The following is a 57,671-nucleotide window of genomic DNA, read 5'->3' as shown; positions in this document are numbered from 1 at the left end:
ATCCGGTCTAGCCGCCGCACTCACGACATGCCGAAACACAACATCCGTCACATCTTCCATAGGCGCCAATATAAAAAAGGGGCGTGGCAATTCACGCCAAAAATTATTTGTCATATCAAAAACCTCTCTAAAGCATGATAAATCAAATTATATCATAACCTCGGGAGGAGCATGCTTACTGGGTAAATTTTTAAAAAGAGGGGTGTCCCCTCTTACTATTTTCTCCGATAGACAATAACAACAAACATATAATGCCCCTAACCTCAATTCGGTGCTAATAAAACAAAGCTCATCATATTTTAAAAAAAGATCACTTCAACCAGGGGGCGGAATTGAGTTGAATAAAGTTAAAGTCAGTCTACGGCCTATTGTTAGTAGGATAAACTTGCCCACTATATTAAAAACAACTTTCCTTCCGGGTAATTCCATCGAAAGCCTAATGATCGCAACACAGGTCGGAGAGATCTTTTATATTAGAAACGGAGCGATAGGGACTTTTCTAGACATTCGCCAGCGAATCTTAAAACTGGGGGCTGCAAGCGGCGGATACGACGAACGAGGGCTGATAGGTCTGGCTTTCATCCCGAATTTTACTACAACGGATTGTTTTATCTCCATTACTCACTAGCTGGAACTCAGGGTCCAGTTGCTTTTTCCGAATCCTTTAAGCCTAACCCGTGTGATCCCCAAACTTTAAACCTAAAGTGGGTCGATAGAGACACAAAATATGATCATATCGATACCGTGGAAGAATGGATTCTACCATCGAATGGGCAGCCTCAAAGACGGCGTACATTACTCAACATAAGAAGGCCCTTTTTGAATCATAATGGGGTCAATAGCCTGAACTTTTCGCCTGAAACAGGGAAACTTGTATTGACGACCGGAGATGGCGGATCGGCTTATGACCCGTTTAATTTAAGCCAAGACATTATGGAGATCGCAGGTAAAATAATCGAAATTGATGTAAAAATGAATTCATTCATTGATAATCCGCCTGTAGTTACACGGTTTAATGAACTACCTGAATCTATTCAGAACATGCTTACGGTCATTGCCAAAGGGGTACGCAATATACCGGGTATCTCTTATCAGAGGCACCATCATCAATATATTAAATACACAGGGAATGTCGGACAAGATCTGGTAGAATCAATTTTTGCATTCGTTCATTATAAGCCAATACCGGTTACTCAGCTTGTTCAAGCATCTATTGTGGGGGCTGAGCCCAACCAAGAAGGTTTCATTAACTTTGGCTGGCGAGGGTGGGAAGGTACTTTACCTACCACTGTAGAAAGAGGCTGCCCTGCAAATCCAGATTCGAATGAGAAATATATTTCATATTTCACTGAAACCCTAGAAACGTCAATACTGCGTCTACCACCGTTAACGAGTTATTATCATGAGGACCCCCGTCCCAACAAGTTTGAAGGCAATGCACTCACAGGGGTTCAGGCCTATAATGGAAACGAAATCCCTGGTTTGTGGGGAAGCGTCGTGTTTACCGATCTTGCTCTAGCTCAATCAAAGCCTCCTGTTAGGGGAGTCCTAGCCTATACCAGGTTATCAGCCGATTGTAGACAAAGCGATTACAATGTAATAGAAACTGATTATAATTTTGGACCTAATGCTGCGTATTACGTTAGTCTTGGAGCAAATCAGAATCAAACCCGGCTGTATCTAGGGGTGTATGGCTCAATGAAAGTGGCTGAGCTTAACCAAGGCACTGTGTTTGAGATTGTTCGTTGATTAGGAAAAAGTCCGGCCATGTGAGGTTGGGCTTTAACTTACAAGTAGGTGTCAATAAGCTCGGCTAACAAAGTCACCCTCTCCACTTGTGAGGACTGCCGACTCTTGCACGATTTTCCAAAAATAAAAGCGTCCAACGGTCGGCACGACCTTACACATGTATTATCATCAAGCGAGCAGTTCCAGAATTGATTTTATCGGCGATCTATACGGACTCATCCTTGTAGGATAATGATACTAGGGAACCGAATATATCAGTTCATAAACTCTGCCGAAACCGTCTCGCATCCGTTGAATACTGCAAATTTTTGAAAACAATTGTCTAAGGCTATCCGCAATTGCTTTGTTGGCTTTACGCCGTTCTCATACCATATGTTTTTAACAACGAGCGTCCCGGTTTTTCGCTCCGCGATGACCTCAGCTCGTCCGATGAAGCTTTCTCCATATAATAAAGGAAGCACATAATAGCCGAATTTCCGCTTGAGTGCAGGCGTGTAAATCTCCCAGGTGTAATCAAATCCAAACAATTGATTGATCAGCTTTCTGTCCCACATCAAGTTATCTAGTGGGGCTATCAGCTCGCAGCGCGATTCCGGCTCCGGATTTTGCTGGACGACTTCAATAAGGGGCAAATCCTCCACGCGGCAGTACAGGATATCCTTCATTTGCTCCACGGCCACAGCAACAATGCGAGCCTCGTGCAGCAACTGGCGGAAGGCCTCGTTACGCTGCTCCGCCTTCAATCCCCATATGTTCAGCCAGGCATCAGATGCACGGTTCCACAGTAGTCCAACAGCACCAATCCGGCGCAATACCCGCCACTTATGATGCTCAAGATCGCTCTCCAGTGGATCGGGCGCATTTATCAAGTTTGGGTGTATGTACTTCTCAGCGATATCGTAATATTTACGCGTTCCTTTTTTGTGATGGATGATCAACTCGCCTGTCGAGTACATCTGCTCCAGCACCGACCGGGATACATTGTTCCCGCCGCTCCAGTGAATGGCAGATCTCCAAGCGAAATTCCCATCCAATTTAAGATCATCCGAACTAATCGCACCGTGATTTTGGATGTGGGTTCGTACTTGCTCTGTCAACGCCTCCATTTCAGGATAGCGCTTGGAATGCTGCCGGGCAGCTTGCCTGTATCGGTCAAAATAAGGCCAGTCCAGTGCAGGGATAATAGCCAGATTCTTGTCGGGATAATCGATCAGGAATCTATCTTTATACAACAACTCACCCAGCATGTTCTTAGTAAATCCTTTGATTCGCGACTGCAGCACCAGTTCGGCGCTCTTTCCGCACACATCTATGGGATCATATTGAATACAGCCGACCTGCCGTACAAAATCCAATATGCCCTGTTTTCCAATAAATTGATATTCGCCCAACAGCCCGTGCTTCAATAACAGAAACTGGCGTGCCTGGCGGTTCGTCAATTGGATCATATATGTATCGACTCCTTAACGAAACAAACGAGTTCCGCTTGCGCATGATGATGGATGGCGAGTTTGCTTATCTCCATAAAGCTACTATTGCTCCTCGCCATACTGGCGGTAGCCATTTGGGGGCTTTATTAGTTCTCCTCTTTACTAATGCCTAAAGCTGCTCTTTTTCAGTGATTTCAACCACACCTTCCCCCTATCCGTAGAACGCGCCAAAACAAACACATGTTCCCTTGTTATTTTACCATTATCTAGTGAGTAAACAAGAGTGAAAAATAATAGTTATCGTGGTTAGCTATTAATCAAAAACTAGTTGCCTTAAGCATTTAAAGCCTGTAGGGTCAATATTCTAAAAATCATTGAGAAACAATTTGAGGATAGAATTGATGTATCAAAAGCCAAAAAGTTTGTTTAACATGTAAATACTATCCTTTTGATAGGAAAAACTAAAACAAATAGCAATTTAAGGGGGTCATCATGAAGAAAAAATTAATGAAGAAATTAGGGGTACCTTGGTTATATCACAATAATGTTTTGCAAAATGCAATTCGTCTGAACCGCAAGAATAAGCGTAATAAGGACTGTTACATTTTTACGCTATGAGTTCATTCCAATAGGAGCAAAGGATTGTGAAACCTTATGCAAAGAATATTGGGATGATGAAATCCAAACAAGCGAGTATGCATATGCCACACATTGGTTAATAACCCTATGTTGTTATGACCACAATATCCCACGCATTCTAATCATTCCTGCTGATAGTGATGGTAATAGTCCAAGCATTTCCCCTGTTCAAATGACTATCCTTCTTTGAATTCTGTGCTACATGCTTTTAATCAATACGTGGTAGCCATGTGTAACGACGAATATTGGAAATGAACATAGAGTAAGCATGGAATTTATTAAAAGGAAAGCATAACTAGAAAAACCCCATCAGACGAAATAATTGAGATTATTAAAGGTGATTTGTTAAGTACATTGTTGAAGATTAACTTTCGTTGATTGAACTATCACTAAATATAAGTATAATATTGAAAAAGTTATACATAAAGTAAATCCCTCTGCATCATTCGTTTGCAAAGGGACTTTCCCACAGTTACTTTTCCGTATTTTTGTTCCCGCTCCAGACTAACAGCGAACAGCATTCCACATGTGTGCGATGAGTATTAGTGACAAATCGTGATGAGGCAGTAATCGCTCGCTTTTTCCACTAAAAAAGGGATACTGCCTTTACCTAATATCCATGATTTCCTTTAATTTCGAGATTATCATTTGTTTTCTCGACTCATAAAATTGCTCAAAGTTATCAAGTTCAAGTGAAACGTTAGGTATATAATTTAACGACTTATAATTTGGATTGGTTGTGACCTCTTTTTCCACCCAATCTTTAAACTGACTTTTGTTCTTTGTTTCATTTTCCAGCCCTTCTAGTAATTGCAAATTTGGAATAGTATCTTTCTTTTCTATCCATTTTCTCCAACTAGATTCAGGCTTCTTAAGCTGTTTAAGTTTTGTTTGAGTAAATGAACTTGCCGGATGTAAGTGATCTTGATGGAATTTAATTTGACCTAACTTTAAATGGGGATATAACAAAGAAAGTACCATAAATGTGTATGCACCTTTTTTGTAATCAAATAAATTCTCAATGTCATCTACTGTGAATTGCAAACTTTTCTCCCCAGGTAATTTCATTAGCCTTAATGCCGTGAGTGGGAAGTTTTCAGATTTTAATTTATATGTACCGCTGTCAATAACTCTCATTCCACTCCGAATTGCTTCAAGAACCTGATCTCCCTTACCTCCATAGATGAACTTAAGGAGACTAGTTATTAAATAATGTTTTATATTCTTTTTGTCTTCGTTTTCCAACTTTCCACCTTTAAAGATATAATATGAAATAGGAATAATAGCATTTTTGGATGTTAGGCTTTCTTGACTAAAACCAAACTCAACCAATAATTCTATCGTTCTTTTTATTGCATTTTTAATCCCTTCCCAATTATCCTTTACTTTTTGGACATTCTCACGTTTAAAATTCTTTACATTAAATAAGACTGGGGAATCCGTTAAAAATAGACAGGCTCTCATAATAAAGTCATTGTCGAAATCAAATTTATCGCCTTTATTATTTATTTGTTTGAGCAACTGCTCTATTTCCTCACGTGCTTGCTCCCAACTAGCAACAATTGTTGAAAATAAGAGGTCACTCTTTGATAGAACTGTACCTCCACTGTTAACCCTTGTAAATATGTCCAAGACATCGTCTAATTCCTGTGCTTTCACCTCGAAATAATTAATAACTTTATCTTGTGTAATTCTTTGCCATAACAAAGTTAAATTTTCAATTGCAATAGTACTGGATAAAAGATTATTTTTATTCGCAAACTTTATATAGCCATTCGCATCGTTCCAATTTAGAGATTCTTTCACTGCTAACCAGAAATGAGTTGAATCATTTAACTTAGATTCTGCTTCAGTTAAAAATTTAAACTCGTACGTGTTCGCATCCTCATCCCGCGGCTTATTTTTATAAAGCACATTTAAATATAGCTGCCTTTTAGGAAATGCATCATCATTGTCCCATCTAGCTTTAGGCTTTTTATATGCATAACTTCCTTGTAAAGCAAGGTAAAGTGAACTTAATCTTTGTTGGCCATCTAATACACCAATAATCCATTCCTTCATTTCAGGTTTCGGGGCCATGTCATTATGATACCTGTCGCGCTCGTGATAATCCTGAATAAACTTATAAAAGATATAGTCATTAGTCTTAGATTTTTCAACTTTCCAAAAAAGAAATGTGCCAATGGGATAGCCTAACATGATTGAATCAAATAACTTTTCAATCTGTTCATAAGTCCACACAAATTTCCTCTGAATAGCGGGTAAGTAGATTTCATTGTTACCTATTTGTCTTACTACTTCATTTATTGCTGTAGCTGTATAACTCATTTAATATTCTTCCCTTCCTAACATCTTTTTGCAAAAGAATTCTTAAAGCATTTATTCATACTTACTTCTTCCATCTTTCAGATATTTCATCGAAGTTGACATTTTGCCACACTTTTTTCCACTCTTGTAGGTAATCAATATCATTGGAAGATGGTTCAGGCTCACATCTATCCATAAGAACTAATGATGGCATAATAATTGCATCACCGATTATGATAGCTTCTCCTTCTCGTAGTGTAGGAAGTGCGTCCGTCAATGGCCCTAAATTGTCTGGTAATAATCGACGCACATAGTTTTGATCATCCGGGTTAGTTAGTCTCATTGATACAAAATTATTGCACTGCGAAAAAATTGATTCGGATATTTCAGAAGGTCTTTGACTAACTATCATTGCTGTTACCCCATATTTCCTACCTTCTTTGGCAATTCGTTCGATAGATAGTCTAGATGAATTAAACTTAGCTGCTTGATTTTTGGGGACATATTTATGTGCCTCTTCGTAAACAAGCAACAAAGGGGTGAGCGATTTATTCGATGACTTCATGTTCTTTTTATAATAATAACCGTATTCGAACATAAGTCTTGAAATTAACGAAACTGTTATACTTAATACTTCAAAAGGAACTCCACTTAAATCGATAATGGTAACATTCGCTTTTTCAGTTCCTTTATATGCCAAAATATGGGTTAGTGTATCTTCGAAAGTTACTTTATTTACTTTTCCACCAAGTAGGAAACCCAACCTCTTATCTGATAATTTACTTCTGAGCCTTGATATGAATTTCTCTAATGTCCCATCATTATAAGTTCCTTTATTTATTGACTGAGGTTTTATTTCCTCGAATTCGAATTCCTTTTCAAAATAAAAATCGAATTTTTCTTCGTCACTTACAAACTCTTTTGCATCATTTTTAATACAGATAGATTTTGGATTTTTCGCATTTCTTGTTTCTTTACTTAGATTGACAATACAATTTGCTACTTCTTCTATTGAAAATTGAACGGGAGTATCGAACATTACCTTGTCTGATCCAGATTTAATTTGTTTGTTTCTTGTAATGAGTCTTCTTAAAATTGAAGCTTGATTGTATGCTTGATTTTCTCCTGATTCCACCAGTAATTCCTCTAATTCTTCACCATTCATTAACCAATATGGTAAATTCAAATTGTCTACATCAATATAGTTAGCATTGGGAAAGGCCTGTTTATATTCTGAATGAATATCAAAAATGATAATATGAGAATTATTTAACCCATCGTATTTCCCTTCTTTTGCTACTGTCACTTCTTGAATTATTTTTGCCACAGTATGTGATTTTCCTGACCCTGTAGAACCGACAACCGCAATATGTTTGTTGAAAAACTTATCACCATTTATAGGGACTTTAATTGAGGTATCTTGAACTAAGGAAGAAAAACAAAATTTTCTTTTATCTTCAATAGCATGATAAATATTTTGAATTTCATCTTTCTTTGCTGGTTCAACACTGGTAGGAGGTATGGCAATATTATTACCGCCACGAATAAATTTTTTATCACTACCTAAAAAACCAATTGGTACAGCTTCAAGAATATATTGGCTTCTATTATCTTCAGTTTTTTCAATCGCAAAATTTTCTATGATACAAATTAATGCACAGTCCTCGCTATCGGACACTCTTAGATATGAACCTACGGAAAAACTATCTGCATTTTCTTTAAATGCTTCAATATCTGTTACTTGAATTTTTATTTTATTAGGTAACACACAAACTACTTTCGCAATTTCCTCTTTAGTTATTATAGATGACATGTAGTAATGCCCCCTTGGCTACAATATTTTCAATATTTGTTCTGTTTCCTTAATCTGAATATGTATTTTTTTATATTCAGTTTCGATCTCGTGTAAGGTACCTATGAAAAAATGATAATACTCCTTAAATCCGACAGTCATACAGACTTCTTCTATTTGCTTCTCATCAATTATTTTAACAACTACCTGATTTTCCTTTGTTGACTGCCTAACTAGATAATCTAATCTAAATTTATCTCCATTAAAGCAAGTCCCATCATTAAATGTAATTCCTAAATCTATTAAATCTTGTTTTATCCGATTGTATTGAACTGTGGATATCTTTCTTAAGCAAATATATGGGGCAGGGGATTTCTCAAATTTGAAGTATTTGGAGATGATCTTCCCTATTATTTGATAAATATCGACTATATTTATTTTCGAATCAATATCTATGATAAATAACCTTTCAACATTACGTAAATTTATAGTTTTAAGAGTGAAAAACTTTTTTTTAAGAAGAGACTCATACTTTACATTTTCGAGATATTTGGAATACGAAAGATAAAATATTGTTTTATCTGTCATGCTTATGTATTCATCTAAATCGGACTTTTTGAGATATCTTTGATTTCTTTGTTTTATGGCAAGTTGAAATAATCGTGTTCTAATAATTGAATGGTAGTATATAGCTGAGTTTTTATCTGGCAAAGTATAGTTATCTCTAATTAATTCAATCAAGGTTGAAAATTGTTCCTCGTAATCGTTTGAAAACTCCAAGATAAAATTCTCAATGAACTTCTCTTTAACTTTCAAAGGATAATCGCTTTTTTTAGCACCGAGTACTTGATCTAGCTCAACATTATTTAATGTCTTTTGACAAGCCTCCACATTTTTAAAATGGCAATATAAGATGAACTTCTTTGTTTGGTCTTTTGAAAATAAATCTATGAGTTGTAAAATAGGCTTTTTAATCTTACTGTTAAAGAACTCTTGTGTTTCTTTATGCTTTATTTGGATTACGTAGTCTTCAAAATCTATATCCTGTGTTTGTTCAAATTTTATTTCAGAATCAGGATTTTTTAGGATTTCTATTATCGTTTTGTCATATTGATATAGGAATCCCTTAACAGCATAATAGCCACCATCTTCTTGGATTAACTTTGTTGGTGAAGTCTGCATTTTTCTCGCCCCTGTATATGAACTATTAGCTTAACTATATCACGTAGCTGCACTCGATTGTATAAATTTGTAACAAAGGCGTTCTTTGTGTAAATTGATTAAGATAAAAGTGAACCTAGGTATGTATGAGCTGTACGCACAAAAAACTTTCATTAAATTTATTATTAGGGAAATTAGGGGAAAACTCCTTTTTAGAACTTAACAATGACTTACTCTGCACTGGGGTAGGTTCAATAAATCATATTAAAGCCCTGTAAGACATAATAATAGAGCCAACTAATCTAGATGACTCATCGAAACATTCCTTATAAAGCTCCTCAATGGCTCTGAGACTGCTTCTTTGTTGTTTCTTATTTCCTCCGATTTAGTTCATGGTAAAGTGACCCCTTGCTTCCGCCTGTCATTTCTACTATTTGTGTTACCGTAAATTTTCTGCTCTCGTGTAGCTTGATTGCTTTGTCTAACTTCTTCTTTTCAGTCATGGGACGAGCCCCTTGCGTTCACGCGCTATAGCTGCTTCAAGCCCCGCTATTCCTCACCAACAAAGCCACCGACTCCACATGCACCGTATGCGGATTGCGCAGCGGCTCCGATTGAGTCTGTTATAGTCGGCTGAAGCCTTGATTTTACTGGATTTTGATGTTCGTATTGTGTTCTATACGGGTCGTTTTGGGTGGTTGGGGATACAGTTTATCACCAATTTGTCCCCAACTTTCAACGATTTAACACCAATCAAGCAGCTATTATTTATGAATAGTTCATTGAGAGACCTCTTACAGACGTTCACTATCAATGCAAGGTTGCTATATCTCGACGCGCGCAACTAAGACAAGCCCGAAAAAGTTATCTCTTTCTAATTCAACCAAACTCAACCGTTGCATTCTATAAATCATATATTTTGATCTCGCTCTAACAATATCCTTTTAACCAAATGCGCCTCTTTGCCTTCTGGTAGTGGATAAAAGAATGACTGCATTTCTTGAGGTAAACTTTCTGCTGTATATCCCCTGGCTTTCCATATTACAAAGTCCTGAATATTAGACAGAAAATAAGAAAAAGCCAAACTATCGCACATATCATAAAGACTATAATGTGGGGAATCGATAGTTTGTGGGTTTTGACCTGTTTTCCATAATTTTAGAAAATAACGTTCTCCTAACGAAATATGATTTACGCAGGAAGAAAGTGCTGGAGGTATGATTTGATTCCAGTGATCCTTCCTTAAAAGTGACGCGAAATCGTATCTTTCCAAATGGCTTATGAACGTATTGACTCTATTCGCACTATTAAAAGAAAAAATCCCATTGAAAATTAACAAATCTGAACCACCTGAAATAATGGAACCATTTCTATTTGCTTTTTCAATTATTGAACATAACTCATTGGGCTCAATATTCGATTTTACTTCTACTATACCAATAACATTTTCTGGTGTTGCTACAACAAAATCGCCTTCCGAAAATAGAACAGGAAATGAATTATCATAAATAATAATATCGATTTGTGATGTAATTTCAGTTTTATTTCTCACAAATCCTGTACCAACAGAAAGATTCTTCGGTAACACCCGCTTAAGATAATTCATCAATATGATCTCTTTATAACGGCCTTCCTCACCCCAATGAACATCATCTATGAGGTATCTTACCCTTTTTTCATATGCCTTAAATTCCGCTGCAACTGATTTTTGGTAATCTAAATAATTAGGCAATTGAATCACCTCAACTTGTAGCAATTTGTAAATGGTAATCTAAATTCCTTAGTGTCTTTTGAAAGAAAATGTGTCCAGGGAGTCTATTTATGACGACCTTATTTTAGACCAGAAAAAATAATACTCTTAATCTTTGGATAGAACATATAACAAATGCTCCTGACGTTATGTAGTCACGGAGCATTATAACAATTATGTTAGCTTAAATAATCAAGTGCCTTCCTACTGAATCATCTAATTTTTTTTGTTTGAAGTAATTGAAATGAGTCCATCCCTTTATGACGCTAGAGATATTTAACCCGTTTATTGTTAGCACGTTGGATACATCAACAATGATGTCGGAAAAAGATGTGATGTTGCCAGCTAGTCCAAAATATTTTCTTTGAGTGGAGGAATTTTCAAAACTCGCTAAAGTTTTTATGAAGCTACGTTGTGAAGTTAATTGCTCTAAACCATTCATAAGACCATATACAATATGTTTCAAATCACCTTGCTTTATTAAACTTTTCCACTTTCCCAGCAGTATCTAATTTTCCAGCAATCCAAACTTCAACATTACGTTGGAATGTTATAGAACGTTGAAAGTCTGAATCAATTTTTATTGGTTTTCTAATCATGTTGGTCTACCCTTTCTTAAATTAAGCCTTAGTGAAATGGCTTCCCCGACAATTTCTGAACAACTTCACAAAACTTCTCCCACTCAGGCGGATAGGCATTGCTGCCATTTATGTGAATACTTTTTTCGGACAACTGAATCTCCAAACTCCACTGCGTTCCATCAAGAATATGAGGATCGATGTATTCTTTATCCCAACTCAAAATGCTACATTCCCTTAGCCCATTTCGAATCAGTGTTATTCCTTCAGCCTCCATATTCAAGATGATCGGAGGTTCAAAATACTCGCCTTCAGTGTTCCAAGAAATGTGTCCATTCACTAAGTCAGCTTCAAACTTGTAACTCGATCCAAAGTATCCGCCTATAGAAACTGATTCAATAGCTACAACTCCAATCCATTCAAAAAATCACGCAATGCAACAATCTCTTCCTTGGACAATGTGACACCTTTGTCCATCTTCTCAAGATCTTCTAACCAGTCACGAATATCATACTTAGCTTCTTTATCGTTCCAGCTTATACTTCTCAGTTCCTTTGTCCAACCCTTTGAAGATTCCGACAATCTGCCGTGTATTTGAGTTACTTATATTTGAATTCTGCCATTTCTCCACATTGTACTTTCTATTTTAGATTTATTAAATCTTTCCACCTACTCCCTTGAACTTGTCTACAAAGGCAGATATTTTCTGAAAAACGCTCTGTTTTTTTGTTAAATACTGAGGATTGAGAGGACTCATTTTAGGAAGAACCTCATTAAGCTCCGTTCCATTTTCACTGGCATATTCTCTTTTTAATGAAGTCAAAATGTATCTTTTTGCAGCATCTTCATTCAGATTTTCAGTACTAATCAATTCTTCTGCTTCACGCATTTGCTCAGTTTGAGCAAATGCGAAAAAGGCTTCAATAATACTTGCTTTATCTTGAATACTATCTAAATCAGCTTGGTTAATAAAATCAACTACCAAGCTTTCTTTTGCACGGTTTCCTACACTAGAACGAATTAATCGGCGAACCTCTTCAACCAAGAATGCTTTATCTTTAACCTTTTTGTTATGCTCAAAAATAAGTTCAAGAATGTAATCTAAGTTGATCTCTTGGGATTTTAGGAGATCTACCTCAAAGACAACATCATCCCAATCAATAGAGGAATTATCTTTTCCTTTTCCAGCTTTTTCACGACGAAGCCAATCACGAATATCATTATATGAAGAACGATAATCTTGAACAGCTCTTTCTTCTAATACTTGAATCTCTTGCATAACAGCTATATCTTCATCCGTTACATAGTGAGTAGACTTAAAATCTTCTAAAGCTTTAGGGTCAGTCATATCTATTGTTTGTAAAGCTTTTAAACCTGTAAATTCATCATAGTTCTGCAGGATATTCTCAACACGCAAATACTCACCAAAGAGCTTGGCAAACTCTTTTTTATCTTTTTCAGTAACAATATCATCAACATTAGGAAAACGCTCTTGTAGCTCTTTTACCACGTATATATACCCACGACGAGCCTCGCCTGTTGCTATATCAGTAAATCCTTCCATATACTCTTTAAAGCTTTTTTCGAGCACCACATTTCTAATGTACTTATTTTTATTTCCAAAACGAGTAATAGCGTCTATGGTTGCTTGTTCTAAATCTCTAAAAGTAACAATATTCCCAAAAGTTTTGGTGGAATCATAAATACGATTTGTTCTCGAATAAGCTTGCATTAAACCATGATACCTAAGATTTTTATCAACAAATAAAGTATTTAATGTAGGTGCATCAAAACCAGTTAAAAACATTCCAACAACAATTAACAAATCAATCTCTTTGTCTTTTACTCGTTTAGCAAGGTCACGATAATAATTTTGAAACTCTTTACTTTCTACGCCAAAGTTGGTTTTAAACAACGCATTGTAGTCTTTAATGGCTGAACTTAAAAACTCCTTTGCACTACTGTCCATTGCTAAAGGTTCAAAAGTTTCATCAATAATTTCACCTATCGCAGTTTGCTCTTCATTTGCAGCAAAGGAGAAGATTGTAGCAATCTTAAGGGGGTTATTGCTTCCTTGTTGTAATTTATTTAATGATTCATAGTAGAGTTTCGCTGCATCGACACTGCTCACAGCAAACATGGCATTAAATCCTTTTCCATTCGCATTTAGACGATGAGTTTTTACTCTGAAATTATTAAGAATATATTGAGAAATTTCTTTGATGCGTTCAGGATGCAGTAGTGCTTCTTTATTTTCTGCTGTCGATAGCTTTTTCTCGTCCTGTTCTTTTTCGATCGTTTTGAACTTGGGACGTACATCGTTATAATCTACTTTGAACTTTAAAACCTTTTCATCTCTAATGGCATCCGTAATGACATAAGAGTGTACCTCTCGACCAAAGACAGAAGCAGTCGTTTCAGAACCTAACGCATTCTCCGGGAAAATAGGTGTGCCTGTAAATCCAAATTGATAGAACTTCTTAAACTTTTTTTTGATTTTTTTTTGAGCTTCACCAAATTGCGAACGGTGAGCTTCATCAAAAATGAATACCACTTGCTTATTATATATAGGTAACTCTGTTTCGCTTTTCATTAGGTTATTAAGTTTTTGAATCGTCGTCACAATAATTTTATTATCATCTTTTTTGATGTTACGCTTTAATCCTGCGGTACTTTCAGAACCATTAACACTATCAGGAGAAAAACGCTGATACTCTTTCATCGTCTGAAAATCCAGGTCCTTCCGATCTACAACAAAAAAAACTTTATCAATAAAATCCAGTTCAGTAGCCAAGCGAGCTGCTTTAAAACTCGTAAGCGTTTTTCCCGAACCTGTTGTATGCCAAATATATCCACCGCTTCCAATGGTACTCCATTTTTTTGCTTGATATGCACTTTTAATTTTCCATAATATTCTTTCTACTGCAGCAATTTGATAAGGTCGCATAACCAGCAGGTTGTCGCTCACATCAAATACAGAATATTTCAGTAATACATTCAATAACGTATCTTTTTGAAAATATGTAGCTGTAAAATCTTTTAAATCTTTAATTAAAATATTATCCGCATTGGCCCAATTCATACTGAAGTCAAAACTATTCTTATCCCGTTTCGTCGTATTTGCAAAATAACGGCTATCTGTACCATTAGAGATTACAAAAATCTGTACATATTTAAACAGGGAGTTTTCTGAATTGAAACTCTCTTTACTATATCGATGAACCTGATTAAAGGCTTCCCGAATCGCAACCCCACGCTTTTTGAGCTCCACTTGTACTAAGGGTAAACCATTGACTAAGATGGTCACATCATATCGATTCACATGCGTTCCTTTTTGTTCAAATTGCGAGATGACCTGTACTTTATTGTGAGCCATATTGTACTTATCTACAAGGTAGATGTTCTGAATATGCCCATCATCAAAGACAAAGTCATATATATAATCGTCATGAATTTTACGGGTTTTATCAACGTGGTTGTCACTCGGTTTATCTAAATACTGTTCACAAAATCTAAGCCATTCGGCATCTGAAAATTGCGTTTTATTAAGGTCTTGGATCTGCACACGAATATTCGCAAGCATCTGTTCAGGAGAGGTCAAATCAGGCAGAAAATCATAGCCTTGGTTGACTAAATCTTGAATCAATTCTCGTTCTAAGTTGGCTTCCGTCTGATAGCTGGCCCCTTGTTCGGCTATCTTGCTGTATTTATCTAAAACGATGTAGTTGTTTGATTCTGCTATGGTTTTGTACTCGCTCATTCATTTCCCCCCTTAATAAACTTTTTAAACCTATATATTTCATTGATTTCATTCATAAGATGTCTTATAACATTCTTGTCATCGTTTGTGAGCTCAACAATTTCTTCACCTGAATGTTTTGAATGACTAGATAAGTTTAGAATCCTTTTTACATATGCATCCCGAGTTCCTTTAACAGGTAACAACAATTCTGCCCAATCAGAATACCCTAAAAAAGTGGCGGTTTTTTCTAAAATATTTCGAAAAAAGTTAAAATGATATTTATATACTTGATCAGTTTCAATAGCTTTTTCGATTTCATTTATTAGGAAAAGATGATAAGAAAATGGCGAATCCTTAAGCCGATCAATTAGTTCGTAAGTACCCTCTTCTTTCTTTTCTAGTCTATACCATTTAAAATGTCTATGACTGTTGTAACCTGTACTTCTATCAGAATTACTTAATTCATTGAACAACACGTTATAAAAAAGAGGATTATGCGTGGTAATAATGAACTTAAGGTCTGTTAATGCAGATAACTTTATTAATCCTGCTAGATTTACTGCTAATTCAATCAGGTGGTTATCGTCTAATGAAGTCACTGGATCATCTATAAATACATATTCCAGTTGATCAAATTGATTTGTTTCTCTATCAGTTGGTTCAGCTACATTTAATACTTCAATAACTTGTTCAATTAGAGAATAAAAAACAGACCATACAAAGTTACTCTCTTCTCCTTTAGAAATTTTAATGTTATTGGAACGTTTATCATGACCACGTTCATATGAAAAGGTGATTTCTGTAAAAGATCCTACAGTTACATCATTATCGTTTTTATCTTTAATCGAATATTCTTCGTTGAAATGCGGCGTCAATTTATCGTCAGTATAATGCTGAAAGATTGAAATAATATTCCTGTCCTGTCCCTGCTCTTCAAAAATCCATCTTGTAAAAGAATTAGGACGGATTAAAAGTTTTGGTTTAGCATCATTTTCTATGTCGTTATCCCAATAGAACAAATCTTCCGTAAATGCATTGTAATAAAGAAGTTTTTTAACGATTACTTCTGATTCCTCTAACTCCGTATCACCATCTACTTTCGGTACCAATAACGATTTGAATTCACGCGAAAGCCTAGTTTTACCAGTTCCATTAAAAGCATATATTAATTGAACTTTTTTATTATTATCTACTAACTGCTGGGCAATTACATTTAAACTCTTCCCCATACTATTATTCTACCTCACTTCTTGGAAATGAAAGCAGCATATCACGATAGTATTCGTATTGTTTCTGACGCAATTCTATTTCACGTGACAACCCTACCGTAATTGAGGATGTCAACGCGTTGAATTTGTCTAAAATAGATACTATACGCTCTTGTTCCGCAAGTGTAGGAAAAGGTAACTGCAAGCTATCGAAAGTTGAAAGATTAATATTTTCTTGTGCACTACCAGTGCTTTTTGATTGCAATTTCGCTTTATAAGAAGTCAAAAGATATTCAACATAGCTTGAAATTGTTTTATGGGGATCAGCAACAAAACCTATAACACTATCTGGAAAGCAAGAATCAAAATCAAGAATGGCAGTTTCAGCAATATTTGCAGCTATCGTTATACAAAGTGTCCCTTTGGGCCACAACTTACTTTGCTCCAGTCCAAACTTACTATAAGTTTGTCTGAACTCTCTAATGATATGTGAAGCGTTTCTAATATCACCTGTTTGAATGAACGGGATGGTTCCACCATATAACTTAGAGTCATTTCTTGGACGGTGTTTTGATTTTCCGCGTCCAAATTCAAGAGCAACTTCCCCTAACGTCTTCCACTCAACTTCACCCTCGTCTAAAGTCAACAACTTATCTCGATAGTATTCATATTGCTTTTTGCGAGATCTAAGCTCTACTGTAAGCTCTGCTATAAGCTCTGCTGTAAGCTCTGTGAAGGCATCCAAAACACGGACGATTTCTTCTTGTACTTTTAGAGGGGGGATGGGGACGGGGATTCTCTCCATTTGGTGACTCATAAGCTTTGGGTTACCCATTCCTTTATAAACATGTTTTTTTGCTTCTATAGAAAGCCAATGAAACAAGAATTTATAATTTAATTCTGAGCTGTTCCTCAATTTGATTAAGCCACTTACATTTGTTATTGAAAATTTACCTGTTCTATAAAATACTGTACCTGCATTTGCCCCATCGGTTGTCCAATTTACATATTCACCATCAAAATCATATGTATTGATACTTCCAATATTCCCATTATTTGCAGTTTGAGAACTAAAAACAGGGTAATTACCTATATTCTCTATAAGATACTGCTTTGACATTACTCGACCACGTTTTAAATCAGCTATATTACCCAATGCCTTCCATTCAACTTCAACCCCATCAAGTAATTTGTCCATATAATTCGGCTTAATCATGATTCAACCACCTCAATAATATCATCAATTTCAGCACGAAGTTGATCTATCTTTGCTACAGTCGTTTTTATCTCTGCATTCAGCTCATTTATATCAATGACTTCCCTTGTGTTTTTTGGTTCTACATAAGTGCTGACAGAAAGATTGTAATCCTTTTGAACGATTGCATCGTAATCAACGGATTTCGCAACATGATCAACCTCTTCTTTGCTATCAAAGATTTTCATTATTTGCTCAATATGTTCATCTGTAAGTATGTTATTATTGGTTGCTTTTTTATAGAAATCTACTCCACTTGCATCAATAAATTGAGTTTTAGTATCGGCTTTATGTTTAGAGAGGACCAAGATATTAACTGCAATTGAAGTCCCGTAAAAAAGGTTAGGTGCTAATGAAATAACCGTTTCAACAAAGTTATTATCAATAAGATATTTTCTAATTTTTTGCTCTGCACCTCCACGGTAAAAAATACCAGGGAAACAAACGATAGAAGCACGACCTTTACTTGAAAGATAATTAAGCGTATGAAGCACAAAGGCAAAATCAGCTTTAGATTTTGGGGCTAATACTCCTGCAGGAGCAAATCTTTCATCATTAATAAGTGTCGGGTCATCACTACCACTCCAATTTATGGAGTATGGCGGATTAGATACAATCGCATCAAAAGGCTTTTCATCACCAAATTGTGGGTTTAAAAGCGTATTTCCAAAAGCAATATTAAACTTATCGTAATTTATGTTGTGTAAAAACATATTCATACGAGCAAGGTTATAAGTTGTATGGTTGATCTCCTGTCCATAAAAACCATCTTCAATAATATGAGCATCAAACTGTTTTTTTGCTTGTAATAGCAATGAACCTGAACCAGCTGCCGGGTCATAAATCTTATTAATCGTTGTTAGCTTATGTATGGCTAATTGCGCAATAAGCTTAGACACAGACTGCGGTGTGAAGAATTCCCCTCCGGATTTACCTGCATTGGCAGCATAATTAGAGATCAAATACTCATAGGCATCACCAAAAAGGTCAATTTGACTATCTTCAAAACCTTTAAAATTAAGCCCTTCAACTCCTTTAATGACAGCAGCTAGACGACTGTTTTTATCCTTTACAGTATTTCCTAATCTATTGCTTGTCGTGTCAAAATCAGCAAATAATCCTTTAATGTCTAGTTCAGATGGATAACCATTTGCTGAATTTTCGATAGCAGAAAATATAGCAGCTAGATCAGTATTCAAACTTTCATTTGTGTTGGCGGTTTTCGCAATATTAGAAAACAGCTGACTCGGATATATGAAATAACCTTTTGTTTTAATGGCATCCTCTTTGATTTCTTTCGTAATAATATCATCAGGAAGGTCTGCATACTTGATACTTTCGTCTCCAGCTTCAATATAGTTAGAAAAGTTTTCGCTTATGAAACGATAAAAAAGCGTTCCTAAAACATATTGTTTAAAATCCCATCCATCTACTGAACCACGGACATCATTGGCTATCTTCCAGATTTGAGATTGTAATTCGGCACGTTGTGCTGCACTTGACATTTGTATACCTCCAATATTTCTTCTTATACATAGATATAGAAGCACTTCTAAATAGGTTTGATGTTTTCCTTCCACCTTTAGTTTCTTGCCATTATTGTTATCTCTTATAAAATTCCGTTTCGTAAACATCTTCCCGATATATCCTTACCACACACTCCACATGCACCGTATGCGGAAACATATCCACCGGCTGCACCTCCACCGTTCGGTACCCGCCGTCTTCCAGCACCCTCAAATCCCTTGCCAAGGTGGACGGATTACAGCTCACATACACCACCCGCTCCGGCTTCATCGCCAGGATTGTTTCCAGCAGCTGCGGATCGCAGCCTTTGCGCGGGGGATCGACCACGATTACATCCGCCTCAATCCCCTGCTCTTTCCAGCGAGGGATCACTACCTCAGATGCTCCCACCTCAAATTTTACATTGCGCATGCCGTTAAGTTCCGCATTGATGCGTGCATCCTCAATCGCTTCTTTCACGATCTCGACCCCGTACACCTGATCCGCATGCTGCGCGAGGAACAGCGAAATGGTCCCGATGCCGCAGTAGGCATCGATTACGGTCTCTTTGCCTGTGAGACCGGCATACTCCACGGTCTTTCCGTACAGCACCTCAGTCTGTACCGGGTTCACCTGGTAGAACGATCTAGCCGAGATAGCGAACTGCACATCTCCAATGTAATCGTAGATCACATCGCGTCCCCAGAGGGTACGGGTTTCGTCACCAAAAATAACGTTAGTCTGCTTCGTGTTCACATTCTGGCAGATGCTTGCGACATGTGGGATCTGCTCCCGAATACTGCCAATCCAAGCATCGGCGTGCGGAATGTCCCGCCCGTTGGTGACAAGAACAAGCATCATTTCGCCCGTACGGAATGCCTTCTTCACCACGACATGGCGGAGCAGGCCACGGCCTGTCTCTTCGTTATAAGCGCTTATCCCGAGGCTGCTGCCGATCTCTTTGACACGGTTCACTACATCATCGTTGTGCTCATGCTGGATTAGGCACGTCTCCATATCGACGATACGGTGGCTGCCCTTGGAGTAAAAGCCTCCCACTAGAGCACCATCCAACACGCCGACAGGCACTTGTGCCTTGTTGCGGTAACGCCATGGGTCGGTCATGCCTAGCGTAGGCAGAACGACAATTCCTTCATCGAGTTCACCAACACGATTACCTGCTGTGCTGCCAAGGGCTTCGTCCACCTGGGTTTCCCCAGCAGCAGAGCCTGCCCCGCTGCCACTCCCGCTCACCCGCAGCTTCCCGATCCGCTCCAGCGCATCGACCACATGCTGGCGCTTCCAGGCCAGCTGGCCTTCGTAGCTGAGGTGCTGCAGCTGGCAGCCGCCGCACTTTTCGTAGATCGCGCAAGGCGCGGCAACGCGGTCCGCGCTGGCCCGTACGACGTCAAGCAGCTTGGCATAGCCATACTGCTTCTTCGTCTTAAGCACCTTGACCCGCGATTTCTCGCCGGGTAGGGCTCCAGGGACGAACAAGGTGTAGCCTTCCGCACGACCTACGCCTTCACCGTCATGGTTCATCCCGATGATCTCGATGTCGAGCTCATCGTTCTTCGCTACCGGCAGGCCGGCAATGTCAGCCGATAACACTGCTGAGCCTCGTCCTTGCTCAGATCTGCCTCTCCCCCCGGCCGCACCTTCTCGCCTGCTTCTGCTTCCATTGTCAGATTTTCCGCCCCGCTGCTTGTTCATCCCGCTTGTTCACTTCTTTCTCATAGGTTGAAATCTATATCATCTATATCAGCCCGGTAAAACGAAAGAAAGAACAACCATCCCGCTGCCGCCAAGGCCAGCTAAGAGGCGTTCTCTTCTATCCCGGTCATTTCATTCATCTATCATGATTAACAATCAATTAGTCCTTAGATAAAGAAAGCTAATTTCCCTCATACTTTGTGAATCCTTTAAGTCCTTCACCTACCGCAGTGAGACACACCACGCCAATCAAGCAAAAATCCGCATATGCTGCGGCAGCATCTCGAACACGCCCGGCAGCTCTCCCCCGAGCTCGCCGTCCAGGTTCAGCTGCACCAGGCTGGCCGGTGAGGTCACTTCCATCCGGTTCGTCTTGAAATAGACGACGTGCGGATCATTGAAGTGCTCGCCGCGCAGCGCGAGCGTCAGCAGACGCAGGAACTCGCCAAGGTTGCACTTCTTGACGGCAATGACGTCGAACAAGCCGTCGTCAATCACCGCGCCCGGCGCGAGCTTCTCGAACCCGCCAACGGAGTTGCTGTTGGCGATCAGGAAGAGCATGAACTCGCCGTGCATTTGCGGCTGGCCCTCAGCCTTGATGACGAGCTCGGTCGGAGACAGGCTGGCCACCTTCTCGATGCCCTTCATGTAGTAGGCCAGCTGGCCGATGCGCGTCTTCAGACGGCTCGGCACTTCGTAAGTCAGCTCCGTCAGGGAGCCTCCGCCCGCAATGTTCACGAAGTGGCGGCCGTTCACCCGGCCGATATCGATGTATCTGGTCTTGTTCTCAATGACCAGGTCACAGTATTCCTCCCAGCGCTTGGAGATGCCCATCGCGCGGGCGAAGTCGTTGGTCGTCCCGAGCGGGAACACACCAAGCGGCGGCAGGTTCTCCCTGCCGGCCATGCCGTTCACGACCTCATTGAGGGTACCGTCTCCGCCGGCCGCGATAATGATGTCGTACCCGCGCTCCACGGCATCGCCAGCTTCGCGGGTTGCATCCCCTTCGCCTTCCGTGGCGAAGCAGGAGGTCTCAATTCCTGCGCGGTCCAGCCGGTGCAGCACATCAGGTAACAGGCGACGCATTTCCTCCCGTCCCGAGGACGGGTTATAGATCAGCCTTGCTTTCTTCATATATTGTAACGCCACCCGTTTATGATAATGTCAATGATTTCATTATAGTCAATATTTGCCTGTTAATCCAGTCGGTCAAGAGCGGATGCGGCAGCAGCGCCTCCCCGGTATAACGACATTCCAGCCCCTCTAACCGGGCCCTAATCGTTGTCTTCGTGAAATATCCCGCACTGAGGAACAGCGGCGCTACAAGCACATCCATTCCCCGCTCCTCATGCCAGTACCTTACCTTGTCCGCTACACTCTCCGGATTCAGCAGGGCATAGTCAGCATGCTTCACCCCGCCGATCTCGCCTACATGCTTAGCGAGCGCACTGATTCCTCGCTCCCAGCGCTGGCGGAAGCCGTCATGGACGCTCCCATGGCCAACCAGGAGCACTACCTCCTGCTCAGGCTTCACAGATTGGGACTTGATCTTGTCCCAGACCATGCGCGCTACCAGCGGATCATCATCGATCGGCTCCCCGAAATGAACACGGCTCTGAACCCGGAAAGGCTCAAGATCCGTCTCCTTGTCGGGGGCTGCCTTAACACCCATCGCATAAGAAATTTCATCTATATGTGTACTTCCGGACGAGACAAATAACGGAATCACGATCAGGTCCGTTACTCCGGCCTCCTCCAGAAGATCAATGCCGTCTTGAATTAATCTTCCCTCTACAACCTCAAGAAACGAAGCCGCAACCGGCATTTCTGCCGGCAGTTCAAGCTTCGCTACAGATTCATCCACGAGCCGCACCCAGGCGGCGTCGCGAGAGCCGTGACTTATTACAAGCACTCCACGCTTCATAAGACTTAACGTCCCAGGCGTTCCAGCGACATTTTATACCCATCATTACCGTAGTTCAAACATCTCTTCACACGGGAAATAGTCGCCGTACTTGCGCCGGTCTCCGCTTCAATCTGATTATAAGTGCATCCCTTGCCAAGCATACGGGCTACTTCCAAGCGCTGCGACAGCGACTGAATCTCGTTCACCGTACACAAGTCATCGAAGAACACATAACATTCCTCGATATTCTTGAGTGTAAGTATTGCTTCGAATAATTGATCGATACTTTTATCATTCAACTTCTTAAGCTGCACTGATTTATCATCCCCTACTGTTACTGTAACCCCATTGTACTTTGCGGGCGTATCCTTTTCAAGCATTAACGGTTTATCGCGCTGCAGAGGCGGCTGCCCAAATCCGCATTTGTCCCCTACATCCGGGACATTCGTCTATACCTTATGTTCGCCCAGCTCATACATTGTTAGTAAGATTTGTGAAAAAACAATAAAGGAATGTGATCTCCATGCCACATTATCAATATTCACAGAGGAGTGTTACCCCGCCCGGTTACCCTTACAGTCCCCACTATCCGGGGCTTAGCCCTTACGAAGCACCCATCCCGTTCGAGACGTCGGCCCTCGTCCCCTATGGCTCTCCGGTGCAGAGTGCAGCACCTACGGTTGTGACCCCCGCCGCTTCGGCCGCGAAGAGCGGCGGACTCTCCATCCCCAAGCTCGGCGACCTTAAAGGGATCATCGACCGAATGGGCGGTATAGACGGGGTTGTGGCAACGATGGGTCAAGTCCAGAAGGTGATGCAGGGCATCCAGCAGTTCGCCCCGATGGCGAAGCTGGTCATGGGAGGCCTGCTCCCAGGCGGCAAAGGCAAGACGAACTCGGCCACTAAGCTTGATGAATTCAGGCCGAAGAAACGCTCTTCCAAGAATTCAAAGTCCGGCACCAGGAAGAAAAAGTCCTCGTCTAGCTCCCGTTCTTCCCTGAAGAAGAAGCCTGTCAAGAAGAAGACCCGCCGATAAGTAAGAATCGGCGGGCTTCCTGCCTTCCTGAATATACAGTAGAGAACCTACCTGCAATATACTCAGCTTATTATTTATTTGAACCAGCCGCGCTTTTGGAACCAGAGAATCATACCGGCACTTAAGGCCAGCATAACCCCAATCACAACGAAATAACCATATTTCGAATTCAGCTCGGGCATGTTGATAAAGTTCATTCCATAAATGCCGGCGATCAGCGTTAGAGGCATGAAGATCGTAGTAATCACGGTCAGAGTCTTCATAATGCCGTTCATCCGGTTGGAGTTAAGGGAGATGTAGGAGTCCCTCAGGTCAGCCGTCATCTCCCGATCGGCTTCGATCATGTCGGTCAGCTTGAGCAGATGATCGTAGATATCGGTAAAATAAGCTTTCTGCTCCCGCTCGCCCTGAACATGCTCGGAATTGACCATCCGGTACATCAGATCCCTCATCGGGACGATCGTCCTCCTAAGCTTAAGCAGCCGGCTGCGAAGGTCGAACACCTGGTTCATCAGGTCTTCAACAGACTCGCGGCCTCCCTTGCTCTCCAGCTCATCCAGCTCATCTTCGATCGCGAAGACGCAGGGGAAGTACAGATCGACCAGCTCATCGATGACCAGATAGGCAGCTGCCATGGGTCCTCTGGCCCATATTTTCCGGTTATGTGCCCGCTGTTTGACCTTGGTCCATGCCCCTTTAACCTCCTGCAGATCCTTATGGTGGTAGGTTACCAGGCTTCGTTGTCCAATGAAGAGGTCCAGTTCCGTTGTATCCAGCGTATCTGCGTCCAGAGCATGGACAACCAGAAACTCCATATTCTCGTAGTAATCCATCTTTGGTCTTTGCAGCACATGGAGACAATCTTCAATTGCCAGCGGGTGGAAATGAAAGAAGGTCTCGAGCAGCGCGGATTCCTCCTTGGTCGGCTCACTGAAGTCGGTCCACACCCACGCATATTTCGGATTATCCAACTGCTCCAGCGGGATATCCTCCTCGACCTCATGTTCATGTGTAATGCCAAGTGTACGTATCATGGTACGTTTCCCCTTTACTTGTTGTGCATATTCCGCTGGCAGAGCGGCTTAGATGCTGTCCCCCGTGACCTTAGAGCACGCAAAAAGCCAACTTCATCAGTTGGCTCTCTTTGTACATTCGTGCTGTAGTGCGGACTGAAACGGTATTCAGTCCGATTCGATTTTAGACAAACAGCTTGACGATCAATCCTGCCAGGATAGCAGAGATCGGTATCGTAATTACCCATGAGACGACGATTGTACCTGCTACGCTCCATTTCACCGCGGAGAACCGCTTGGCTGAGCCAACGCCGAGAATGGCGGAAGTAATGGCATGCGTAGTACTTGCCGGCAGACTGAGCCAGGTTGCGCCGAAGAGCACGGTTGCTGAAGATATATCTGCGGCGAAGCCGTTAATCGGCTCGATCTTGAAGATCTTCGTACCCATCGTCTTAATGATCTTCCAGCCGCCAATTGAGGTGCCCAGTGCCATCGCCGTAGCTGCAGCAATTTTCACCCACAACGGCACATCCATCGTACTTTGATACTTCGCTGTCACGAGCGCGAAAGTGATAATCCCCATCGCCTTCTGTGCATCGTTCGTTCCGTGTGTAAAGGACTGCAGGGCAGCAGTAACAATCTGCATCGTACGGAAGCCTTTATTCACGGTATGCGGGCTCCGTTTGGCGAAGATCCATTTCAGTATAGTCATCACAACAAATCCGAGAGCAAAAGCGATCAGCGGTGACAAAATAAGTCCTTCGATAATCGTACTGAATCCGCTCCAGTTGACCTTGTCATGTCCAGCTCCAATGTATACGGCCCCTGCCAAAGCCCCAATCAGGGCATGGGAAGACGAAGACGGAATCCCGAACCACCAGGTAACCAGATTCCAGATAATCGCCGCAATCAGCGTTGCAATCAGAATTTCAAGACCGTTGCTGAGCTCAGCCGGATTGGCGACCTTGCCTCCAATGGTTTTCGCTACACCCGTGAACACCAGCGCCCCTGCAAAGTTCATCACAGCCGCCATCAGAATCGCAGTCCTTGGCTTGAGTGCACGTGTGGACACAGAGGTAGCTATAGCATTCGCCGTATCATGGAAACCATTAATGAAGTCGAAAGCGAGTGCCAAAATGATGACAATTAGCATTACAATAAACATTGTATCCATGGTTATATCATTGCACAGAGGCTGCTATTATCCAGCTGGTACCAGGGTTAATTGTGATCCTGAACCCATCCGGATAGACATGAGGTTCCGCGCAATTCCAACCTCCTCCACCTGTTCTTATTAGGAATTGCGCATGATGATCGACTCCAGCATATTCGCTACATGCTCGCAGGCATCTGTGGTCGTCTCCAGGCGTTCATATATTTCTTTTTTCTTGATTAGCTCAATCGGGTCAGTTACTTTCACGAACAGCTCCTTGATCGCAATGCGAAGCAGTTCATCCCCTTGGTTCTCGAGATCGTTCAGACGAATCGTGTGTTCACGGATCGCCAGCAGCTTCTTCTGGGACAGCAGGCGGATCGCCTTCTGGATCTCATAAGCAGAATTGCGGAGAATTTCAGCAAATTTCACAATATGCTCATCCGGCTCATCCAAATGGTACATATAGAAGCGTGAAGCCGTAGCTTCAAGGCCATCCAGCACATCATCCAGCGTTGTCGTCAGGTTCATAATGTCGTCCCGTTCGATCGGCGTAATGAATGTTTTGTTCAGTTCGATAATAATCGTGTGCGTGTAGTTGTCACATTGATTCTCGAACGCCTTCATTTCTTTGGCAAAAGCTTCTACATCATTAAAGTTAGACACTTTCTCGGCAAAATAGTCTGCCGCCTGTACGACCGCTTCGGCCATATTCTCTAAAGTTTGGAAAAAGATATCCTTCTTTTTCACCCGCATGTGAAGTCCCCTTTTCAAAAAGTCTGCCGGACCACAGCGTGAACCGGACGCCTGTCCAAAGTCCCACTGTATGTCACCATAAGATAACCTTTGTTATCTTACCATATCTATCTATCCGATTGTAAAGTAAATGTAATATTTACAGCAAACATTTTTCTCACATCATTTATATGTTTTGCCCCATTTTTTCCACGGTCATCCTTACTTAACCTATATCTTACAGAAAAGCTTAACCCGTGCCTGATCTTACTTCGTAATTGTAACGTGGCTGTCAAAGCTTGGGCTATTCGGCACGATGCTGAAGTAGGTCTTCCCCGGGTAAAAAGGGACTTCGGCTCCGTCCTTCACGAATCGGATAACATCATTCTTCTTCCGCACCCACTGACCATGAATGACCCTGCCCCGCTGAAGCAGAATGGCTGGGCCTCCTGAATTCAGGTCTACGCTGAGGCGGCCGACCTTGTCCAGAATTTGATGATCCGCTCCCAGAATCACAACATTCTCCGCAGACAGCTGGGTCCCGGAATCCTTGTCCTTATGGGCCTTCTTGCCAATGAAACGTTCGTACACCTTGGTCTTGGCGTTGTAAATATAGGACACATGGTAGCTGTCCAACAGGAACTTGATCTCTACCTTGGAGGCCGGGTCGCCGACAGCCGGGTCATCTTCCTTGTGAAAAGTGTACGCAGGCACTGCGCTGTCCTGCAGCGTGTATCCCCGCTTCTGGGCACCCGCTATAAGCTTGTCCCCGCTGGTGTATAGATTATGCGGGGCTTTGCGGGATTTGTCTCTCCAGAAGTAAGCGCCCGCATTCGAGATCTCATCCAGATCCTCTTTGTGAAGGCTCTGGATCAGCGCATAAGCATCGGTGCTGCCGCCGGCATGCACCAGCACGCCGTGATAGCTCTCGCCGAGATCGATCAGATACGGCCGGATACTGCGGACCGGCCCGATCTTCGCTGCATTCTCGGCGCTCTGGAAGATCGCGACAAGGCGGGTAATTCCGCCTTCAGCCAGCACTTCATACACGATGTCCGCGCTCAGCAGCCCGGACTGCGGGCGAGCCGCCGGGGCATTGTTAATCATCACGGCCAGCGGCCTGTTCTGCATCGGAGCATCCAGCGGCTCCCCGGTCAGCGGGGAGATATACGAGGAAGGCTGTGCGGTCACCGGCTGATCCACCGGAGCCGGAGCCGGAGCCGGGGTCTCCCCCGTCTTGACAGGCGCTGTCGGAGCCGCCGTATCACCGGACTGGCACCCGGCCAGCAGCATGGAGGATGCGGCCAGAGTAAGGAGCAATTTATTCAGGGAACGAAGGGTCATCGTAGTCCTCCCGTAAGTTCTTTTTGTCACCATTATAATTGTAATGTTGCCCCTGTGGAAGAAATAAACTCCTCTTCATGTGATATAAAAGAAATAATAAATAAGGCACAGTCCCGGGTCTTGGGTCTGTGCCTGTGGAATTATAAACGAAGAGTTAAAACGTGATCTGCCTGAAGCTGCTTCTCAGGGGAATTACACGCTCGGTGTCTTAAGCAGTTTCTGCTTCTTCTGCTTCTTCTGCTGCTTCTGCTTCGGCTTCGGCTTCAGTCTCTGAAGCTGAGCCTCCGAACTGCCAGCAGTTCAGACTGAGCGTTCCATATTGATAATCCTGGAACAGCCTCTGAGCCTGGCGGTCTTTATCCGCCGCGCCCATCGCATAGAAGAGAGGAATGAAGTGCTCCGTTCCATACTCCGGCACAGCCTCGCGGGCGTGCGGGGCTCTTTTCTCATAATCGAATAAGTCTCTAAGATTCCAATCCTCCAGCCGGGAACCGATCCATTGATCGAATTCAACCGCCCAAGGAGCGGGCTTACCCGATCCAAGCAGACGCAGATTGTGAACCGTTCCTCCGCTGCCGATGATCAGAACGTCCTGCTCGCGAAGACTCTGCAGCATTCGGCCAATCTCGTACTGTTCCTGCGGCGACCGCTTGGAATCTACCGAAAGGCTGATTACGGGTACATTAGCTTCGGGATACATCAACCTCAGAATCACCCAGGCACCATGGTCCAGACCTCTGTCTGTGATCACTTTAAAGGGGAGGTTGCCCGCTCGGAACAGAGAGGCAATCTCCTCCGTGAGCTCTGCGTGCCCCTTGGCCGGATAAGTAAGTTCATACATCTCATCCGGGAAGCCGTAGAAGTCATGTATCGTATTCAGGACCTCATCACCTGTGACCAGCTGGTCCGGTGAATCAAAATGGGCGGAGAAGACGACAATGGCTTTCGGCGCAGGCAGGGATTGTCCTAATTTCTGAAGAAACCGGGTGTATTCATTGTCTTCCAAGGCCAGTGTAGGCGAACCGTGTGCTACAAAAAATGCGGGTAATGTCACGAGAATGCCACCTCCATGCGCCAAATAATAGATACACTTTTATTGTATCGCTTCCTGCAGCAGAATACCATATATCCTGCAAGCGCGGCTCCTAGATATGCACATTCCGGGTACGTTAGTAATCCATGGGATATACTTTGACTTTAACTTGAAAGCCGTAGGTCCAAGCCCCCACCTTATCTGCTCTCTGTACCTCAAAATGACAAAGGCTAGGTAAGCTTAAGCCGTCTTGGCCGGTGTTCCCGGAGCCGTCCGTTCTAAGATCCGAATCAATATCCAGAGGCCAATCACACACAGGACGGCAAGAATCGCCGAACCCCCGGCATGTACCAGTCCAGCTGCCAGAAAGGCAGACCCCAGCCCTAGATGAACAGTCCGCATATACTTGTTACGCACCCGCTTAATCAGAAAGCCGTAGACACCGGTCGATAGCAGCAGCACAAAGGCCCCTATTCCTGTAAGAATTGAATCCTGTTTCGTGCCCTGAATTAAGAAGTACACCCCATGTATCGCAATCAGGATCATAGCCAAATATCCTGTATAGGTATGAACTGCATAGAACAGCTTCACACCTTTGCGGACTAATGTAGACGCGGATCTCCGCTTCTTCTTCAAGGTGATCCAGGCATAGCTTGCGGCAGCAGAGAATACCGCGATGGTCCCAAGTGTCTTGAAGATCTCCTCCGGTCCCTCTTCACGTTCTCCCCGTTCCGGGCGGAAGCTGGTCTCTGAATCTTGCCCTGTTACGGTTCCTTGCCCCGAACCTGTTCCGTTCATGCCGGGCGGCATCTGTTTCTGTATACCGAACTGACCATACAGAATAAGGACCAAGGCGGCTAGAGTGAGCAGGATGGCTGGAATGAATACTATTCGGCTCTTGTTCATAAATGGACTAAGGCTCCTTCGCTAATAGATTTCATAATAAGGTCAGCATATCCTAATAAACTGAAATTTGGCTGAGAAAACTCATGATTTACGAAAAATAATCAGTACGTTTCCCTTCCAAATACAAATAAGCGTGTAACAGTATTTTAACCTGTTACACGCTGATACCTGATCTATTCAAGATATCTTCTTCATTCTAATAGCCTTAGCTCATATCATCCAGTGCTGCCATTCCGTCTGAATCGATTCCTGTTCATTCAACCATTCCTTCGTTCGCTTGATCAGCTGCTGACGATGCTCGCCAACAGAGAAGGTATGGTCTCCCTGGAAAATAATTTCCTTGTCGCAGCGCCCTTCCGGACGCATCCAGAATACCTTCTGGAAGAGGAACGCATAATCAACTGGAATCTCGTCATCCGAGGTTCCGTGGATAACCAGCACATTCCCCGTAAATTTGGTCGCTTCCTGGAAAGGCTGTGATGTACCCAGAGACTCAAAAAATACAGGCGTGAACTCATACCCCAGATAATCCGAATGCCCGTATTTCATCGCATCATCATATACCTTACGGTCAGTAATTTTTACAATATCGCTAAAAGGATACCCTACAGACGACCACATGACCAGATTCTTCACTCGGCGGTCACGTACCGACGTAAGCAGTGCAACGGCCCCGCCCAGGCTGTGACCGATCAGGGTGATCCGGGTAGGATCGACATCGCTAAGAGTCTCGCCATAATTCAATACGGTCCGGGTCTGGGCGACCATGGAATCAAGGCCTTCCTTCCCGTATGAACCCGTACTTTCACCACAGCCGATATAATCGAACCGGATCACAAGATACCCTTCTTCGGCTAGATCCCTGGCTGTCTTCACGAACAACCGGTCAACGCCAATACGGCTTCCCACGAACCCGTGGCAGATAATAACAAGCGGTACCCGGTCCTTGCATCGACCGCTCTTCTTGGCAGCCGCGGCCGGGTAGTGAACACTCGCTGTAATCTCTTCATTCTGATGCTGGATAACAATTTGTCTCTCCATGTAACTCCATCTCCCTGATCCGTGAGTTATACTATATAAATCCGATAAGTTTAATATGAATTAGTTAAACTCATCTTATCACCACGGGTAGGGAGTGTCAATCCTTACGAATTATTCGTAGGAACGGCGATAGAATTCATGGGTCTTCTCTTTGCCATCCCAATTGCTTAGGAAAATATCATTGTGAAGAGCACTGGACTCCCCCTCCAATTCACCTGATGCCTCAGCTTCCGAAGCGAACTCCACATTTGCCCCAATAACCAGATTGCGGTCATGATCCGCTCCCCTGACCGCCCGGACATCACTTACAGCATCAATATCCTGTCCCAGCTCCACATCTTGATTGTTCTTAACTACCTCATCTTTAACTTCACGTGAATTGCTGTTCAACAGGTAGCGCCGGGTTAATTCCGATTTGAATTTGCTCATGTCAACCTCTCCTTGTCCCTTGAAATGAGTTCACCATGCTTTTTGGGCTTGGCTGATTTCGCATAGTGTGGGAGAGAAGGGCCTATTTTATTCTGTTTTGCTTGAAGATGGGCTGCCCCCACTATGGGTTCGTATCTGGGTAATCTATGACGATCCCATGAGCAGATACTTCACTTCTTCCACCATCTGGTTGTTATCCAAGCTATGAACAAATTTTGCCAAATCAATTCCTTAGACCGACATACATAAGCCAAAAAAAGAGTTAATCTAAGTTGAATGAACTAAAAAGATGAACAAGAGAGGAAGATCAGGATGAGCTTAAGCCGGATTCAGACCTTACTGCTGCAGCTGGATGCAATCTGGTACCAGGATGAATGGTTCACCACGGTAACCCGGGCGCTGGATGGAGTTACCGCAAAGGAAGCGGCCTGGAAGCCTTCAGGTGAATTGAATTCGATATGGCAGCTCGTTAATCACATGAATTTTTATAATGAACAGATTCTTCAGCGGCTCACGAATCAGCCCCAACATGAGGCAAGCAACAATACAAGCACCTTCGGAAGTCCTGGGGAGACAGATAACGAGACAGGATGGCAGGAAGTAAAAGAACGAGCCTTCACCGTAATAGCTGAAATTCGTAAAGTTATCGCCTCCCTAACGGATGAGGATCTGGATACTCAGGTAAATGAGACTACGCTAGGACATACGCTATCCACTTGGGTGATGCATGATGGCTTCCATACGGGACAGATTGTCCTAATCCGTAAATTACAAGGCAGCTGGCCAGCTACTATTTGGCCCTAAAGCTATCTCTATGGAGATAGTTTTTTTATATTTTTTGAGGAAGACTATTACCGATATCCCGGCTTGCCGGATACAGAACACTTCCCTGGTCCCTTGCGTAGTTGCATAAGCTTAAGTATACTTTGGGCAAGATTAATACCAGAATTCCCGATAAGTTTGCTGACCGTGGGTCTGGTCCTGTCCTTTTTTTATGTCATGTTCTGAATGGAAAAAATAGGATTTCATAGCGAGTCACCCTAGAAAATAAGTGTATATGCTATATACATACACGAAGAGGAGAATAAAAAAAGCCATGTACATCCACGAAATGATTAAAGAGACTAACCGCCTAAGAGATTATATGACTCCCGAGAATGATGCCTATTTCGGCGAGATGGTCCGCAGCTTGCGGGCAAGCTCACTAGGTGAAGCGAAAGGCGAAGAAGTTCTTCTGGGACTGGCTCAGGAGATTCTTACCGCGCAGAACAATAATCGTCCTATCCAAGAGCTGTACGGAGAAAGCCCAAAGGCCTATTGTGCCCAGCTCGTAGCTGATATGTCGATCCGGCAACCGCGCAGCATGAAGGATAAAGTGAAGTACTACACCATGATCCCATGGGTAGCGCTAACTTGGGTATTCTTCATCATGATGCTTACTGGATTCTTTAGCAAATGGTTCGGCGGGGACCTGACGTACACCCGCATAAGTACTGCAACACTGCTGCTCATCTCGCTGGGCTCGATCCTGCTCATTGAGTTGATGACCCGGTTCCTCAAACCGGAATCCAAGAAGGGGAGACCCGCCGAGACGGTCAAAGCCACCACGAAAGAGATGGGGATATACCTCGGCATTATGGCCGGTATCGTTGTCATTGGGGTGCTGCTTGTTATCTTTCTCCCGGCCTTCGTCGTCTCACCTTGGGACAGTCTGGTTATCTTCATCGTTGGCCTAGCGGGCCAGAGATTCTTTTTCCTTCGCAAGCCGAGGGGACCTAAACAGGTCGCCCATAACTAACTCTATTCTTAAGCTGCCCCCCACCGTTCATATAGAGAAGATCTTTACTCTCCTATGAACGGCTGAGGGTGCACCACTCCCACACTTCGTTACTTCCGCTTGATCACTCCCTTATTGGCACTCTAATTCCCACCCTTGTCTTTCGCATTAGACCTACAGGAAATGCTCTATTCATCCATAATAAAAGACGACCCTCCTCCTGCTAAAATCAAGAGAATGATCGCCTTACGCTTTGTATTATTTACTTCTCCTCACTGAGTATTCCGTCACCAGCAGGAGCAGCACCCCAAGTACCATAATCATATTTGCAGCAGTTCTGTCTAAGTCTATGCCTACATAGGAGCCAAAGAAACCCAACAGAAGAAGAATAAGACCTACAATCGTTATTAATCTCAATTTGTTCATTTACCCACTCCCTTAAATTATATTTAATATATATCCCAGCCTCCTTTAAATATAAAACAAAAATTAGCGCAAAAAGTTTCTCTTAAAATACATATTATGAAATAAATGTAATTCTTATCCCAAAAAAAGCCTGGCTTCCTAATTCGTGCACCAAAGCACTGCCATTAGCAGCCAAGCTTTCTTCTAATTTAATTTAATCAGATCAGCTTTAATTTAATCAGATCAGCAAATTGAACAAGTTCAAGTCCCGGTTCAGCTCTGTGAAGGCAATCCCTTTCGCCCTCATCCGTTCAATCAGGGGCACATAGTCCTCTTGATAAGACAGTTCAATTCCCACCAGGGCAGGACCATTCTCCTTGTTATGCTTCTTCGTGTATTCGAAGCGGGCAATGTCATCATTCGGCCCCAGCACATCCTGAAGGAACTCGCGGAGAGCACCTGCACGCTGAGGGAAGTTAATCAGGAAGTAATGCTTCAGACCCTCGTAGATCAGCGAGCGCTCTTTGATCTCCTGCATCCGGTCAATATCGTTGTTCCCGCCGCTGATGACGCATACCACCGTCTTGCCCCGTATCTCTTCCCGGTAGAGGTCCAGTGCTGCTACAGGCAGGGCTCCCGCCGGCTCCACTACTATGGCATTATCGTTATACAGCTCAAGAATGGATGTACAAGCCTTGCCCTCAGGAACCATTAATATATCATCGAGTACGCTAGAGCAAATTTGGTAGGTCAAATCACCTACACGCTTCACCGCGGCGCCGTCTACGAACTTGTCGATCGTCGCAAGCGTAACGACTTCCTTCTCCTTGAGCGCTTCACTCATGGAAGCGGCCCCCAGGGGCTCAACCCCGATGACTTTGGTCTGCGGGCTGACCATTTTGACATAGGATCCAACTCCCGCAGCAAGCCCCCCTCCGCCAATAGTCACAAAGACATAGTCAGCCGGGCTACTCAGTCCCTCCATAATCTCCATTCCGATTGTGCCATTGCCCGCAATGATCTTCGGATCATCGAATGGGTGTACAAAAGTCATGCCGTGCTCATGGCAGGCTTTCATCGCTTCGGCATAAGCATCATCATACGTATCACCAGTCAAAATGACTTCGACATCAGAACCGCCAAAACGCTTCACCTGTCTCACTTTCTGATTCGGCGTAGTGCTAGGCATATAAATATGGCCCCGAATTCCCAAGGCATGGCAGGATAGGGCGAAGCCTTGAGCATGATTGCCCGCGCTTGCGCACACAATGCCCCGCTCACGCTGCTCTTCCGTCAGATTACGGATCATATTGTAAGAGCCGCGGATTTTGAAGGAGCGGACCACCTGCAGATCCTCTCTTTTCAAATACACTTGGCAGTCATATCTTGCAGATAAAGCCCGGTCCAGCTGAAGCGGTGTACGGACTACGACCTCCTTGAGGACATGATGCGCACGTATGATATCTTCCATCCCAACAGTAGGATTCTCTCCTTGGGTCATTTCTCTCTCCTCGTTTCTCCCTGGCTATGGCCTGAGTGTCTTTCGTCCAAGCCCTAGCGATCACTTTGTTGTCTAAAATACACCTATATTCGGCTTAGTTCAAGTCCTGCGCTAATGAAAGTTTTGGCTACTGGCACAGAATGCATGCGCGCTTTACATCGCCCTCTATCTCTCAATCTCAAGCGACCTTACCTCAAAAGGCTTCAGCTGCCGCTCAATCTGCTCCCGCTGCGGCTCGAGCCACTCCGGCAGCTTCAGTGAACGGCCAAGCAGCGCCTCCGGCTCGTCGACGTCAAACCCTGGCGAATCTGTCGCAATCTCGAACAGAATCCCGCCCGGCTCCCGGAAGTACATGGCTTTGAAATACTGTCTGTCCTTCACATTTGTGGGATGCATGCCATACCTATCAATTACCTCGCGCCACATTTGCTGCTCATGCTCATCCTTCGCGCGCCAAGCTATATGATGCACGGTCCCTGATCCCATTGCCCCCCGTGGAATGCTGGATGTACTGATATCAATCCAGTTGCCCAGATCGCCAGCCGCCTTGAACCGCATCAGCCCTTCTTCTTCCCCATACAGAGTTAAGCCAAGCACATCCTTCAGCACGGACTGCGTTCTGCCTGGCGCCATACTGAACAGCATCGCACCTCCAAAGCCCTTGATCGCATAAGGGATCGGCACCCCTCCAGCAGTCCAGCCGCTCGGTCTGCCTTCAATTCGTTCCACCAGATCGATCAGGAGACCCGAATTGTCTGCGAACCTGATGTATTCTTCACCAAATCTCGTGTTCTCCATCGTCTGAATTCCATACTTACTGAGTCTCTCCCGCCAGTACAGCAGGCTTCGGGGTGGCACGGCAAATACAGTGACCCCTACTTGTCCTCCACCGAGTATTCCTACATGGGCGTCCTCCTGAGGGAAGAAGGTCATGATCGTCCCCGGGCTGCCCTTCTCATTCCCGAAATACAAATGATAGACATCCGGCACATCATAGTTAATGGTCCTCTTTACCAGCCTTAACCCCAGTACACTTGTATAAAAATCCACGTTCTCCTGCACATCGCTAACAAAAGCCGTGATATGATGAATTCCCATCGTAATCGGAACAGCGCTTCCTCCTAGTTCAGGTATAAGTCTACTATTTATTATAAAAGACAGCGCAGGTTATTTTCATCTTTCATCCACATAGGCAGCCACCAGGGGAACCTTGACTCTACCGGCAGGAATCCGTAATACAAAAGCGCCAATCCCCGTATACCGGTGACTGACGCTCTTAGTGTAATATTCTTTTTGCTAGAGTAGATCTCTAGAGTCTATTTCTAATTATGGTTCCGTATGGAATGAACTTTACCATCAAGATTCACACCAACTTGTTCCCCCGTGTTACTTCGATTATACCAGTGCTTTGGCTGCAATATCCGTACGGAAATGCTTGCCTTCAAAAGCAATTCGCTCCGCCTCTGCATAGGCTTTGCTTCTTGCTTCTGCAATATCGCGTCCAAGGCCAACTACACCCAGTACACGTCCGCCATTCGTTACCCATTCCCCATCCGCATTCTTGGCGGTACCTGCATGGAATACAAGTGCATCTTGCACCTGCTCCAAACCGCTGATTACAAGTCCCTTCGGATAAGAAGCCGGATATCCCGGAGAAGCGAGCACTACGCATACCGCAGCCTCATCGCTCCACTCAATCTCTACTTGATCCAAAGTCCCGTTTACCGCAGCGAGGAAAATCTCCAGCAGATCGCTCTTCAGCCTTGGTAGCACGACTTGAGTCTCCGGATCACCGAAGCGGGCGTTGAATTCGATCGTCTTCGGCTTGCCGTCCGGAGTAATCATGAGCCCTGCGAACAAAACGCCGCGGAACGAACGCCCTTCGGATACCATCGCTTTGGCTGTAGGCTTGATAATTGTCTCAATGGCCTCTTCAATAATGGAATCCGCGATATGCGGCAGTGGGGAATACGTTCCCATTCCACCTGTATTCGGGCCCTTATCTCCATCAAAGACCTGCTTATGGTCCTGAGCAGCCGACATCGGACGTACGGTCTCTCCATCGACAAAAGCCAGAATGGACATCTCCTGACCGGTCATGAACTCTTCAATAACTACTTGGCTTCCGGCGGATCCAAATACCTGTGTTACCATAATGTCCGCCAGCGCCTTCTCCGCTTCTTCACGGGTAAAGGCTACGGTTACCCCTTTGCCCGCGGCCAGTCCGTCCGCCTTGATGACGATAGGGACAGGCTGGCTCCGCAGATACTCCAGCGCTGCTTCATAGTTATCGAACTTCTCGTAAGCAGCAGTCGGGATGTTATATTTACGCAGCAGATCCTTCATGAAGGTCTTGCTTCCCTCAATATGAGCCGCATTCTTACGCGGTCCAAACACTGGAATATCCTTCGCTTCAAAAGCATCGACGATCCCGTCCGCAAGCGGGTCATCCGGTCCAACGACGACAAGCCCAACCTGCTTCTCCTGTGCAAATGCCGTCAGACGATCGAACTCGCTGACCTGGATCGGCACAATCTCAGCTACCTCGCCGATTCCCGCATTTCCCGGCGCGCAGAAGATCTTACCTGCCTTCGGGCTCTTCGCGAGCGCCCAGCAGATCGCGTGTTCGCGACCGCCTCCGCCAATCACCAATATATCCAAGGAATGTCCCCCTCTCCGAATTGTTAATAGAGTTGATTTAATGATTATATAAGTTGAACTATTGACTTACATATTAGGCAGCCCGTGTGAAATGTTCTTGAGGGGCGCTATGGTATTCTAGTGTTTGAAATGACGTACGCCTGTGAATACCATCGCAATTCCATGCTCATTTGCGGCTTTGATCGACTCTTCGTCCTTAACCGATCCACCCGGTTGGATGATTGCTGTAATGCCCGCCTTCGCTGCCTCTTCAACGGTATCTCCCATCGGGAAGAAGGCATCCGAAGCCAGTACGCTGCCTTTGGCTTTCTCTCCCGCTTGTTCAATCGCAATCTTGGCTGCGCCAACGCGGTTCATTTGACCTGCTCCAACACCTACGGTCATGCTGTCTTTCGCAAGCAGAATTGCATTAGATTTCACATGCTTAACTACTTTCCATCCGAACAGAAGCTGCTTCAATTCTTCTTCTGTAGGCTGGCGATCCGTAACGACCTTCAGATCAGCAGCGTCCACGGAGTGAACATCACTCTCTTGAACAACCATTCCGCCGTCAATGGAAGTCACGACGAATTGGCTCTTTCTGTTCTGACCGGACTGCAGTTCTCCTACTTTAAGAAGGCGAATATTCTTCTTCTTCGTAAGTACTTCCAGCGCTTCCTTAGTGAAGCCTGGTGCAAGAATGATCTCCAGGAAGATTTCCTTGAGCAACAGAGCAGTATCCTCGTCAATGATGCGGTTAGCCGCAACGATGCCGCCGAAGATGGAGGTTGGATCTGCTGCATGGGCCTTTTGGAAAGCTTCCAGCACACTGCGTCCAATGCCTACGCCGCATGGATTCATATGCTTGACTGCGACAACAGCAGGCTCTTCGAACTCTTTTACAATCTGAAGGGCAGCGTTCGCATCGTTAATATTGTTGTAAGAAAGCTCCTTACCATGCAGCTGCTCAGCACTGGTAAGCGTGTCGGCCGCGGCCAATGGCTTGCGGTAGAAAGCCGCCTTCTGATGCGGATTCTCGCCATAACGAAGATCCTGGATCTTCTCGTAAGTTACCGTGAAACGCTCTGGAAGCGGATCGCCTGTTACGTTCGACAAATAATCAGAGATCAGCGCGTCGTAAGATGCTGTATGACGGAATACTTTTGCCGCAAGCCGCTTGCGTGTCTCGAGAGTGGTGTCACCTTGTGCACGAATCTCCTCAAGAAGGCCATCATAATCCGAGGAATCAACCACAACGCTGACGAAAGCGTGGTTTTTGGCAGCAGAACGAAGCATGGTTGGTCCACCAATATCAATATTCTCTATTGCATCTTCATACTCCACATTCAGCTTCGCAATTGTCTCCTGGAACGGATACAGATTTACGACAACCATGTCGATGTAGTCAAGACCCAGCTCCTTCATTTGAGCCTGATGCTCCTCGCTATCACGTACAGCGAGCAGACCGCTGTGCACAGCAGGATGAAGAGTCTTCACACGGCCATCCAGAATCTCAGGGAATCCTGTTACGTCGGAGATTCCGATAACCGGTACCCCTTCTTTTGCCAAGAGGTTCTTGGTTCCTCCTGTTGAAATAATCTCTACACCCAGCTTAGACAGTTCGCGGCAAAATTCCACGATCCCAGTTTTGTCCGATACGCTGACCAGCGCTCTTTTGATACTCACGATTGGCTCCTCCTTAGTTTGACAGCACGTTTTGTCTGAAAATTTGGCACGTACATGGATTGAACTAAAGACTGCGTGATTGATTCTCTTCACAACAAGCGTTAGCCATGCTCCATACGTACATTTCTTTAGTTCAATCCATGCAACACATTTCAACAACATGTATGAAGACTTTATTTGTAAGTACGTCCGATTTCCAATATGCGGCAATATTTCTCGGGAAATATCGAAAACGATAAAAGCGTCGATTCCTTGTCACGTCTGCTATCATTGTTCTTGCTGAATATACATTTTGGACAAAATCCATAACAGCGGACTTACGATCTCGACAGGAATCAGGTCAAAATCACTTTTCGGCCATCCAGCCTTACACGACCCTCAGCAAGCAAACGAACAACCTGCGGATACATTTCCTTTTCGACAGCGTGAATTCGCTCTTCAAGCGATTCGATACTCTCGCCTTCACGAATGTCAACGGTTCGCTGGGCAATTACAGCCCCAGTATCCATACCGCCATCCACAAAATGGACTGTTGCACCGGTAACCTTCACGCCGTAATCATAAGCCTGCCCGATCGCGTTCACCCCGGGAAAAGCAGGGAGCAGTGAAGGATGAATGTTAATCATTCGTCCTTCATAGGGCTCGACAAGCACCGCGGTAAGCAGACGCATATAACCGGCAAGTACGATGAGGTCAATGCTTCGCTTCTCCAGTTCAGCAGCAATCTCGCGCTCGTATTCTTCCCGGCTCGCATATTGTTTGGGCTGGAACAGGAACTGCTCGACACCTGCCTGTTCTGCCCGTTTCACCACCGGAGCTTGAGGCTTATCGCAGACGAGCAGTGCGATCTCCGCACCGCCCAGTTCTCCGCGACCCGCTGCATCTACCAGGGACTGAAAGTTCGTCCCTTGGCCCGAAGCAAACACTGCTATACGGTAGGAACTCATTACACTTCAGCCCCTGTGAAAGTAACGACCTGCTCACCCTCGGTAACTTTTCCGATGATATAAGGGGTTTCTCCTTGCTCTTGAAGCACCTTAACCGCTTGTTCAGCCTGGTCTGCACTGACTACGATTACCAGACCGATACCCATGTTAAATGTGGTGAACATGTCGCGATTACTTACACTGCCCTTCTCTTGGAGAAGGTTAAAGATCGGCAGAATCGGCCATGACCCGTACTCGATATCGACATTTACGCCTTCTGGGAGCACCCGTGGGATATTCTCGATAAAGCCGCCGCCCGTAATATGAGCCATGCCTTTGACTTCAACCTGCTTAATCAGTTCAAGAGCCGGCTTCACATACAGCTTGGTTGGCTCAAGCAGCACATCTCCAAGCACAGCTCCATCCAGTTCAGTAAGCTTGTCCTGCAAGCTGTATCCGGCCTGCTCAAGCAGCACTTTACGTACAAGGGAGAAGCCGTTGCTGTGCACACCGCTGGACGCAAGACCAATCACAGTGTCTCCAGCCTGAATGGATCTTCCGTTAATAATTTTGCTTTTATCGACAACACCTACGGTGAACCCGGCGATGTCATATTCCCCTTCACTGTACATGCCCGGCATTTCTGCCGTCTCGCCGCCGATAAGTGCGCACCCTGACTGGGCACAGCCTTCAGCAATACCAGCTACAATAGCTTCAATCTTGGCAGGAATGACTTTGTCGCATGCCAGATAATCGAGGAAAAAGAGCGGCTCCGCACCCTGAACAATGATATCGTTCACACACATCGCTACGGCATCAATGCCGATCGTATCATGCTTGTCCATCGCAAAAGCAAGCTTAAGCTTGGTTCCCACTCCATCGGTACCGGATACCAGCACGGGCTCCTCATATTTATCCTTGTTCAGACCGAACAAGGCGCCGAAGCCTCCAAGGTCCGTCATGACTTCCGGACGGAAAGTCCGCTTGACGTGTTTCTTCATCCGTTCTACTGCTTCATTGCCTGCCGCGATATCGACGCCGGCGCTTTTGTATGCTTCAGACACGTAAGGACACGCTCCTTATGGTTTATTGAGGTCCTGAATAGAACCACTTGCTGTATTATTAATGTCGCTCATGTTAATAGTTAAGAGGGTGAAGTATTAACGCGGAAAAAGCCTTAAGCCCTGCTGCGCGGACGGATCACTGCCAAACTTTAAAGCTTATGCTCGCTCCGCAGACGGATCACTGCCAAACTTTAAAGCTTAGCTCGCTCCGCACACGGATCATCCTTACGATCGCTGTTGCCTCCAAATTNATCACTGCCAAACTTTAAAGCTTAGCTCGCTCCGCACACGGATCATCCTTACGATCGCTGTTGCCTCCAAATTTCTCGATTTGAACCGCGTATAGCGGTAGAAAACCGGAGGCAAAGGCGAACGCTGACGCTTCTTCAGGACGATTCCGTCCTCTCCGCTGGGGAGTTTGCAGGGTGACACACTCCAGACCATAAAGCTTAAGCACGCTCCGCACACGGTTAACTGCAAACCTTTAAAGCTTAGCCCGCTCCGCAGACGGATCATCCTTACGATCGCTGTTGCCTTCAGATCTCTCGATTTGAACCGCGTATAGCGGTAGAAATCCGAAGGCAAAGGCGAACGCTGCGCTTCTTCAGAACGATTCCGTCCTCTCCGCTGGGGAGTTTGCAGGGTGACACACTCCAGACCATAAAGCTTAAGCACGCTCCGCACACGGTTAACTGCAAACCTTTAAAGCTTAGCCCGCTCCGCAGACGGATCATCCTTACGATCGCTGTTGCCTTCAGATCTCTCGATTTGAACCGCGTATAGCGGTAGAAATCCGAAGGCAAAGGCGAACGCTGCGCTTCTTCAGAACGATTCCGTCCTCTCCGCTGGGGAGTTCTTGGGAGTTACGTAAGTTAGCCTCTGTCGAATGAACCGTCCTACGCATCAGCGTCATAACAGCTGCATTTTAACTGCGCTGCTTCAAGATGAACCCTGCAATAACTGAAATCTTCTTGGACAGGACGGCATTCGCCGTCCATGTCTTTTAGCAACTGCACCCAAACTGTTCTTCCCCGTTGAAATCCGTACGGGTCGGGTAGTCATTATCGAAGCAGGCCATGCACAGGCCGCCTTTATAATCATTCACGTTGTTGCCGGCCACGGCTTCAATCAGGCCTTCCGGGCTGATGAATTCAAGCGAGTCGGCGTTGATCTCCTTGCGGATCTCTTCGATCGACTTCGATGAAGCAATCAGCTCGCGGCTGTCCGGGGTATCAATCCCGTAGAAGCACGGGTTCTTGAACGGTGGTGAAGTAATCCGCACATGCACCTCGGTTGCTCCTGCTTCACGAAGCAGGTTGACGATCCGGCGGGATGTAGTCCCGCGAACGATGGAGTCATCGATCATGACTACTCTCATGCCTTCAACCACACGGCGCACGGCGCTAAGCTTCATCTTCACACCCTGCTCGCGCAGCTCCTGGCTCGGTTGGATGAACGTGCGGCCGGTGTATTTATTCTTAATGAGCCCAAGCTCATAAGGAATACCCGTCTGCTCCGCATAACCGATCGCCGCAGAGATACTCGAATCCGGTACGCCGGTAACAACGTCCGCATCCACGAAGGATTCCTGGGCCATACGACGACCCATTCTTTTGCGGGAAGAGTGCAGGTTAGAGCCATTCAGTTCACTATCGGGTCTCGCAAAATAAATATATTCCATCGCGCAAAGTGCCTTGCGCTGCGGTTCTGCAAAACGATCCTCATGCAGTCCATTCTTGTCCAGCACGAGCATTTCCCCAGGCTCGATATCGCGGATGATCTCCGCGCCGATCGTCTCAAATGCGCAAGTCTCGGAGGAGAACAAGTAGGCATCCCCTAGACGCGCCATGGAGATCGGACGCAGCCCATTCGGATCGGAAGCGACAAGCATCCGATCATTGGTCATTAGCAGGAAGGCATATCCGCCGACGATCTGCTGAAGCGCATCTTTGGCCGCTTCGACAAAGTCTTTGGATGAACGTGCGATCAGATGCGCGATAACCTCAGTGTCGCTGGTCGTCTGAAAGATCGACCCGCTCTGTTCCAGCTCACGGCGGATCTTCGGTGCATTGACGATATTGCCGTTCGTCGCCACAGCCAAGTCCCCATCGCGGTATTTGAATACCAGCGGCTGCGCATTCGTCAGCTTACTGTCCCCGCTGGTGGAATACCGGACGTGTCCGATTGAACGGTCACCGATTAGTGAAGCCAGGCGGTCCTTATCGAATACTTCCTTGACCAGACCCATACCGCGGTGATAGTTGAAGTCACCGCCATTCGTTACACAGAGTCCGGCACTTTCCTCTCCGCGGTGCTGGAGCGCGTGAAGCCCGTAATAAGACATGCTTGCGGCATCCGGATGTCCGAAGACCCCGAACACGCCGCATTCCTCTTTTAACTTATCAAAGATTCCATCCCGTCCCGAACCCTCGTTAAAATAGTCTCCTGTCCATAACCCTTGCGGTATTACTTCATCAGACATGGAATAGCTTCCTCCCAGACCTGCTTCAAGCCCTCCACTGGTTTGTTCAAGGCCGAAGCGCGGTTGATGTCAATTACAAGACTTGTTCCTTCCACACGGCCGATCACGTTAACAGGAACACTACGTTCCGATATCAATTTCTCAAGCTCAGCTGCCTTCTCAGGTGTTGCCGACAGCAGAATACGAGACTGTGATTCACTGAACAGGGCCACATCGTGACGAAGCTCAGTATCTATATTCACTTGGGCACCGATTCCGCCGCTAATGCAGGATTCTGCAAGAGCTACGGCAAGGCCGCCCTCAGACAAGTCATGCGCAGACTGAACAAGTCCTTGTTGAATCGCGGCAAGAACCGTATCCAGCAAGGCACGCTCCACATTCAGATCCAGTTCAGGCGGACGCCCTTCAGTCACACCATGCACAGCACTTTGGAACTCACTTCCGCCGAGCTCAGCCTTGGTGTTGCCCAGAAGAAGAATCACATCTCCTTCTTTCTTGAATCCTTGTGTTGTGATGTGATCCACATCATGTACGAGACCTACCATACCTACGACAGGAGTCGGGTAAATGGCACCTTTGGCATTCTCGTTATACAAGCTGACGTTACCCCCGATAACCGGCGCATCCAGCACGCGGCAGGCTTCAGCCATACCGTCGACTGCTTTTTCCATCTGCCAGAAAATATCCGGCTTCTCCGGGCTTCCGAAGTTCAGGTTGTCCGTAATCGCCAGCGGCTCAGCGCCGGAACATACGATATTACGTGCTGCCTCACTTACAGCGATCCGTCCGCCAACTTCCGGATCCAGATATACATAACGTCCGTTACAGTCCGTTGTCATCGCAAGACCTTTACGCGTACCGCGAATCGTAACGACGGCCGCATCAGATCCCGGACGTACAGCAGTGCTTGTCCGAACCATATAGTCATACTGCTCATAGATCCATGCTTTGCTGGCTACAGTTGGGGAAGCAAGAACCGTTTCAAGTGCTCCACCAAGATCTGTAACTTCAGGGTAACGCAGGGTATCTACTTTCGCATTCTCTTCATAATAAGCTGGAACTGCAGATGGCTTGTCATAGATCGGGCACTCATCCACGAGCGCAGTTACCGGCATATCGCCAACCACTTCGCCGTGATGGAACAGTTTCAGACGTCCGTCGTCCGTCACCTTACCGACTTTGGCACAGATTACACCCCAGCGGTCAAAAATCTCTTGAGCCTGCGCTTCATCCTTCGGCTCTACCACAAACAGCATCCGCTCCTGGGATTCAGACAGCATCATCTCGTAAGGCGTCATGCCTTCTTCGCGCTGTGGTACCTGATCCAGATATAGTTCAAGACCATTTCCGGCTTTACTTGCCATTTCCGCACTGGAGCATGTAAGACCTGCTGCACCCATGTCCTGAATACCAAGTACGATACCGGAATCAATCAGTTCCAGACAGGATTCCATAACGAGCTTCTCCATGAATGGATCGCCAACCTGTACGGCTGTACGCTTCGCTTCGGACTCTTCGGTAAGCTCCTCGGATGCAAATGTCGCCCCGTGGATTCCGTCACGTCCTGTCGGAGGACCTACGTAGAATACCGGGTTACCTACACCCTTGGCTACACCGCGCTGGATTTTGTCATGGTCGATCAGACCGACACACATCGCGTTAACCAGCGGATTGCCATCATAACTGTCGTCGAACATTACTTCGCCGCCGACGGTTGGAATTCCGATACAGTTACCGTATCCCGCAATACCGGATACTACATGCTCGAACAAATATTTTACACGGTCACTCTCAAGCTTACCGAACCGCAGTGAATTCAGTACAGCCACAGGTCTTGCACCCATGGAGAAAATATCACGGATAATCCCGCCAACGCCTGTTGCTGCACCTTGGTACGGCTCAACGGCAGATGGGTGATTGTGGCTTTCAATCTTAAATACAACGGCTTGATTGTCGCCGATATCCACAATCCCTGCGCCTTCACCCGGTCCCATCAGAACGCGTGGGCCAGTTACCGGGAAGCGGCGAAGCAGCGGCTTGGAATTCTTGTAGGCACAGTGCTCGGACCACATTACGCTGAACACGCCAATTTCCGTATAATTCGGTTTACGGCCGAGAAAACCGCAGATCAGCTCATACTCGCTGTCGGATACACCCATTTGTTTGTAAATTTGCTGTTCGGCGATTTGCTCCGCCGTCGGTTCTTTAGCGGACAACTGCTGCGTCATGTCGATCCCTCCATGCCTTCAAAATGGATGTAAACATTCTTTTGCCATCTTCTGATCCAAGCAGACTATCCACCGCACGCTCAGGGTGAGGCATCATACCTACCACGTTGCCCTGCTCGTTGGAAATACCTGCAATATCATTCAGCGACCCGTTCGGGTTGCTTGCATATGTGAAAATAATCTGATTATTCGCCTTCAACTTGGCCATCGTCTCTTCGTCACAGTAGTAATTGCCCTCACCGTGTGCAATCGGAACGACAATCTCTTCACCTTTGGCATAATCACTTGTAAAAGGAGTCTCGTTGTTCTCCACGCGAAGCACAGCATCATGACAGAGGAACTTAAGCGACATATTCCGGCGCAGCGTGCCTGGCAGCAGTCCAGCTTCGGTAAGAATCTGGAATCCATTGCAGATTCCCAAAATGTACTTGCCCTGCTCAGCAGCCTTGGCTACTTCAGCCATGACCGGAGCAAATCTTGAAATCGCGCCGCAGCGCAGGTAGTCCCCATAGGAGAACCCGCCCGGAACTAGGATGCAATCATAGGCCGACAGATCGGTTGCTGTATGCCATACATAATCAACAGGTTCACCAAGCGTATCTTCTACTGCCTTGTAGCAGTCAATATCACAGTTGGAGCCCGGAAATACCAGTACTGCGAATCTCATGTTGGTTAGCCCTCCAATTCAAAACGGTATTCTTCCACGACAGTGTTCGCCAATAGCTTCTCGCACATAGCCGCCACCCGTTTCTCTGCTTCTGCACGATCGTCCGTGTTCAGCTCGATTTCGATATATTTTCCGATGCGCAGACTTTCTACCTCTTGAAAACCTACAGAATGCAGTGCGCCTTGAACGGCTACACCTTGTGGATCGAGTACGCTTTGCTTGATGGTAACATAGACGATTGCTTTCACTTGATTCCCTCCGGAAGGGTATTTCCAAGGGCTCTGCCCTATGGGTACCCGAAAATTTTAATAAAACCAGAAGCTTTTGTTCAAAGGGCTGCGCCCTCTGGACTCCTCTACTTTCTACCCTCCCAAACCCTCCCTAGAAGGGAGGGCCCCAAGGGCTAAGCTTATGCTTTCGAGGTAGTTTTCCTTTGGAAAACTTTCACCTCTGGACACCCTGAAACTTGGTGGGGACTGCTGCTTGGCTGTTCCTGTGCTGCTATGGTGAAGGAGCCGCTTGCCGTCCCTTTCGGGATCCGCTTTACGTTTGGTGCTCCTGCAATAAACCTTTTTCTTCTTACCCTCAGCCCTGCCGGACATACCGCTCTCCGGCAGGAACTCGCTTGCTTCGTAGGGCTGCTACATAATATCCACTTGAATAAGTCACATAGGGGTGGAGTAACGTAGGGGAAGCTTGGAACTGTAGGAGCGCCAGCGACCGCCTTTGTCTCCGGATTTCTACCGCTAAGAGCGGTATAGATCAAGAAATCTGGAGACAACAGCGGCCGGAAGTCCAAGCATTCCCCGTAGTTACGACCTGACCCCTATGTTAAAAAATTGCAAGTGCATTTTATGGCCCCTAAGAAGCCCGATTAATCCGTGAGACGGTGATAAATGTTTTGGTAGCGGCGAGTCGTCTCCTCCACCACATGCGCAGGAAGGGGTGCGGGCTGGCTGTTCTTGTCCCAATCCGTGCCGGCCAGGTAAGAGCGGACAGGCTCTTTATCCATGCTGTCGATTTCGATGTCGAGAGCGTAATTCTCCTTGGCCCAGAAGCGGGAAGCGTCCGGGGTGAAGATCTCATCAATCAGGATGAGCTCCCCGTCGATCAGACCGAACTCCAGCTTGCAGTCCGCCAGAATGATGTCGCGCTCAGCGCAGTAGTCTCTGGCGAAGGCATACAGCTCAAGGCTCTTAGCTTTCAGCAGTTCGGCCAATTCAGCACCCACCAGCTCCTGCATACGCTCGAAGGAAATATCCTCATCGTGGCCCACATCATTCTTGGCAGCCGGAGTGAAGATCGGTTCCGGCAGCTTGTCATTCTTGCGGAGTCCCTCCGGCAGTGTAATGCCGTTGATAGCACCGCTCTGCTCGTACTGACGCCATCCGCCGCCGGTGATATATCCGCGAACCACACACTCGATGTCAATGCGTTCCGCTTTGAGAGTCACCATAATTCGGTTCTTGAGCAGCTCCTTGTTCTTAATGACCGAGCCAAGCTTCTCCACATCTGTGTGTACCACATGATTCTGGATCAACTCGTTCGTTAGCTTGAACCAGTAAGCGCTCAGCTGATTGAGTACATTTCCTTTTTCCGGAACCGGCGGTTCCAGCACGTAGTCGAACGCTGAGATGCGGTCGGTAACTACGATGAGATAATGTTCTCCCAAATCATACAGCTCGCGAACTTTTCCTTTGTAGAGCAGCGGTGCATCAACATAATCCACTGCCGTGGACACAGCCTGTGATGACATTTTGCCGTCCTCCTCTTCCCCTGATCGTTGATTAGTCTATAAGTCTAAGCTTTTTGAAAATTGTATCCACATGCTTCAAATGCCATGACGGGTTAAAAGCATCCTCAATCTCTTCCTTGCTCAGCACCGCCGTAATCTCAGGTGTCTCTTCGATAATGTCGCGGAATTGACGCTGTGTCTCCCAAGCCAGCATTGCGCGAGGCTGTACGGTATCATATGCCTCTTCACGGCTGAACCCTTTGTCGATCAGCTTGGTCAATACGCGGCCGGAGAAAGGAACCCCGAACGTACGGCCCATGTTGCGCTTCATGTTCTCAGGGAACACCGTCAAATTCTTGATGATGTTGCCGAGACGATTCAGCATGTAGTTCAGCAGCATCGTAGCATCTGGGAGAATTACGCGCTCCGCACCGGAGTGTGAAATGTCACGTTCATGCCACAGTGTCACGTTCTCATAGGCCGTGATCATATGTCCGCGAATGACGCGGGACAAGCCGGAGATGTTCTCGCAGCCGATCGGGTTGCGTTTATGCGGCATGGCTGAGGAACCTTTTTGACCTTTAGCAAAAGCTTCCTCTACCTCACGGAACTCACTCTTCTGCAGGGCGCGAATTTCAGTTGCGAATTTATCCAGCGATGTTGCTACCAGCGCAAGTGTGGCCATATATTCAGCGTGACGGTCACGCTGCAGCGTTTGTGTCGAGATTGGCGCAGCAGAGGTACCGAGCTTATCGCAGACGAACTGCTCAACAAACGGGTCAATGTTGGCATAAGTGCCGACAGCTCCGGAGATTTTACCGAACTGTACATTATCTGCCGCATGACGGAAACGCTCCAGATTCCGCTTCATTTCCTCATACCACAGTGCCATCTTAAGTCCGAAAGTCGTAGGCTCTGCATGAACCCCGTGCGTACGTCCCATCATCGGTGTGTCCTTGTAAGCTACGGCTTTATCTTTCAGAATCGCAATGAAATTAATAATGTCCTTCTCGAGAATCTCATTAGCCTGCTTCAGCAGATATCCAAGTGCGGTATCTACAACATCCGTGGATGTCAGCCCGTAATGCACCCATTTCCGCTCTTGCCCCAGGCTCTCGGACACTGCACGTGTGAAGGCAATCACATCATGGCGTGTCTCCTGCTCAATTTCATAGATCCGATCAATGTCAAAAGAAGCATTTTGACGAAGCAGCGCTACGTCTTCCTTTGGGATTACACCGAGCTCTGCCCAAGCCTCGGCTGCACAAATTTCAACTTCGAGCCAAGCCTTGAATTTATTCTCTTCCGTCCAAATGGCTCTCATCTCAGGTCTGCTGTAACGTTCGATCATGATTGTTGATTCCTCCAAATTTTGGTTTGCTGTATAAAATTCATACCTTCTTGCACATTATCGCATAAGAGGTTGATATGTCCCATCTTCCGTTTGGCTGCTGATCCGCTTTTTCCGTACAAATGCACCTTCGGAGCCACGTCCGGGGCGGAATCTTGATCGTTCCCCTCTATCCAAGTCCCGCTCACCAATCCCTGGACGACCGCCTCCATATGCTCACCCAGCACATTGACCATAACTACCGGGCTCAGCAGGGATGTATCGCCCAGCGGCAAATTACAAATTGCTCTTACATGCTGCTCGAACTGTGAAGTCTTGCAGGCTTCCATCGTATAGTGACCTGAATTGTGCGGTCTAGGCGCAAGCTCATTCACGAAGAGCTCTCCGCTTTCTGTGAGGAATAGCTCGACTGCAAGCAATCCAACCGCTTCAAGCGATTCTGCAATCCTGGCGGCTAGGCGCTCTGCCTCCTCCTGGATACTGTCATCGATCCGGGCCGGAACGATGGAGGCGTGCAGAATGTTATCCACATGAATATTTTCTGCAACCGGGAATGTTTTAATTTCCCCACGCGGACTCCGGGCAGCCACCACAGATAACTCTTTGTCAAAACGAATGAATTTCTCAAGCACCAGTTCCGTACCGGCCTTACTTAATGTCTCGTAAGCCTCTGTGATCTCCTCAGCTGAGCGAATCACCCACTGCCCCTTGCCGTCGTATCCGCCTGTAGCCGTCTTCAGTACAGAAGGAATACCCAAGCACTCAACCGCTTCTCTCAGTTCTTCCACACTTCGGATCTCCCGATAAGGAGCTACTGGAACTCCAGCTGCTTCAATCGCTTGCTTCTCCCTGATCCGGTGCTGGGTTGTGTATAACAAGCGGCTTCCCTGGGGTACATAAGATAAATCCTCAAGCAGTGCTGCAACCTCTGAATCCACATTCTCAAATTCATAAGTGATGACATCCGAACGGGATGCCAGTTCTCTTGCCGCAACCTTATCACTATAGGAGGCTGTTATCTGATCGGTTACCTGTCCGCAGGGCGAGTCCGGCGTCGGCTCCAGGGTCACGAAGCGGTATCCCAAATTCGTTCCCGCCAGCGCCATCATCCGCCCAAGCTGTCCACCCCCGAGAATTCCGATTGTGGAACCTGGTGCAATCACCTTGATTTCGCTCATTATTCGTTCTCTCCCAAATGACTGCCGCTTTCCAGCACCTCTTCGCGGATACGGTCTCTTCGCTCCTGCACCCGGCTGGCTACTTCGGGATCAAAGGCACCAAGAATCTGTGCAGCGAGAAGGCCCGCATTGATTGCTCCAGCTTTGCCAATAGCTACCGTAGCCACTGGAATCCCGCCCGGCATCTGCACAATGGACAGTAGCGAGTCGAGTCCATTCAGGGCTGCCGACTTAACGGGAACGCCGATGACCGGCAGTATCGTCTTCGCGGCCACCATGCCCGGAAGATGGGCTGCTCCGCCAGCTCCCGCAATGATGACCTTCACCCCGCGGGACGCGGCGCTCTCTGCGAATTCAAACATCAAATCCGGCGTACGGTGAGCGGATATCACTTTTTTCTCAAAGGGAACTCCTAGCTCGTCCAACACTACACATGCATGGGACATCGTCTCCCAGTCTGACTTACTGCCCATAATTACAGACACCTGCGCTGTCATATTTCAACCCGCTTTCTTAAGTAATATATAGAATGAAACGTTGATCTACATTTAAGCAAAAATCCGGCTATCCGCGAAAATACAAGTATTTTCTCTGGATACCGGACCACTGGGGGCTACGTTACAGGAACAGCTTCCATCCTGTGGTATATGCAATACCCACAAAACAAAAGAAGGTCTTTTGTACCGACCTTTCCCAATCACGTCCCTCGTAGTCCGAAAATTTACGGTTTTCAGGTAGAAACTTCCGGGCCCTATTCCCGGCGATATACGAGATTTATATGCGCTACAAGCGCCTTCTTCTCTCCTAGTGTAACAACCCTCACATGGCGCTGTCAACCTAAACACGAACAATAAAAACAAGCAAAAACCGAACGTTCGTCTTTTTCAAGGTTGTGATGCATTCTTATCGGGACTTCTTCTTTCTACCTATAAAAAAAAAGAGAATGCTGTCCCCAGCACTCTCTCCTAATTTATTTAACAACCAACACCGGAATTCTTGCATGCTGCACTACATTATGACTGACACTGCCGAGCACGAATTCACGAATACCGCCAATCCCGCGGCTGCCGATCACGATCGCATCGTACCCCTGCTTGGCTGCATACTCCAAAATCACCTCGGCAGCGGCCCCCTGAGCCAATTCTACCCTGCCATTATGGATGCCAGCCTCGGTTAGGCGATTTCTCGCCTCATCTGATGTCTTCTCAGCCAGCTGATAGAACTCCAAATTGACCGTATCAGGAACAGGAGCAAAACCCTCCGCAATATAGAATCGCGGAAAATCATACACGTGCAGCACCACAAGCTCAGAATCTGTGGATAACTGCGCCAGCTCAATCGCTTTGTCCAGAGCTTTATTAGAAGATTTAGATCCATCATACGCAACAAGAATTTTGTTGAACAGCATAATAAGAACACCTCGCCTCTGAATTGTATGTACTCCAAATAAGAACTAAATAACCCAATTCGTTCATTTCCGAAACTGATCTGAATCCCATGAGCAGGTCTGCTCACTACCTGAGAAAGTATCCGTACAGAATAGCATTGAGAAACAACAACGCCGGAATTCCTACGATAAAGCTGATGTGCTTCGTCTTATGCCTGCATCTGTACATGGCGATCAGTACACCCAATGCTCCCCCGATAAAAGCTAACAAGAACAGTGTACGTTCAGGTATCCTTTCCTGCCTTCGCCTTGCCTTCTTCTTGTCCTCGGACATCACAAAGTAACCTATCAAATTAATAATTACAAACCATAGTCCTATCGCTAATCCCATGCCGCCCACAGTCCCCCAATCTGACGCGCAGCCATCAGCGCTGTATCTTCTTCTATTATAGAACTTATCCCCATTTAAAAACAAACGACATAGCTCATATCCCTCACCGGTATCATAGGATCATAAAAAGCCCCCTTTAAGGGAGCTTTGCTTTTGACTTTGCTTTGCTTTAATTTACTTTACTTCACTTTGCTTCTACTTCTTCTACTTCTGCTCTTCTCTTCCACTCTACTTCTGCTTTTAACTTCTTCTGCTCTGCTCTTCCACCGTGCTTCTGCTCTTCTATTCTACTCCGCTTTTGCTTCTGCCTCTGCTTCTTCTGGTTCCGCTTATCTTCTCATATTACAATTGCTATTACTAACGCCTATCACATACGAGTTCAAGCTCACTTCTCAAATTCATGTGATAACTGTTTCTTTCCCATCACTCACAAAAATAACCTTTCGGCCATTTCTCGTCCCGCTACGCTTACTGTTTCGGGATCCCATTCAAGCTGGGCACACGTTCTTCCTGTTTTTTCAAATGCGTTGTTGTAGGTTCTTCAAGAATACTTGAGTTATTTTTCTGATTATTGATTTTACGCGATTTATGCTTTGGCATTCTAAGCACCTCCACCCTTAATGTGCCTGTGGTGAGGCCGTTTTATGCGGATGGCAAGACGAGATCACGCTAAATAAATTCTAAGAAAAGCTAGTTCATTCCATTTATTTATCCGCCTTTTGTTCCAGTGCAGCCTTCAACAGCTCTCCCAGATTTGAGCCCAGTGACTCCTGCTTGGCGTACTGCTTAACCAGCTTTTGAGTCTCGCGCTTATTCACATGCTTGCTGTCTTTGTTCATCGTCTCGGTGATCCCGCAAGCCAGACACTGCACGAATAGACCGGCCTTGCCTTCTTTCATTTCCATCTTCTTATGGCATTGCGGACAGCGCCGGTTAGACAGCCGCTTCTCTCCGGAACGCTTATATCCACAGTCGTCACTAGGACATACCAGCATCAGCCCCCGCTTACTCTTCTTCTCGAGCAGACGCGTGCCGCAGTCCGGACAGTGACTGCTGGATACGTTGTGCGGCTTATAAGAGGCTCCGCTTGCCTTGACTTCATGCACCAACCGCTCAGCCATCTCCCGAATTCCTTTGAGAAAAGGTTCCGGTTGACCTTGTCCCTTGGCGATTCGCTCCAGCTCACTTTCCCACTTCGCGGTCAGATCGGGGGTCCGAAGGTCTGCCGATACCAGCTCTATGAGCTGTTTGCCCTTCCCTGTTGGGTGCAGGGCATTACCCTGGCGGTCAATCGTATCGGAGTTCACCAGCTTCTCAATAATATCCGCGCGGGTGGCTGGCGTACCCAGGCCGTGCTTCTCCATTTGGGATAAAAGCGCAGCTTCGGTATAGCGCTTGGGAGGAAGCGTGCGACCATTTTGAATCACGCAGCGTTTCACTTCGACACTCTGGCCCACATGAAGTTCTGGCAGTACCTTCTCAGCTTCATCCGTATCGTGATCCTCATCCGAATCCGTCTCATCAAATCCCTGTTCATCATAGACAGCGTGCCACCCGTTATCCTTAATTGTCGTGCCTTTCGCATACAGCAGCTCATTGTCGACCTCAACCACCACATTCACATGGTCATATTTTGCAGCCGGATAGAAAAGACTTATAAATCTTCTAACAATCAGGTCATACAGCTTCCGCTCTTCTGCAGTCAGTGCATTAAGAATCACCGTCTGTTCAGTGGGGATAATGGCGTGGTGATCGGTGACCTTGCTGTCATCTACGATACGCTTGCTCAGTGGCAGTGGCTTACGAAGCAACGGCCTGGCTATAGCCGCATATGGCCCAACGGCCACACTTTCCAGACGCTCCTTAAGCGTATCTGTCATATCGGATGTCAAATACCTTGAATCGGTACGCGGATAGGTCACTAACTTGTGCTGTTCATACAGGCGCTGAAGCACATTCGAAGTCTGTTTGGCCGAGAAGCCATATCTTCGGTTGGCATCCCTCTGTAATTCAGTCAGGTCGTACGCTAGTGGATGCGGCACAACCTTCTCGCTTTTTGTTAACTTTGTGATGCTACCAGTGCGTCCTTCAAGCTTACTCTTCAATCGGTTCGTCTTCTCTTCATCAAAAATTCTGGAGTCACCCCCCGGCGCCCTCCACATCGCTTCGAAAGACCCCAGATCACAGCGCAGCTGCCCATAGGTCTCCGAGCGAAAATTCAGAATCTCAGTCTCACGGTGCATAATCATTCCGAGTGTAGGTGTCTGAACCCGTCCAGCTGACAGCTGGGCATTAAATTTCACGGTCAATGCCCGCGTCACATTAAGACCAACCATCCAGTCAGCTTCAGCACGGCAGCGTGCAGACTGGTACAGACGATCGAACTGGCTGCCTGGCCTAAGCGAAGCAAAACCTTCCTTAATCGCCTTATCCGTCTGCGAAGATATCCACAGCCGCTTGAACGGCTTGTTCCACTTCACCATATCCATAATCCATCTTGCCAATAATTCGCCTTCACGGGCAGCATCAGTCGCAACGATAAGCTCTCCGATATCCGATCGCTTCATCAAGTGCTGAACAGCTTTGAATTGATGATTCGTCTCGCGGAGAACCTTCAGCTTCATAGGCTGCGGGAGAATCGGCAGGTCTTCCAAATTCCAGGTTTGAAATTTATGATCATAGTCCTCTGGCTCTGCGAGACCCACCAAATGGCCAAGCGCCCAGGTTACTACGTATTTAGGTCCCTCAAAATGGCTCTTATGTTTCTCACGGCTTCCCATCACCCGGGCGATTTCCCTTGCTACAGATGGTTTCTCAGCCAATACAAGAATTTTCATAGTAAATTAGTGCTCCCCTTTCTGCTAAGTTCTATTATAACACTGCACACCGGGGCCATGAACAGAGTACGCCAGACGTGTTGGCGACTAAGAATCCTCGAACAGGAAAGTTTAAATATCATAAATCGAAATAATAAATCAGAATATAGTACCAGGTACTAGTATCATGTGCTATAATTCATTTAGATTAAATTAAGGAGTGATACAATGAATACTTCTGCAGCTCGTATATCCGCAATTGGCTCCTATGTGCCCGAACGTATTTTGACGAATGAAGACTTGGAAAAGCTGGTTGATACCAACGATGAATGGATTGTACAGCGCACCGGAATTCGTGAACGCAGGATTGCTGCGGAGGAAGAATTCACCTCCCATTTATGTATTCGTGCTGTCCTAGACCTGGCAGCTTCTTATAAAGGAACCCTGGAAGATGTTGAAATGGTAATCGTAGCTACCACAACTCCTGACTACCCCTATCCAAGTGTAGCTTGTCTTGTACAGAACCATTTGGGATTAACCAGTGCCGGAGCTCTGGACATCAATGCTACCTGTGCAGGATTTGCTTACGGCCTCCACCTTGCTAATGGTCTTATTACAGCGGGACTCCACCGGAAGATCCTCGTTATTGCTGGGGAGACCATGTCTAAGGTCACCAATTATGCGGACCGTAATACCTGTATTCTTTTTGGAGATGGTGCTGGTGCAGCTCTTGTGGAATACGATGCTGAGAACCCAAGCTTTGAGGGTGCTGTTCTTGGAAGTGAAGGATCCGGAGGAAAGCATGTGTACCGCTCTGGCCTCGCTGCCTCTATAGAAGGAATACCACTAGAAGGGGAAGGCAAGATCTATCAAAATGGCCGCGAAGTGTACAAATGGGCTGTACGTACGGTGCCCGAAGGTATCTCCCGCTTGCTGGAGGCTTCTGACGTTGGGATTGATGGGGTTGACTGGTTCGTACCTCACAGTGCTAACCTTAAGATGATTGAATCTATTTGTGAGAAGACGAGCATACCTGTTCAGAAGACGCTAACCAGTGCAGAATACTATGGGAATACATCCAGTGCCACAATTCCGCTCTCGCTTCAACTTGCACAGCGCAATGGAACACTTAAGTATGGTGACCGTTTAATTATATTCGGCTTCGGGGCAGGACTTACTTATGCAGGACTGCTGTTAAAATGGGGCGTACAGGATTAACTACGGTTCACTAATAAGAACCTAAAATGCATGAGGGATTAAAAGAATAATTAAATAATTAGAGAAGTCACCTGCCAAAGCAAAAGGCGGATGACTTCTTTTTTTTCATGCATCAAATCTTGATTTCTTGGGTATTAATAAAAGCAGTGTTGAGTTTGGCCGCTAATTTAGTGAAGGCATACTCAAATATTTCAATGCATGAATTTGCTTGATTGGCTGCATTCACTTTATTGTTGATTACTTACTAACATCTCTGGTTTGGTTGTACATTTTAAGCAAGCTGGCAACAATTTTTCGTAAATAAATAACTTAGGGTGTTTAAACCGAGCCAGAGCGGTTAATAGTAATCAACAACAACAAACAATCAATATTAAGGAGTTGACAAGCATGGGATTCTTATGGTCATTGATTATTGGTGGTATCATCGGTTGGTTGGCAGGTCTGATTATGGGCAGAGACATTCCAGGCGGTGTAATTGGTAACATTATCGCTGGTTTCATTGGTGCATGGCTCGGTTCGTTGATCCTTGGTAACTGGGGACCTGAAATCGGTGACTTCTACATCATTCCAGCGTTGATTGGTGCTGTAGTCTTGGTATTTATCGTGAGCCTGCTGCTTCGTTCGTTTGGTCGCAGCCGTTCTTAATTGATAATTAACCTTTAGAAAAACGCCTGAGTAGAACTCGGGCGTTTTTCTTTGTTTATATCTTAATAATCTGTGGATTTCTCTTCATGCAAGGATAGCAAGTTATTCAGTTACTCACAAGAACAGACCCTTTTTGTTGATAATTGAC

49 protein-coding genes, 1 pseudogene and 1 riboswitch (1 of these 51 running past the window's edge) are annotated in these 57,671 nt (G+C 45.6%); of the genes and pseudogenes, 6 read left to right on the top strand and 44 right to left on the bottom strand.

Annotation, left to right across the window (positions count from 1 at the left end; translation table 11 throughout):
* Nucleotides 1-114, bottom strand: the 5' portion of a protein-coding gene (locus tag EJP77_RS11670; protein ID WP_127199422.1) for a tRNA dihydrouridine synthase. 876 nt of this gene lie to the left of the window's left edge; only the first 114 of its 990 coding nucleotides appear in the window; it begins with the start codon at nucleotides 112-114; its stop codon lies beyond the left edge, outside the window.
* A gap of 223 nt (nucleotides 115-337) precedes the next feature.
* On the opposite strand from EJP77_RS11670, the pseudogene EJP77_RS11665 reads away from it, so the two are divergent.
* Nucleotides 338-1,749 (top strand): annotated as a pseudogene (locus EJP77_RS11665) (PQQ-dependent sugar dehydrogenase).
* Nucleotides 1,750-2,003: 254 nt separating this feature from the next.
* Here the strand turns inward: EJP77_RS11665 and EJP77_RS11660 are convergent.
* From EJP77_RS11660 to EJP77_RS11595, 15 genes are all read right to left on the bottom strand, one after another.
* Nucleotides 2,004-3,197 carry a winged helix-turn-helix domain-containing protein gene (locus EJP77_RS11660; RefSeq protein ID WP_127199421.1) on the bottom strand — a complete coding sequence of 398 codons (1,194 nt, stop codon included), beginning with the start codon at nucleotides 3,195-3,197 and terminating at the stop codon, nucleotides 2,004-2,006.
* A gap of 1,227 nt (nucleotides 3,198-4,424) precedes the next feature.
* Nucleotides 4,425-6,146: a DUF262 domain-containing protein gene (locus tag EJP77_RS11655; protein ID WP_127199420.1), complete on the bottom strand. Its 1,722-nt coding sequence runs from the start codon at nucleotides 6,144-6,146 to the stop codon at nucleotides 4,425-4,427.
* Between the two features lie 61 nt (nucleotides 6,147-6,207).
* On the bottom strand, nucleotides 6,208-7,938 hold the full coding sequence (gene herA, locus EJP77_RS11650) for an anti-phage-associated helicase HerA (protein WP_185897320.1): 1,731 nt from the start codon (nucleotides 7,936-7,938) through the stop codon (nucleotides 6,208-6,210).
* A gap of 18 nt (nucleotides 7,939-7,956) precedes the next feature.
* Nucleotides 7,957-9,099 (bottom strand): hypothetical protein, encoded by a 1,143-nt coding sequence (locus tag EJP77_RS11645; RefSeq protein ID WP_127199419.1) that lies wholly within the window; start codon nucleotides 9,097-9,099, stop codon nucleotides 7,957-7,959.
* 889 nt (nucleotides 9,100-9,988) lie between these two features.
* Nucleotides 9,989-10,810 carry a DUF6602 domain-containing protein gene (locus tag EJP77_RS11640; protein WP_127199418.1) on the bottom strand — a complete coding sequence of 274 codons (822 nt, stop codon included), beginning with the start codon at nucleotides 10,808-10,810 and terminating at the stop codon, nucleotides 9,989-9,991.
* 485 nt (nucleotides 10,811-11,295) lie between these two features.
* Entirely contained in the window at nucleotides 11,296-11,427 is a 132-nt protein-coding gene (locus tag EJP77_RS21000; RefSeq protein ID WP_281278492.1) for a hypothetical protein, read from the bottom strand.
* Nucleotides 11,428-11,808: 381 nt separating this feature from the next.
* Nucleotides 11,809-11,988 carry a YdbC family protein gene (locus tag EJP77_RS11635; protein ID WP_342773007.1) on the bottom strand — a complete coding sequence of 60 codons (180 nt, stop codon included), beginning with the start codon at nucleotides 11,986-11,988 and terminating at the stop codon, nucleotides 11,809-11,811.
* A 73-nt stretch (nucleotides 11,989-12,061) separates the two neighbouring features.
* On the bottom strand, nucleotides 12,062-15,166 hold the full coding sequence (locus tag EJP77_RS11630; protein ID WP_127199417.1) for a type I restriction endonuclease subunit R: 3,105 nt from the start codon (nucleotides 15,164-15,166) through the stop codon (nucleotides 12,062-12,064).
* Complete coding sequence (locus tag EJP77_RS11625) at nucleotides 15,163-16,377, bottom strand: AAA family ATPase (protein WP_127199416.1); 1,215 nt, start codon at nucleotides 16,375-16,377, stop codon at nucleotides 15,163-15,165. Before EJP77_RS11625 ends, EJP77_RS11630 begins: the two co-directional genes overlap by 4 nt.
* Nucleotides 16,378-16,381: 4 nt before the next feature.
* Nucleotides 16,382-17,572, bottom strand: a complete 1,191-nt coding sequence (locus EJP77_RS11620) for a restriction endonuclease subunit S (RefSeq protein WP_127199415.1) — start codon at nucleotides 17,570-17,572, stop codon at nucleotides 16,382-16,384.
* Nucleotides 17,569-19,116: a type I restriction-modification system subunit M gene (locus tag EJP77_RS11615; protein ID WP_127199414.1), complete on the bottom strand. Its 1,548-nt coding sequence runs from the start codon at nucleotides 19,114-19,116 to the stop codon at nucleotides 17,569-17,571. The genes EJP77_RS11620 and EJP77_RS11615 overlap by 4 nt, the downstream gene beginning before the upstream one ends.
* A gap of 97 nt (nucleotides 19,117-19,213) precedes the next feature.
* Nucleotides 19,214-20,830, bottom strand: a complete 1,617-nt coding sequence (gene rlmD, locus EJP77_RS11610) for a 23S rRNA (uracil(1939)-C(5))-methyltransferase RlmD (RefSeq protein ID WP_127199413.1) — start codon at nucleotides 20,828-20,830, stop codon at nucleotides 19,214-19,216.
* 249 nt (nucleotides 20,831-21,079) lie between these two features.
* Complete coding sequence (locus EJP77_RS11605) at nucleotides 21,080-21,964, bottom strand: diacylglycerol kinase (protein ID WP_127199412.1); 885 nt, start codon at nucleotides 21,962-21,964, stop codon at nucleotides 21,080-21,082.
* 19 nt (nucleotides 21,965-21,983) lie between these two features.
* The gene (locus EJP77_RS11600) at nucleotides 21,984-22,754 is read right to left on the bottom strand and encodes a sirohydrochlorin chelatase (RefSeq protein WP_127199411.1); all 771 of its coding nucleotides are present in this window, start codon (nucleotides 22,752-22,754) and stop codon (nucleotides 21,984-21,986) included.
* Between the two features lie 5 nt (nucleotides 22,755-22,759).
* Entirely contained in the window at nucleotides 22,760-23,050 is a 291-nt protein-coding gene (locus EJP77_RS11595; protein WP_127199410.1) for a YerC/YecD family TrpR-related protein, read from the bottom strand.
* A gap of 209 nt (nucleotides 23,051-23,259) precedes the next feature.
* Here EJP77_RS11595 and EJP77_RS11590 point away from each other — a divergent pair, with 209 nt between their 5' ends.
* The gene (locus tag EJP77_RS11590; protein ID WP_127199409.1) at nucleotides 23,260-23,772 is read left to right on the top strand and encodes a hypothetical protein; all 513 of its coding nucleotides are present in this window, start codon (nucleotides 23,260-23,262) and stop codon (nucleotides 23,770-23,772) included.
* Nucleotides 23,773-23,846: 74 nt separating this feature from the next.
* Here EJP77_RS11590 and corA read toward each other — a convergent pair whose 3' ends face one another.
* The 8 genes from corA to EJP77_RS11550 form a co-directional block, all read right to left on the bottom strand.
* Nucleotides 23,847-24,806, bottom strand: coding sequence for a magnesium/cobalt transporter CorA (gene corA, locus EJP77_RS11585; protein WP_127199408.1), 960 nt, complete (start codon nucleotides 24,804-24,806; stop codon nucleotides 23,847-23,849).
* A gap of 163 nt (nucleotides 24,807-24,969) precedes the next feature.
* Entirely contained in the window at nucleotides 24,970-25,959 is a 990-nt protein-coding gene (locus EJP77_RS11580; protein ID WP_127199407.1) for an inorganic phosphate transporter, read from the bottom strand.
* Between the two features lie 120 nt (nucleotides 25,960-26,079).
* Nucleotides 26,080-26,694, bottom strand: coding sequence for a DUF47 domain-containing protein (locus EJP77_RS11575; protein ID WP_127199406.1), 615 nt, complete (start codon nucleotides 26,692-26,694; stop codon nucleotides 26,080-26,082).
* Nucleotides 26,695-26,940: 246 nt separating this feature from the next.
* Entirely contained in the window at nucleotides 26,941-28,017 is a 1,077-nt protein-coding gene (locus EJP77_RS11570) for a DUF3048 domain-containing protein (protein ID WP_127199405.1), read from the bottom strand.
* A 208-nt stretch (nucleotides 28,018-28,225) separates the two neighbouring features.
* Complete coding sequence (locus EJP77_RS11565) at nucleotides 28,226-29,071, bottom strand: DODA-type extradiol aromatic ring-opening family dioxygenase (RefSeq protein ID WP_127199404.1); 846 nt, start codon at nucleotides 29,069-29,071, stop codon at nucleotides 28,226-28,228.
* Between the two features lie 219 nt (nucleotides 29,072-29,290).
* Complete coding sequence (locus EJP77_RS11560) at nucleotides 29,291-29,956, bottom strand: hypothetical protein (protein WP_127199403.1); 666 nt, start codon at nucleotides 29,954-29,956, stop codon at nucleotides 29,291-29,293.
* A 210-nt stretch (nucleotides 29,957-30,166) separates the two neighbouring features.
* Nucleotides 30,167-30,997: an alpha/beta hydrolase gene (locus EJP77_RS11555; protein ID WP_127199402.1), complete on the bottom strand. Its 831-nt coding sequence runs from the start codon at nucleotides 30,995-30,997 to the stop codon at nucleotides 30,167-30,169.
* A 111-nt stretch (nucleotides 30,998-31,108) separates the two neighbouring features.
* Nucleotides 31,109-31,426, bottom strand: coding sequence for a hypothetical protein (locus EJP77_RS11550; protein WP_127199401.1), 318 nt, complete (start codon nucleotides 31,424-31,426; stop codon nucleotides 31,109-31,111).
* Between the two features lie 312 nt (nucleotides 31,427-31,738).
* Here EJP77_RS11550 and EJP77_RS11545 point away from each other — a divergent pair, with 312 nt between their 5' ends.
* Together EJP77_RS11545 and EJP77_RS11540 are read left to right on the top strand one after the other, a co-directional pair.
* Nucleotides 31,739-32,230, top strand: a complete 492-nt coding sequence (locus tag EJP77_RS11545; protein WP_127199400.1) for a DinB family protein — start codon at nucleotides 31,739-31,741, stop codon at nucleotides 32,228-32,230.
* A gap of 292 nt (nucleotides 32,231-32,522) precedes the next feature.
* On the top strand, nucleotides 32,523-33,224 hold the full coding sequence (locus EJP77_RS11540; protein ID WP_127199399.1) for a DUF1129 family protein: 702 nt from the start codon (nucleotides 32,523-32,525) through the stop codon (nucleotides 33,222-33,224).
* Nucleotides 33,225-33,461: 237 nt separating this feature from the next.
* Here EJP77_RS11540 and EJP77_RS20660 read toward each other — a convergent pair whose 3' ends face one another.
* From EJP77_RS20660 to EJP77_RS11445, 20 genes are all read right to left on the bottom strand, one after another.
* Nucleotides 33,462-33,629, bottom strand: coding sequence for a hypothetical protein (locus EJP77_RS20660; RefSeq protein ID WP_185897319.1), 168 nt, complete (start codon nucleotides 33,627-33,629; stop codon nucleotides 33,462-33,464).
* Between the two features lie 217 nt (nucleotides 33,630-33,846).
* Nucleotides 33,847-35,109, bottom strand: coding sequence for a threonine ammonia-lyase IlvA (gene ilvA / locus EJP77_RS11535; RefSeq protein WP_127199398.1), 1,263 nt, complete (start codon nucleotides 35,107-35,109; stop codon nucleotides 33,847-33,849).
* A gap of 165 nt (nucleotides 35,110-35,274) precedes the next feature.
* Nucleotides 35,275-36,207 carry a ring-cleaving dioxygenase gene (locus tag EJP77_RS11530; RefSeq protein ID WP_127199397.1) on the bottom strand — a complete coding sequence of 311 codons (933 nt, stop codon included), beginning with the start codon at nucleotides 36,205-36,207 and terminating at the stop codon, nucleotides 35,275-35,277.
* A gap of 297 nt (nucleotides 36,208-36,504) precedes the next feature.
* Nucleotides 36,505-37,770, bottom strand: coding sequence for a phosphoribosylamine--glycine ligase (gene purD / locus EJP77_RS11525; protein ID WP_127199396.1), 1,266 nt, complete (start codon nucleotides 37,768-37,770; stop codon nucleotides 36,505-36,507).
* 117 nt (nucleotides 37,771-37,887) lie between these two features.
* Entirely contained in the window at nucleotides 37,888-39,435 is a 1,548-nt protein-coding gene (gene purH, locus EJP77_RS11520) for a bifunctional phosphoribosylaminoimidazolecarboxamide formyltransferase/IMP cyclohydrolase (RefSeq protein ID WP_127199395.1), read from the bottom strand.
* 335 nt (nucleotides 39,436-39,770) lie between these two features.
* The gene (gene purN / locus EJP77_RS11515; RefSeq protein ID WP_127199394.1) at nucleotides 39,771-40,382 is read right to left on the bottom strand and encodes a phosphoribosylglycinamide formyltransferase; all 612 of its coding nucleotides are present in this window, start codon (nucleotides 40,380-40,382) and stop codon (nucleotides 39,771-39,773) included.
* Nucleotides 40,382-41,425 (bottom strand): phosphoribosylformylglycinamidine cyclo-ligase, encoded by a 1,044-nt coding sequence (gene purM, locus EJP77_RS11510; protein ID WP_127199393.1) that lies wholly within the window; start codon nucleotides 41,423-41,425, stop codon nucleotides 40,382-40,384. Before purM ends, purN begins: the two co-directional genes overlap by 1 nt.
* Before the next feature lie 252 nt (nucleotides 41,426-41,677).
* Complete coding sequence (locus EJP77_RS11505) at nucleotides 41,678-42,109, bottom strand: hypothetical protein (RefSeq protein WP_127199392.1); 432 nt, start codon at nucleotides 42,107-42,109, stop codon at nucleotides 41,678-41,680.
* 319 nt (nucleotides 42,110-42,428) lie between these two features.
* On the bottom strand, nucleotides 42,429-43,907 hold the full coding sequence (gene purF, locus EJP77_RS11500) for an amidophosphoribosyltransferase (RefSeq protein ID WP_127199391.1): 1,479 nt from the start codon (nucleotides 43,905-43,907) through the stop codon (nucleotides 42,429-42,431).
* Nucleotides 43,892-46,135, bottom strand: coding sequence for a phosphoribosylformylglycinamidine synthase subunit PurL (gene purL / locus EJP77_RS11495; protein WP_127199390.1), 2,244 nt, complete (start codon nucleotides 46,133-46,135; stop codon nucleotides 43,892-43,894). The genes purF and purL overlap by 16 nt, the downstream gene beginning before the upstream one ends.
* The gene (gene purQ, locus EJP77_RS11490; RefSeq protein WP_127199389.1) at nucleotides 46,113-46,802 is read right to left on the bottom strand and encodes a phosphoribosylformylglycinamidine synthase subunit PurQ; all 690 of its coding nucleotides are present in this window, start codon (nucleotides 46,800-46,802) and stop codon (nucleotides 46,113-46,115) included. The genes purL and purQ overlap by 23 nt, the downstream gene beginning before the upstream one ends.
* Nucleotides 46,803-46,807: 5 nt before the next feature.
* The gene (purS, locus tag EJP77_RS11485) at nucleotides 46,808-47,050 is read right to left on the bottom strand and encodes a phosphoribosylformylglycinamidine synthase subunit PurS (protein WP_127199388.1); all 243 of its coding nucleotides are present in this window, start codon (nucleotides 47,048-47,050) and stop codon (nucleotides 46,808-46,810) included.
* 626 nt (nucleotides 47,051-47,676) lie between these two features.
* Nucleotides 47,677-48,558, bottom strand: a complete 882-nt coding sequence (locus EJP77_RS11475) for a phosphoribosylaminoimidazolesuccinocarboxamide synthase (protein ID WP_127199387.1) — start codon at nucleotides 48,556-48,558, stop codon at nucleotides 47,677-47,679.
* A gap of 31 nt (nucleotides 48,559-48,589) precedes the next feature.
* Nucleotides 48,590-49,888 carry an adenylosuccinate lyase gene (gene purB, locus EJP77_RS11470; protein WP_127199386.1) on the bottom strand — a complete coding sequence of 433 codons (1,299 nt, stop codon included), beginning with the start codon at nucleotides 49,886-49,888 and terminating at the stop codon, nucleotides 48,590-48,592.
* On the bottom strand, nucleotides 49,885-51,066 hold the full coding sequence (gene purK, locus EJP77_RS11465; RefSeq protein WP_127199385.1) for a 5-(carboxyamino)imidazole ribonucleotide synthase: 1,182 nt from the start codon (nucleotides 51,064-51,066) through the stop codon (nucleotides 49,885-49,887). Before purK ends, purB begins: the two co-directional genes overlap by 4 nt.
* Nucleotides 51,066-51,563, bottom strand: a complete 498-nt coding sequence (purE, locus tag EJP77_RS11460) for a 5-(carboxyamino)imidazole ribonucleotide mutase (protein WP_127199384.1) — start codon at nucleotides 51,561-51,563, stop codon at nucleotides 51,066-51,068. Before purE ends, purK begins: the two co-directional genes overlap by 1 nt.
* A gap of 192 nt (nucleotides 51,564-51,755) precedes the next feature.
* Nucleotides 51,756-51,857, bottom strand: a riboswitch (purine riboswitch).
* Nucleotides 51,858-52,036: 179 nt separating this feature from the next.
* On the bottom strand, nucleotides 52,037-52,474 hold the full coding sequence (locus EJP77_RS11455) for a universal stress protein (RefSeq protein WP_127199383.1): 438 nt from the start codon (nucleotides 52,472-52,474) through the stop codon (nucleotides 52,037-52,039).
* A 106-nt stretch (nucleotides 52,475-52,580) separates the two neighbouring features.
* On the bottom strand, nucleotides 52,581-52,844 hold the full coding sequence (locus tag EJP77_RS11450) for a DUF1294 domain-containing protein (RefSeq protein ID WP_127199382.1): 264 nt from the start codon (nucleotides 52,842-52,844) through the stop codon (nucleotides 52,581-52,583).
* A 468-nt stretch (nucleotides 52,845-53,312) separates the two neighbouring features.
* Entirely contained in the window at nucleotides 53,313-53,444 is a 132-nt protein-coding gene (locus EJP77_RS20995; RefSeq protein ID WP_281278491.1) for a hypothetical protein, read from the bottom strand.
* Between the two features lie 104 nt (nucleotides 53,445-53,548).
* On the bottom strand, nucleotides 53,549-55,681 hold the full coding sequence (locus EJP77_RS11445; RefSeq protein ID WP_127199381.1) for a DNA topoisomerase III: 2,133 nt from the start codon (nucleotides 55,679-55,681) through the stop codon (nucleotides 53,549-53,551).
* 207 nt (nucleotides 55,682-55,888) lie between these two features.
* Between EJP77_RS11445 and EJP77_RS11440 the strand changes: the two genes are divergently transcribed.
* Both EJP77_RS11440 and EJP77_RS11435 read left to right on the top strand, forming a co-directional pair.
* On the top strand, nucleotides 55,889-56,878 hold the full coding sequence (locus EJP77_RS11440; RefSeq protein WP_127199380.1) for a ketoacyl-ACP synthase III: 990 nt from the start codon (nucleotides 55,889-55,891) through the stop codon (nucleotides 56,876-56,878).
* Between the two features lie 387 nt (nucleotides 56,879-57,265).
* The gene (locus EJP77_RS11435; protein WP_127199379.1) at nucleotides 57,266-57,523 is read left to right on the top strand and encodes a GlsB/YeaQ/YmgE family stress response membrane protein; all 258 of its coding nucleotides are present in this window, start codon (nucleotides 57,266-57,268) and stop codon (nucleotides 57,521-57,523) included.
* The last annotated feature ends 148 nt before the right edge of the window (nucleotides 57,524-57,671 follow it).

The organism is Paenibacillus zeisoli, from assembly GCF_003994465.1.
GTDB classification, from domain to species: Bacteria; Bacillota; Bacilli; order Paenibacillales; family Paenibacillaceae; genus Fontibacillus; species Fontibacillus zeisoli.
This window is presented reverse-complemented; position numbering and strand designations above follow the sequence as displayed.

Coding starts and splice junctions, on each gene's coding strand:
- EJP77_RS11660 (WP_127199421.1), bottom strand. CDS start 3,197: ATGATCCAATTGACGAACCGCCAGGCACGCCAGTTTCTGTTATTGAAG.
- EJP77_RS11655 (WP_127199420.1), bottom strand. CDS start 6,146: ATGAGTTATACAGCTACAGCAATAAATGAAGTAGTAAGACAAATAGGT.
- herA (WP_185897320.1), bottom strand. CDS start 7,938: ATGTCATCTATAATAACTAAAGAGGAAATTGCGAAAGTAGTTTGTGTG.
- EJP77_RS11645 (WP_127199419.1), bottom strand. CDS start 9,099: ATGCAGACTTCACCAACAAAGTTAATCCAAGAAGATGGTGGCTATTAT.
- EJP77_RS21000 (WP_281278492.1), bottom strand. CDS start 11,427: ATGATTAGAAAACCAATAAAAATTGATTCAGACTTTCAACGTTCTATA.
- EJP77_RS11630 (WP_127199417.1), bottom strand. CDS start 15,166: ATGAGCGAGTACAAAACCATAGCAGAATCAAACAACTACATCGTTTTA.
- EJP77_RS11625 (WP_127199416.1), bottom strand. CDS start 16,377: ATGGGGAAGAGTTTAAATGTAATTGCCCAGCAGTTAGTAGATAATAAT.
- EJP77_RS11620 (WP_127199415.1), bottom strand. CDS start 17,572: ATGATTAAGCCGAATTATATGGACAAATTACTTGATGGGGTTGAAGTT.
- EJP77_RS11615 (WP_127199414.1), bottom strand. CDS start 19,116: ATGTCAAGTGCAGCACAACGTGCCGAATTACAATCTCAAATCTGGAAG.
- rlmD (WP_127199413.1), bottom strand. CDS start 20,830: ATGAACAAGCAGCGGGGCGGAAAATCTGACAATGGAAGCAGAAGCAGG.
- EJP77_RS11605 (WP_127199412.1), bottom strand. CDS start 21,964: ATGAAGAAAGCAAGGCTGATCTATAACCCGTCCTCGGGACGGGAGGAA.
- EJP77_RS11600 (WP_127199411.1), bottom strand. CDS start 22,754: ATGAAGCGTGGAGTGCTTGTAATAAGTCACGGCTCTCGCGACGCCGCC.
- EJP77_RS11590 (WP_127199409.1), top strand. CDS start 23,260: ATGCCACATTATCAATATTCACAGAGGAGTGTTACCCCGCCCGGTTAC.
- corA (WP_127199408.1), bottom strand. CDS start 24,806: ATGATACGTACACTTGGCATTACACATGAACATGAGGTCGAGGAGGAT.
- EJP77_RS11580 (WP_127199407.1), bottom strand. CDS start 25,959: ATGGATACAATGTTTATTGTAATGCTAATTGTCATCATTTTGGCACTC.
- EJP77_RS11575 (WP_127199406.1), bottom strand. CDS start 26,694: ATGCGGGTGAAAAAGAAGGATATCTTTTTCCAAACTTTAGAGAATATG.
- EJP77_RS11570 (WP_127199405.1), bottom strand. CDS start 28,017: ATGACCCTTCGTTCCCTGAATAAATTGCTCCTTACTCTGGCCGCATCC.
- EJP77_RS11560 (WP_127199403.1), bottom strand. CDS start 29,956: ATGAACAAGAGCCGAATAGTATTCATTCCAGCCATCCTGCTCACTCTA.
- EJP77_RS11555 (WP_127199402.1), bottom strand. CDS start 30,997: ATGGAGAGACAAATTGTTATCCAGCATCAGAATGAAGAGATTACAGCG.
- EJP77_RS11550 (WP_127199401.1), bottom strand. CDS start 31,426: ATGAGCAAATTCAAATCGGAATTAACCCGGCGCTACCTGTTGAACAGC.
- EJP77_RS11545 (WP_127199400.1), top strand. CDS start 31,739: ATGAGCTTAAGCCGGATTCAGACCTTACTGCTGCAGCTGGATGCAATC.
- EJP77_RS11540 (WP_127199399.1), top strand. CDS start 32,523: ATGTACATCCACGAAATGATTAAAGAGACTAACCGCCTAAGAGATTAT.
- EJP77_RS20660 (WP_185897319.1), bottom strand. CDS start 33,629: ATGAACAAATTGAGATTAATAACGATTGTAGGTCTTATTCTTCTTCTG.
- ilvA (WP_127199398.1), bottom strand. CDS start 35,109: ATGACCCAAGGAGAGAATCCTACTGTTGGGATGGAAGATATCATACGT.
- EJP77_RS11530 (WP_127199397.1), bottom strand. CDS start 36,207: ATGGGAATTCATCATATCACGGCTTTTGTTAGCGATGTGCAGGAGAAC.
- purN (WP_127199394.1), bottom strand. CDS start 40,382: ATGAGTTCCTACCGTATAGCAGTGTTTGCTTCGGGCCAAGGGACGAAC.
- purF (WP_127199391.1), bottom strand. CDS start 43,907: ATGTCTGATGAAGTAATACCGCAAGGGTTATGGACAGGAGACTATTTT.
- purL (WP_127199390.1), bottom strand. CDS start 46,135: ATGACGCAGCAGTTGTCCGCTAAAGAACCGACGGCGGAGCAAATCGCC.
- purQ (WP_127199389.1), bottom strand. CDS start 46,802: ATGAGATTCGCAGTACTGGTATTTCCGGGCTCCAACTGTGATATTGAC.
- EJP77_RS11475 (WP_127199387.1), bottom strand. CDS start 48,558: ATGTCATCACAGGCTGTGTCCACGGCAGTGGATTATGTTGATGCACCG.
- purB (WP_127199386.1), bottom strand. CDS start 49,888: ATGATCGAACGTTACAGCAGACCTGAGATGAGAGCCATTTGGACGGAA.
- purK (WP_127199385.1), bottom strand. CDS start 51,066: ATGAGCGAAATCAAGGTGATTGCACCAGGTTCCACAATCGGAATTCTC.
- purE (WP_127199384.1), bottom strand. CDS start 51,563: ATGACAGCGCAGGTGTCTGTAATTATGGGCAGTAAGTCAGACTGGGAG.
- EJP77_RS11455 (WP_127199383.1), bottom strand. CDS start 52,474: ATGCTGTTCAACAAAATTCTTGTTGCGTATGATGGATCTAAATCTTCT.
- EJP77_RS11450 (WP_127199382.1), bottom strand. CDS start 52,844: ATGGGATTAGCGATAGGACTATGGTTTGTAATTATTAATTTGATAGGT.
- EJP77_RS20995 (WP_281278491.1), bottom strand. CDS start 53,444: ATGCCAAAGCATAAATCGCGTAAAATCAATAATCAGAAAAATAACTCA.
- EJP77_RS11445 (WP_127199381.1), bottom strand. CDS start 55,681: ATGAAAATTCTTGTATTGGCTGAGAAACCATCTGTAGCAAGGGAAATC.
- EJP77_RS11440 (WP_127199380.1), top strand. CDS start 55,889: ATGAATACTTCTGCAGCTCGTATATCCGCAATTGGCTCCTATGTGCCC.
- EJP77_RS11435 (WP_127199379.1), top strand. CDS start 57,266: ATGGGATTCTTATGGTCATTGATTATTGGTGGTATCATCGGTTGGTTG.